This is a genomic window from Lentzea sp. NPDC004789, from assembly GCF_053601075.1.
In genome coordinates this window covers 623,985-680,529 of sequence record NZ_JBSGBE010000001.1, presented here as the reverse complement: position 1 = coordinate 680,529, position 56,545 = coordinate 623,985, and the positions used below count along the sequence as shown (strand labels likewise).

Sequence of the window (56,545 nt, the reverse complement as noted above, 5' to 3'; positions counted from 1 at the left end):
CGGACGCGGCGCGGATCATCGCGGAGACGTTCTCGGTCCTGGTGACCGGCCAGATGCGCGAGACCGTCGGCCCGCAGCCGGGCGAGGACCCGATCTCGCACTACCTCAAGGTGATCGAGGAGAAGACCGGAGTCCTGATCGCCACCGCCGCGCGGTTCGGCGGCATGTTCTCCGACGCCACCGACGAGCAGACCGACGCGCTGCGCCGGTACGCGGAGGTGATCGGCGCGGCGTTCCAGATCTCCGACGACGTGATCGACATCGCCTCTCCGTCGGTCCAGTCCGGCAAGACGCCGGGCACCGACCTGCGCGAGGGCGTGAAGACGCTGCCGATGCTCTACGCGCTCGCGGACCCGTCCGAGACGCGGCTCGCCGAGCTGCTGGCCGGTCCGATCACCGACGACGCGCTGGTGGACGAGGCGCTGACGTTGCTGCGCAAGTCGTCCGGCATGGACAGGGCGCGCGAGACGCTCGACGAGTACGTGGACCAGGCCCGCACCGAACTCGGCAAGCTGCCGCCGTGCGCCGCCCGCGACGCCCTCGAAGACCTGGCCGTCTACGTGGTGGAGCGTTCTCACTAGGTGTCAGTCGACCGGCGCGAGCGTCTGCTTGCGCCGGTTGCGCACCGCGTCGAACGTGAAGATCGCCAGCGCCAGCCAGACGAGGGTGAACCCGATCCACCTGCTGGGCGGCATGGGTTCGTGCACCACGAACACACCCCACACGAACTGCAGCACCGGTGCCAGGTACTGCAGCATGCCCATGGTCGTCAGCGGAATTCGTTGCGCGCCGGCGCCGAACAGCAGCAGCGGCACCACGGTGACGATGCCGGTGCTGAGGAGCAGCAGCGTGTGGCCGGTGCCTTCGGTCGTGAAGGTGTTCGCGCCGCCCAGCGTCAGCAGGTAGACGCCGGCGATCGGCGCGAGCACGAGGCTCTCCGCGGTGAGGCTGGACACGGCGTCGAGCGGCACCTTCTTCTTGAGCAGCCCGTAGACGCCGAACGAACAGGCCAGGACCAGGGAGATCACCGGCAGCCGGCCGTAGTCGACGGTGAGCACGATCACAGCGACGACGACCACGCCGATCGCGACCGCCTGAGCGAGACGCAATCGTTCCTTGAGGAAGATCATGCCGAGTGCCACGCTCACCAACGGCGTGATGAAGTACCCCAGCGCGGACTCGACGACGTGCCTGCTGTTGACGGCGTAGATGTACGTGCCCCAGTTGACTGTGATCAACACCGCGGCAGCGGTAACGATGAGCCAGCCCTTTCCTGATAAATCGAGGAAAGGGTGCCAGCGCTTGAGGATCACGACGGCGATGGCGAGTGTGACGAACGACCAGACGATCCGGTGCGCGAGCACCTCGACCGGCTGGGCGGGTACGAGCAGTGGCCAGTAGGCCGGGAACAAGCCCCAAAGGACGTAGGCGGCTGCGCCGTACGTGACGCCTCGCCCCTGGGTGTGAACTTCTGGCGAACTGATGGAAGAAGTCGTCAGATGGGGCACAAAATCCCACTCTACGCTGGCGTTTCCTCTGCTTGTTTGCGCTGAACGGCGTAGTGACGGAGCATCATCAAAGGCACTGTAGTTTGGCCATGCTCACCCTTCCGAGTGAGTGGGGTCGGAGTGTGGTCGTAGAAGGGGCTTACCCGTGAATGTCTTCGGGCAGGTCTGGCTGTGGAGTCTGCTGGCGTTCGTCGCGGGAGTAGCGCTCACGTGGCTGGTCTTGGTTCGACCCGCGCGCAAGCAGATCGCCGACCTCGAAGATCAACTTCTCGACGCCCGCCGGTCGGCCGCACCGGTCGCCGCGCCGTCTCCCGTCGACGACTTCGAGGTCGACGAGTGGGACGACAACCCGCCGCGGTCGCTGAGCGACGAGGTGCTCACGCCCGCTCCCTACGTGGAGCCCCCCGCCTACCGCGGTGAGCCGGTGACGCCGGTCGTCACCGAGGAACCCGCCGAGCCGGTGGCCGAGCCGGTCGACGAAGAGCCCGTCGTGCAGGAACCGGTCACGCCGGTCCGCCAGTACATGGAGGCGGACGAGGCGCAGCGCCGGTTCGAGGAGCAGCTCGCCGAGCAGCGGGCCCGCGCCGAGGGCACCGACGACGACCGCCCGCGTTCGCTGTTCGAGCGCCTCGCCCCGGAGGACGTCCCCGAGGAGACGCCGGCGGAGATGACGACGGTCCTGCCGCGTTCCGGGCTGGAGGCCGCCGACTTCGACGACGAGCCGGAGCTCCCCGCGGAGCAGACCGGCTTCGTGCCCACCGTGCAGCCGACCGCGGAGGTAGCGCCGCCCGCACCGGAGCCGACCGCGCCCGCCGAGGTCGAGCAGGTCGACGACTTCATCTACCAGCCGCGCGAGGTGTGGGCGGAGCAGGAGCAGGAGGCGTTCCTCGACGAGGCCGCCGAGCAGGAGGACGAGCCCGTCCACCACGAGGGCACCCGCTCCGAGCAGACGACGTTCATCGCGGTCGAGGAGAGCTCCTGGCCCGCCAACGACCTCACCGGCGAGTACCCCGGCCTGCGTGACGAGATCTCCGGCCAGCTGGACGGTTTCGTCGAACCGGAGTCGCCCGCCGAACAGACCATGGTCGAGCCGCTCGACCTGGACGCACCGCACGTCCGCAACGGCGTCTTCGAGTCGACGCTGGCCGAGGAGCCCGGCTTCACCGAGCCGAAGCCGGAGACCCAGCCCGCGCACGCCCGGCGTGAGCCGCTGGAACCGGAGGACTTCGAGCCGGTCGCCGAGGAGTCGCCGCAGCCCGCCGAGTACGCCCAGGAGCTGCCCGAGCAGACCGGCCGTCCGCAGCCTGTCGGCCACGTCCAGGAGCCGGTGGCTCAGGAGTTCCCGGAGCAGGCTGGCCGCCCGGAGCCGGTCGGTTACGCGCAGGAGCTGCCCGAGCGGCCCGGCCGTCCGCAGCCTGTCGGCCACGTCCAGGAGCCGGTGGCTCAGGAGTTCCCGGAGCAGGCCGGCCGCCCGGAGCCTGTTGGCTACGCGCAGGAGCTGCCCGAGCGGCCCGGCCGCCCCCAGCCCGTCGGCTACGCCCACGAGCCGGTCGCGCCGGAGTTCCCCGAACCGGTCGGCCGTCCCCAGCCCGTCGGCTACGTCGAGCCCTTCAGCACCCCCGGTGCCCCGGCACCCGCGCCGTTCTCGGCGTTCGGCGCCCCGCCGGAGACGGAGCTGGAGACCACCGGCCGCCAGCCCCGCGCCGTCGCCGCCGCCTTCGACCACGCCGTGGAGGCCCCGCAGGCGCCCGCCAGGCCGGAGCCCGTCGCCGACCGTCCGCGGTCGCTGTTCGAGCCCCTGCTCGACGCCGACGAGCCGTTGCCCCCGCTCGGCCAGACCCGCCAGCTCCCGGACACGACCAACGACCAGCCGTTCGTGCCCAAGTTCGTGCCCAGCGACGAGCCGCTGCTGGCCGCGCCGCCGGAGCCCGAGCCGGAGCCGGTCGTGACCGACCTGCCGCAGCGGGTGACCGAGGCCGGCCTGCCGATCCGCGAGGCCCGCCGCACCACCCAGCAGCGCCAGCAGAGCTTCTCCGCGTTCGCCGCCTTCGAACAGCAGAAGCCGGAGCCCGCCCCGCCCGCACCCGCCGCCGCCGCGGCGGCGCTGCCGTCCAGGCCGCGCCCCGTCGGTTTCTCGCCGTCCACCGGCGGCCGTCCGAACGGCGCCCCGGCGCCGGGCTCGTCGCGGTTCCAGCAGCCGGAGGGTTTCAACCCGCGCTCGCCGTTCGGCCCGGGCTCGGTGCTGCCGAAGTCGGACGGTCTGGCCCCGGCCGCGGACTTCGCGGTGAAGGCCACTCTGACCGGTCGCCGTTATTACACCGAGGGTTCCGCGAACTTCGGTGAGACGCGCGCCGACGTCTGGTTCCGGACCGAGGCCGACGCCGAGAAGGCAGGGTTCCGCCCGGCACCGTGACCCCCAACAGCAAGAAGGCCCCCACCGCGTTCGGTGGGGGCCTTCTCGTTGTCCGGGGTCAGCCGACCACGGTCCAGGTGTCCTTGCCGTGCAACAGCTTGCTCAGGTCCGCGGCCTTCGCGGCCTTGGCCTCGGCGACCTGCGCCCGCGCGCTGTCGTCGTACGTCGGCCGGTCGGCGCGCCGGAACACACCGGTGACGGTGTGCGTGAGGTCCTGCGTCGACAGCCGCGAGAGCGCGAACGACAGGTTCAGGTCCGACGCGTCGTGGATCACGATGTCCGAGGCGTCCACGTCCGCGGACTTGGCGACCGCGAGCCCGAAGCCCTCGCGCACCACGCAGTACTCGCCCTCGCGACCGAACCGGATCGGCTCGCCGTCGACGACGTTGATGATCCGCCGCTGCGCCTCGTCCGCGTCCTTCAGCACGTCGAACGCGCCGTCGTTGAAGATCGGGCAGTTCTGGTAGATCTCGACGAGCGCCGAACCGCGGTGCTCAGCGGCCTGCCGCAGCACCGAGGTCAGCCCGGCCTTGTCGGAGTCGATCGCACGACCGACGAACGAGGCCTCCGCGCCCAGCGCCAGCGACACCGGGTTGAACGGGTGGTCGAGCGAGCCGACGGGCGTCGACTTGGTGACCTTGCCCTCCTCGGAGGTCGGCGAGTACTGGCCCTTGGTCAGGCCGTAGATCCGGTTGTTGAACAGCAGGATCTTGAGGTTCACGTTGCGCCGCAACGTGTGGATCAGGTGGTTGCCGCCGATGGACAGCGCGTCGCCGTCACCGGTCACCACCCACACGCTCAGGTCCGGCCGCGACACGGCGAGACCCGTGGCGATGGCCGGCGCACGGCCGTGGATGGAGTGCATGCCGTAGGTGTTCATGTAGTACGGGAAGCGGGAAGAGCACCCGATGCCCGAGATGAACACGATGTTCTCGCGCTTGAGTCCCAGCGACGGCAGGAACGACTGCACGGCGTTGAGCACCACGTAGTCGCCGCAGCCGGGGCACCAGCGGACTTCCTGGTCGGACTTGTAGTCCTTCGCCGTCTGCTTCTCGTCAGTCGTGGGAACCCCGGTCAGTCCCGGAATCCCGAGGTCGATCGCAGTCACGCCGACACCCCCTTGATCACGTCAGCGAGCACGTCCTGCAGTTCTTCCGCCTTGAAGGGCAGCCCCTGCACCTTGGTGTACGACACGGCGTCCACCAGATACTTCGCCCTCAACAGCAACGCCAGCTGGCCGAGGTTCATTTCCGGCACGATCACCTTGTCGTAGCGGCGCAGCACTTCGCCCAGGTTCTTGGGGAACGGGTTGAGGTGCCGCAGGTGCGCGTGCGCGACCGGCAGCCCGAGCTTGCGGACCCGGCGGGCGGCCGCACCGATCGGGCCATACGACGAACCCCAGCCCACGACCAGGACCTTCGCCTCGCCGCCCGGGTCGTCGACCACGACGTCCGGCACCTCGATGCCGTCGATCTTCGCCTGGCGCAGGCGGACCATCCGGTCGTGGTTGTCCGGGTCGTAGGAGATGTTGCCGGTGACGTCCTGCTTCTCCAGGCCACCGATGCGGTGCTGCAGGCCGGGCGTGCCGGGCACGGCCCACGGGCGGGCCAGCGTCTCCGGGTCGCGCGCGTACGGCTGGAAGGTCTCCGGGTCGGTCGCGAACTCGACGGTGAGGTCGGGCAGCGAGTCCACGTCCGGGATCAGCCACGGCTCGGAACCGTTCGCGACCGCGCCGTCGGAGAGGAACAGCACCGGCGTGCGGTACTTCAACGCGATCCTGGCGGCGTCGAGCACGGCGTCGAAGCAGTCGGACGGCGACTGCGGCGCGACGATCGGCACCGGCGACTCGCCGTTGCGGCCGAACATCGCCTGCAGCAGGTCGGCCTGCTCGGTCTTGGTCGGCAGACCGGTGGACGGGCCACCGCGCTGCACGTCGATCACCAACAGCGGCAGCTCGGTCATCACCGCGAGACCGATGGTCTCGGACTTCAGCGCGATGCCAGGACCCGACGTCGACGTCACGCCGAGCGCGCCGCCGTAGGACGCGCCGAGCGCGATGCCGATGCCCGCGATCTCGTCCTCGGCCTGGACCGTGGTGATGTCGAAGTTCTTGTGCTTGCTGAGCTCGTGCAGGATGTCCGACGCCGGCGTGATCGGGTACGTGCCGAGCACGACGGGCAGCTTCGAGCGCTGCGCCGCCGCGACGATGCCGTACGCCGTCGCCGTGTTGCCGGTGATCTGCCGGTAGGTGCCGACGTTCAGCTTCGCGGGCGCCACCTCGTAGGTAACGGCGAAGGCCTCGGTCGTCTCGCCGTAGTTCCAGCCGGCGCGGAACGCCAGCACGTTGGCCTCGGCGATGTCGGGCTTCTTCGCGAACTTCTCGCGCAGGAACCGTTCCGTGCCTTCGGTCGGCCGGTGGTACATCCACGACAGCAGGCCGAGCGCGAACATGTTCTTCGCGCGCTCGGCGTCCTTCTTGCCGAGTCCGGTCTCCTCCAGCGCGCCGATGGTCAGCGTCGCCATCGCGACCTTGTGGACCTGGAAGCGTTCCAGCGACTCGTCCTCGAGCGGGTTCGAGTCGTAGCCGACCTTCGTCAGGTTCCGCTTGGTGAACTCGTCGGTGTTGACGATGAGGATGCCGCCGTCCGGCAGGTCGACCACGTTCGCCTTGAGCGCGGCCGGGTTCATCGCCACGAGGACGTCCGGCCGGTCGCCCGGCGTCAGGATGTCGTAGTCGGCGAAGTGCAGCTGGAACGACGAAACGCCGGGGAGGGTGCCCTGGGGCGCGCGGATCTCGGCGGGGAAGTTGGGCTGGGTGGCGAGGTCGTTGCCGAACGCCGCCGCTTCCGACGTGAACCGGTCTCCGGTGAGCTGCATGCCGTCACCGGAGTCGCCGGCGAAGCGGATCACGACGCGATCCAGCTTGCGGGTCTCAGTGCTCATTCCTACGCCGATACCTCTCTCCAAGGATGGCTGTGCCCCACCTCGAGGGTAGTCGCCAGGACCGCGTGCCAGACGGGCCGCGTACCACTGGGCGAGACGAACTGTCCCATCTGCCGCACCGGGTCCTTAACTAAACGGTAAGCACAGCACTACCAGCGGATACCCGAATGCGGCACATGTCACCCTCAATACCTGTTACGCAAGGTAACACCTAACGTCCGCTGATCCGAGCCTTCATCGCGGCCAGCCTGGCAGCGAACTCTGGAGTGTCGATCGAAGCGACCTGTGGCCGCAGCTCCGTCTCGACCGCCTCCGCGTGGTCGTGCATTGCATCGGTCGCGCGCATCGTCGCCTTGATGGTCCGCACGAGTGCTCCTGGCGCGTCCGCAGCGGCCTTGGCCAGCTCTTTCGCTACTGCCAGTGGGTCTTCCGCCAACGCGTGGGCGAGGCCTTTCTCGACCGCCTGGTCGGCGTCCAAGATCTGTCCGAAGAGCGTCATCGCCGTCGCCGTCTGCCGGCCGGTGATCTTCTGCAACATCCACGTCATGCCGCCGCCGGGGTGGATCCCGAGCTGCAGGAACCGCGCGTCGAACCGAGCCTTCGGCCCGGCGACCCGCACATCGGCCGCGAGCGCGAGGTTCAGCCCGGCGCCCACCGCGGCCCCGTTGACCGCCGCGATGGTGGGGATCGAGGCGTTGGCCACCGCCAGGAACCCCCGGTAGATGTTCCGCAGGCCCTCGTCCTTGGAGTTGCCGAGCTGCGTGAGATCCGCACCGGCGCAGAACGCCGGCGGAGCTCCCGTGATGATCAGCGCGTTGGCTTCCCGTTCCGCTTCCTCGACCTTGTCCGCGAGCTGCTGGGACAACTCGACGGTCAGCGCGTTGCGCCGGTCCGGGTCGTTGATCGTGATCACGGCGACGGAATCGTTGTGCTCCAGCAGAACCTCAGCCATAGCCGGGGACTCTAGGGGGCGGGCGGCCGGTCCAGGAGCCGGGACAGCACCACCGTCGACACGGTCCGGTCGATGATCTCGACGGCCCGCAGCCGTTCCAGCGCGGTCTCCAGGTGGTGGATGTCCGCGGCCCGCAGGTGCACGATGGCGTCCGCGGCCCCCGACACCGTGTACGCGGCGCTGACCTCGGCCATCGGCTCCAACCGGTGCTGGATGTCGTGCGGCGCCACGTTGCCCTTGCAGTGCACCTCCACGAACGCCTCGGTACCCCACCCGAGCGCCTCCGGATCCACCACCGCCGTGAACCCGCGCAGAACCCCGTTGTCCAGGAGCTTGTCCACCCGCCGCTTCACCGCGGGCGCACTCAACCCGACCTCTTTCCCGATCTCCGCGTAGCTCGATCGGGCGTTCGCCATGAGACACGAAATGATTCGCTGGTCGATGCTGTCCACACGCAACATTCTGCCCTAGTTCACGCAATGTCGCGGCGTTGATCGATGGTCCAACTGGCCTTTACATTTCGATCCATGACCGTATCCATCTCCGGGCCCGGCGAGCCGATCACGCTCGACATCGCCGCACCCCTCGCGCCGACGCGCATGCCGACCACCCGTCGGTACCTCATGTGCCCGCCGACGTACTTCACGGTGGAGTACGCCATCAACCCGTGGATGGATCCGACCCAGCCCACCAGCACCACGCTGGCACTGGAGCAGTGGACGGCCCTGAAGGAGACCTACGAGCGCCTCGGCCACGAGGTCGACGTCATCGACCCGGTCCCCGGCCTGCCGGACATGGTCTTCTCGGCCAACAGCGGCACCGTCATCGACGGCCGAGTCCTGGGCTCCCGCTTCCGCGCCCCCCAGCGCGCCGCCGAAGCCGACCACTTCCGCCGCTGGTTCCTCGGCGCCGGCTACAAGTCCGTCGTCATGCCCACCGCCGTGAACGAGGCCGAGGGCGACTTCACCTGGACCGGCTCGCTCCTGCTGGCCGGCACGGGCTTCCGCACCGACCCCGGCGCGCACTCCGAGGCCCAGGAAGTCCTCGGCGTGCCCGTGGTGTCGTTGCAACTGGTCGACCCGCGCTTCTACCACCTCGACGTGGCCCTGTTCATGCTCGACGACCAGTCCCCGTCCCCTCTGGTCGCCTACTACCCGGAGGCCTTCTCGCCGGGCTCGCAGCAGGTCCTGCGCCGCCTGTTCCCGGACGCCGTGATCGCCAACGACGACGACGCCGTCTGCCTGGGCCTGAACGCGGTGTCCGACGGCAAGCACGTCGTCATGCCGGTGGAAGCCACCCACCTGGCCGAACAGGTCGCGCGCCGCGGCTTCGAGCCGGTGCTCGTCGACATCTCGGAGCTGCGCAAGTCAGGCGGCGGCCCGAAGTGCTGCACGATGGAACTGCGCGGCTAGACCTCGCCCGCGCAGTGCCGTTCCGCGGTTCCTGTGTGAAGGCCACATATGCCGGTTGACCTGCTCTGATGCTGCCAACGACGTCAGCGTCGGCAGGTCACCGTCTGTCGCTGACTGCGGTCTTCTGCGGCTGTCTCTGGAACATGTGTGGAACAGGAAGAGTCCCCGGCGAGATCATCGCCGGGGGCTCTTTCGCGTCGTCTACCTGCAGAGCATGCCGCCACCCGCGTTAACGCAACCTGCCGTGGAGCTCCTGGTTGGCCTTCCCTCTTGCCTGCGTGGCATCGCGGGTGCTTCGACACGGCGTGGGCAAGCGGTGAGCAAAAGGTTTCCATGATTGTCTCGAATGTTGTGCTCGAACGTCACCTCGTAGAGCCGATGTTGTTCGTCATGTCGGGACCTTCTCGTGAGATGAGAAGGAGCTGTGGCGGCCGTACTTTCTTCGTTCTGCTGAAAAGTCCCATCTCGCCCGCGCTTCGTTGAATCAGTCGTTGCGCTGACTAGGGTCTCCAGGTGTCCTCCGAGGATGACGGGATGCTTGGGTGGGCCTGCCTCAGCTTGGCGATCTGGTTCTGGGCGTTCTGTATTTGCTTGACCATCGTGTTCTTGTCGTAGTCGACCGTGTACGACTTGTACTTCTCGATGTGCGCGCGAATGTGTGAGCGGTGCCCGTCAACCGCCTTGCGTGCTTTCACTGTGTTCTCTGGCATGGAATAATCCGTCCCTCGTCCCGTGGTCTACGGGCTGCATCGGGACATTGTGAGGTCCTGTTACAAGGGTGCCTCGTTGTAACGCATCTGTGAAGTTTGGCGATTCTGTTCCGATCTGGACTTTCGGGGTGCCACCGGAGGATCGCCACCAGCACCGGTGGAATCGGCACGCGCCGCCAACTGCGTCGGTCTGCCACGGCTCAAGGAAGATGCACGGAACAAGAACGCCCGAACAAGACCATTGCTCGGGGCGTTCGCATGTCGCGTAGACCTTCAACAGGCCGTCGACCGTTTCGAGAAAACGGGCTGTCACAAGCCATTTACGCCCCAACCAGTGGTCAGCACGGCGGCCAGGGCGTAAGCGAACGCGAAGACCCCGATGGCCACGAGATCGAAGCGAGTGCCAACGCCGGAGTTGGTGGACACGACCAGCCCGGCAACGGTGATGATCACCGCGCTCATGCAGCCGGTCGGCCACGCGGGGCGCAAGCCCAGCAACCGCAGAGTCAGTCCGGCCAGCACCAGGACCAGGATCAGCCCGCCACCCGCGGTGAGCAATGCGACGCCAAGGCACTCCAGCCCGCCACTCGGGCACAGCACCTTCCCGGTGGACGGCCGGGCCAGGAGGTAGTAGCCCCATCCGAAGACGGCGCCGACCAGCGCGCCGATCACCATACGTCGCAGTACCTCCATGGCGATGATCGTGCGTGATGGGGCAGGTCGTGTCGTGAGTGGAACTACTCCTTCTGACGTTTACGGGCGTCTCAGGGCTTCAGGCTGAGCAGCGCCGCGCCGGTCGCCGGATCGAACGGGACCGATTCGTGGTCGTGGACGATGCGCCACGCGCCGTCGACGCGGCGCCAACCCAGGCTGGCGCGGACCCACATGTCGACCTGGTTTCCGTCGGCCAGCTCACCGGTCACGTGGTAGACGAACGAGCAGAATCCGACATCGCCGCTCGCGTGTGCGGCGAACTGCTCGACCTCGTAGCCGATGGGGCCCGGATAGGCGGCGAACCACGCTTTCGTCTGCTCGATCACCTCGGCCGCGCCGTGCAACTGCAGTGGCGGTAAGACGTTGAAGGCGACCACGTCGTCGGCCAGCTGTGCCGCGAGCGGGGCCAGATCCTTCGAGTGGACGGCCCTGACGCGCTCGTCGACCAGATCGCGAAGTTCCTGCGCTGCGTTCGTCATGACCCGAGGTATAGCCCGTGACGAAACGGATCGCCGATTACTGCGAGCGGCCGTGGACGGTCGACGGGGTGCCGGCTGTCCTGGACCGGTGGCAGTCCGTAGAAGGCGCGGTATTCGCGGCTGAACTGCGTCGCGCTGGCGCGGCCGGCGACCGCTGCCCGCGGCGATGATGCCCGCCTGGTAGCACCGCCCCGGTCGAGTGGACGGTTTCCGGCGACGAGCTGCCGTCGAGACGGTCATCGCGGCCGAACAACCCTGCCTGAGCGTAACCAGGCGTTTTGGAATTGGAACCGCTCCAAGCACCGCTCATCGCGCGAAAACGACCATCCACCGTCTGTGGATAACCGTTTAACGCACCCTGTTGCAGTTAGCCGACCCAGGCCGCCGTTCACGATCGCGCGACCGTTCTGCTACCCACCGTGCAACTCCGGCCGCCCGGCGACCGAACGACGCCAACGGCTTACTCAACCCTCCACGGCTCCATACGCTGGCCTCCTCCCCGGTGGCACCTGCCCGTGAAGAAGGGAACGGCTCCCTGGTCAGAGGGAGCCGTTCGGTCACCTTCGCCGGGTCTCCACCAGTGCAGCGGTGTCCAGAGCGAAGGAGCTTGCCGCAGATGACGTTAATCAGTCCGCTCGTCAACCCCAACCAGGTGGGCGGCGAGCGGTCGGTCTCGCCTGCCGACCCGCATGTGTGCGAACGCCCAGGTGAACGGTCCGCCGAAAACCTGTGGTCCACGATCCGCCATCACACGTCCAGCTGGTCGCTGCTGTCGCGCCTGTTGGTGCTGGTGGTGGGCATTGCCGTCGTGGCCACCGCGCTCAGATGGCTTCGAGTGCCCAGCGCACGTACCGCATCCGCGCGGTGAAGCCGGCCTTCTCGAAGAGGCCGGCCGCGTCCGCCTGCACGCTGGCCTGGTCGTAGCCCAGCGAGGACGCCGCACGAAGCGCGTGGGCGATCAGTGCGCTCGCAACGCCCTGCCGCCGCCACGGAGGACGCGTCCCGACGAGCATGAAGTGCGCGTCACGGATGCCGGTGGCCTCCGTGTCGGCCTCCCAGCTCATGGTCACCAGCAGGCCCACCGGCACGCCGTCGGCATCCCGCATCAGGAAGCTGAGGTCGCGTTGGAACGTCTGGTTGGTGATCTTGTTCTGCCACTGGTCCGCGGGCATCGGCACCGCGCCCCAGTGGTCGGCGTACGACTCGTTCCGCACGAACCGGAAGTCCTCGTCGTTCTGCGGCGACCAGGCCTCGATCCGCGGACTCGGTGACGCCGGAGGCAGGCCGGTGAGCGGGTGCTCCATGCGCTGGTAGTCGCGGACGGGCGTGAAGCCCTTGGAGCGCATCAGTTCGGGCACTCCGGCGATCTGTGCCGCCTTGTGGACGTCCACCACGAGCCTCAGGGTCGGGTGGTGCAGCGCGTGCACGGTCTTCGCCGCCTCGATACCGGCCTCCACGAGTGCGGTGCCGAGGCCGCGGCGGCGGTGGTCGGGGTGCACGCCGCCGTCCATGGTGACGCGGTGGACGTTCTCCGCCGACGGCTTGTGGCGGATCTTCATGTAGCCGACCATCGCGTCACCGTCGAAGACCGCGAGGCTCGCGCGCTCCAGGTCCGCGTAGGGGTCCATCAGTTCCGTGAGCGTGTCCTCGGCGGTGTAGTGCTCACCGATTCGGTCGACGGCCTCGATGGCGTTGAGCAGGTCGGCCGACGTTTGGGCGTCCGCGCTGGTGAGCGGTCGCCACGAAAGCATGCGCATTTGGCGGACGGTATCCATGTGCGCGCGAGCTGTCGCTTGGGTTTGTTGAAGGCATAGCCTCGGCGAAGTGCCCAACGTTCTCGTGATCGGCTTCGATCCGCACACCATCCCCGGCTTCGACCCGGCGCCCGTCGCCGCGGGCATCGAGCGGGGCAGCAGGGCGTTCGCCGAGCTCGGCCTCGCCGAGGACCTCTTCCTCATCGACTTCGCCGAGCTGGACGGCCGCGCCCAGGCCAAGCTCGTCGAGAAGCTCGAAGGCAGGCGGTACGACGCGGTCGTGGTCGGCGGCGGCATCCGCAAGGGCCCCGGACTGCTCGAGCTCTTCCAGTTCGTGGTGAACCTGGTCCACTGGCACCAGCCGGACGCGGCGCTCGCGTTCAACGACAGCCCTGGCGACAGTCCGGACTGGGTGCTCAAGGCACTGGAGCAGCGGCGCGGACGTCCCTCGCCGTGATCACCCACAACATCGGGTGAACCGAGACGACCCTCGCCCCGTACCCCTCTTCAGACCGCAGAAAACGCTGTCCAGCGATCAAGAACGCGCAGGTCAGCTCTACACAACTCAATATGACTACGAAGCGTGATGGCATCACTCGATCGCGTGGTCGTGGAACTGACCCATAACGAGAGCAGGGCTTACACCGAACTAACAGACAGCTCCGCCAGTTCGTCAGGAGGCAACGATGAACTTAAGCAGGATGCAAGTGGCGCGCTGACTGTCTGTCAGCAAGGCATAGCCCAACTCATCGGAAACGTGACGAGAGTCACCCAACGGGCGCTCAAGCTTGCCTGCGCTCGTGACGCGAGGTTACGTTCTCGCCCGCCGATAACGGTTTGGTCACCGGCAGGACACAGGAACCGCAGCACGCGCAACTGAACGTCCGCCTGGAATCCCCCGCCGGGTTAGCCGGAGACCAAGCTCCCCGACGCAGGAGGCTCCCCCTTGGCCCGGCACAGCAAGGCCGCCGGCCGAACCGTGTACACGGTCGTGCCCAAAGCAGAAGTGAAGGCCGGCGCGCATCGCGCCGAGGACGACAAGGTCCCGCTCGCTCACCGCGTGAGCGCCATCGTCGTCGCAGCAGGTGTCGCCGCCGGCACCGCCGCCATCGCCAACGCCGCCACGAGCGGTTCCTCCAGCGAACTCGCTGCGGGTGCCGAGCTCGGGGCGATTCCGGACACGCAGACCAAGACGATCCAGACCATCCACGACGTCAACCCCGGTGGTGAGGTCGGCCGCCTGCTGCAGTTCCAGCAGATGTACGCGCAGCAGACCTTCGAGCAGGCCACCAAGCTCGCCGCGGACGCGCACGCCCAGCGCGAGGCGGCGGCGAAGGCCGAGGCCGAGCGTCAGGCCGAGCTGCGCAAGCCCGCCAAGCAGCGCGAGGTCGAGGGCTGGATCAAGGACGCCATCAAGGTCCTGCAGGCCAACGGCACGAACATCGACAACAGCAGCGTCACCGCGATCTACACGATCATCATGCAGGAGTCGAACGGCAACCCCAACGCCGTCAACAACTGGGACTCCAACGCGATGCGCGGCACGCCGTCCAAGGGCCTCATGCAGGTCATCGACCCGACGTTCCGCGCGTACAAGCTCCCCGGATACGACAACATCATGGCGCCGGTCGACAACATCATCGCGGGCGTGCGCTACACCTACGCCCGCTACGGCGGCTTCAACAACCACCCCGGGTTGGTCAGCATCAGCCTGGGTGGCGGGTACCGGGGGTACTAAAGAGGCCAGTTTCGCCGTGCCGGGGTGCGTGGAACCCATCGGCGGGCGATGCTGTCAAACAGGTTCACCCACAAGCATGGCGGCCCTAGCGGGCGCACGCCCGGTAGTGCTCCCATCGAAGCGATTTCCCGAACGCAGGGAGTGGCCGATGAACGAGCAACAGGCACGCGACGACGAGCTGGCGAAGATCCGCTCTGAGGCGACGAGCTGGCTGGCCAAGATGGCCAAAGCCCAGCAACGTCCCAAAGTCGAACAGCGGAGGCCTGAGCACGACGCCATGACACCCGCGAAGAAGTGAAGGACGGAGAACGCCCCGGCTGCACAGCCGGGGCGTTCTCGTTTCAGCTGACCTCGACGGTGGGGGTGGCCCCGCCGAGCAGCTCTTCCCGGTACGTCGCGGAGACCGTCACCGTTTCACCTGGCCACAGCGTCACGTAGTTGTCGGTCCACAGCGCAGGAGCGATCTCCGGGCCGCCCGCCCCCTTGTGGATGCTCACCCTGGTGAAGAGCGCCACGGAGTCGCCGTTGTTCGTGAGGGTGACGTCTGCGCGTGTACCCGACACGGTGGACGACACGGACAGCTTCTCGTGCGGCAGCGACATCAGACCGGTGAAGTCCGCGAAGGCGGTCTGCGGCAGGTGGTCCCAGTTCTCAGGGGTGGGGATCTTGGTCACGTCCGGAGAGGTGGAGAGCCAGTAGACGTTGCGGTCGACGACCTTCCCCGACGCGTCACGCAGCAGCAGACGCACCAGGTAGGTGCGGGACGTGCCCAACTCGACCTTGTCGACCGCACCGGGCCCCGACGCGGTCACGGACGAGTCCGAGTGCACGGTGCCGTCCAGTTCGAACACGGTGGTCTGCACGTTCATGCCCTCCACCGCGCCGAGCGCCCACACCGTGTTGTCGTCGTAGGAGTACTGCACGTGCTGAGGACGCATGCCCTCGCGTGCGCCGAAGTACCCGCCACTGGGCGTCATCGAGTAGTCGAACAGGTGCCAGTAGAGCTCCGGCTGCGCGTTGTCCAGCATCCAGTAGATGTCACCGGTCGAGGGATTCGTCGGACGCAGCGCGTTGCGTCCGTGCGCCTCGAACTGGGCGCGGTTGACCTCGTAGTTCATCAACTGCGCCTTGCGGACGAAGTCCTCCAGCGACGACGGCTTGCCGTAGCGGTTGGCGAGGGCGTGCCAGAAGTCCCCGAGGCGGCTGAACGTCTCCGAAACCGACAGGTGGTACTGCACGGAGTCGGCGTCGCGCCACAGCGCCTCCAGCTCGGCGTCGCTCAGGAACGACTTCAGCGCCGCCAGCTCGGGAATCGCCGGGCCGGGGCCGTTCTCGCCCTCGAACCCGAACGCGCCGCCACCCACGTCGCCGTAGAAGTAGTTCGGCGGCACGAACCAGTACGGCCCGGCTCCCTTGTTGCCGGACGGGCCGAGCCGCTCGCTCGCCTTCGGCGCGATCGCCGGAAGCAGCGGTAGCGACCAGTCGGTCGACGCGAACGCCTCCAGGTACGTCCGTTCGACCTCCGGCCGCGGCGCCTCGTCGCTGCCCACGTAGAAGCTGAGCACCGACGGGTGGTTCTGCAGCCGGAAGCCTTCGGTGACCGCCGACGCACGTGCCACCGCGAACTCCTCCTGCGTCCACGTGTCGTTGTGCTGCCACCTCGTGCAGCACTCCCAGCCCGGCATCAGCACGATGCCCAGGCGGTCGGCCAGCTCGTAGAACTCGTTCTGCTCGCCCTTGCCCTCGAGCCGCAGCGTGTTCAGGCCGAGGTCGCGCACGTAGGAGAGCTGGTCGCGCATGCGTTGCCGGTCGTCGCGCAGGAACAGGTCCGGCACCCAGCCGGCGCCGCGCACGTGGAACGGCCTGCCGTTGATCTCGAACGCCAGCGCGCCGTCGGAGTTCAGCGACGACCGGACGTGTTTGATGCCGAAGTCGGTCGCCGCCCGGTCCGACGAACGTCCGCCGACGACGGCGTCCAGGTCCAGCCGGTACAACGGCTGATCGCCCATCGCGTACGGCCACCACACACGCGGACGTTCCATGTGCTGTTTGGTCTCCACGGTGGTGGTGCCCATGGCCGGAACCTTCACGGTTTCCTCGAACGGCCCGTCGGCCGAGCCCCTGACCAGCACCTCGACGTCCGAGGAGGTGTGGTTGGTGAGTTCCGCCTTGATCGTCAGGTCCGCGGTCTCCAGCGACGGCACGTCCAACGAAGTGATCACACGCGCGTTGTGCAGCGAGACCGGACCGGTGCGCACGAGCTGCACGTCACGCCACACGCCCATGCTCATGTCCGGTGGCGGCTGGGTCCAGTCGAGGAACTCGATCGAGAGGTACTTGTCGCTGACCGCGGGGAAGACCTTGATGGCCAGCGCGTTCTTCCCGGGGCGCAGCTGCACCTCGAAGTCGTGCGCCGGGTACGCGCCCGCGACGACGTCCGGACCGGCGATCTTGGTGCCGTTCAGCCAGATCTCCGCGCTCGGGATGATGCCGCCCGGCAGCCGCAGGAACGTGTGCGAGTCGGCACGAGCTTCGGCCAGGAACGTCCTGCGGTACCACCACGGCACCGCGAACCGCGCCGCGTCCACCTTGTCGCGCATGTTCGTCGAGTAGTGGATGTCCGGGTACTGCCCGGCGGCCAGGAGACCACCCATCACCGTGGACCTGCGGGGGACGGTCGTCCAGCCGCGGTCGTCGTACTCCGGTCGCGACACGACGTCGCCGCCCACCGGCACGTCCGACGAGGACCGCAGCTGCCAGTCGGGGAACGTCGTCACCTCGCCCGTGCCGGTCGGCGTCCCGAACGGTGGGTGCACCGACCGGGTCACGGTCGCGGGCACGCAGCTCGCCAGGACCAGCAGCACCACCAGCGCCAGACGTTTCACGATGCTGGTCACGGTGCCGGCGCCTCCGACCGGAAGGCCGACCACAGCAGGTTCAGCGGGTGGTCTGCCGGGTGCTTCGACAGCTCGTCCGTTCGAGCGAAGACCCCCACGAGCCGCTCCAGCGAGTCGTCCGAGAGCTCGACGACGCGGAGACCGCCGCCTTCCCTCAGCTCGTTGTTGGACGCGACCACGCCCAGCCCAGACGTCACGATCATGGCCCCCTGTACGAGATTCGAGCGCAGCAGCGAGATGCCGTACTGGATCTCGTCGATCTCGGCCGCGATGTCGAGCCCCTGACGGTAGTCCGGCCCGAACCACCCGCGCAGGAACTCAGCGATCAGGCCGGCGCCCGGCACCACCAGCGGCACCGACCGGAGCTGAGGCACCCGGACGCGGTCGCCGACGACCGTCTCCGGCAGGTTCGTCAGCAGCGCGAGGCCACCGCGCCGCCACTCGATCACGTCGAACTCGGGGCGTTCCCAGCCGGCACCCGCCCGTGTCACGACGCTGCCGCACACCACGTCGACCTCGCGCGTCTCCAGCTTCGTCCAGATGTCCTTGGTGCGGATGTGCACGACCTTGAGGTCCACGTCGCGCTCGCGGAACTCGTCGGCGACGTGGTGCCACGCCTTCGCGAGCGTATCCAGCATGTATCGCGTGGTGCCGACGGTCACGGTCGTGCCGAGCTTGCGGCGGCACTCGTGAATTCCGTCGAGCCACTCCGCGAGCGTGTCCCGAGCCAATTCGACGAGCGACTCACCGGTCTGCGTGAACAGCACGTCCTTTCCGCGTCCCTGCTTCACCACGAGCGCTTCGCCGCACAGCTGCTGGAAGTTCCTGTTCAACGTGTCCAGCTGCTTCTGCACGCTCGACTGCTCGCGTCCCAGCGCCCGTGCCGCCCGCAGCGCCGATCGGGTCTCGTGCACCGTCAACAGGGTCCTGAGCTGGTCCAGCGTGGTATCCAGTAGAGCGCCCGGCATGTTCAGCAGACGGTGCAGTGAGGTGCTGGTGGGGAGCACCAACTGGGACGAGCCGGACATCGGAACCCTCTCTGATGTTCTACCGATCAGTTGGACTGAACTTGACCGCATTTCGCCGGGAAATTATCTGCAGATCCTGTTCGCAAATCGCTGGACACATATCGTGCGGTGTACAAAGCTATCTGCGGCGACCACGCGTGGGAGCCGATTCCGGGGGGAATCATTGGGGGGTGGGGGTCCGCCAGGCGCAAGCTGGTGGGCCCCCAAGTATTACCCTCGCTGGTTGTGACCGTTTCCGCTCGCCCGGACGATGTCGTCCTGAACTGGGGCACCACCTACCGGGTCACCGTCCTCGAACTCGGGCTCGCCTGCTGCGGAGTCGAAGTGATGGCTGCTCTCGACCGCCTTCCCGACCTCGGCGTCACGCCGGTCGCCGGCGCGGGCGAGGCACACGTTCTCGTCGTCTCCGGCACCGTCACGGACGCCATGTTGCCCGCTGTGATCCGCAGTTTCGAGGCCATGCCCGAACCTCGCTACGTCATCTCCGTGGGCGCCTGCAGCAACACCGGCGGCCCGTACTGGGACTCCTACTGCGTCACCAAGGGCATCGACCAGGCGCTGCCGGTCCACGTCGCCGTGCCGGGCTGCCCACCGCGGCCGGAGGCGTTGCTCGAAGGGCTCAAGGCCCTGCACGGCCTGGTGAACGCATGACCGCCACGCAGAAGACCGCCTTCGGCCAGACCGTCCACCACGTCGAGCTCGCCGACTGGCTGGACGTCGCCACGCGACTGCACGACGACGGGCACGTGATGTTCGACTGGCTCGGCGTCGAGGACGCGGGCCGACCCGGCTCGGCCGGGCAGCGGCACGCGGTCTTCCTGCACGTCATCGACCCGCGGACGCGTGAAGGCGTGATGCTGCGCACCGAGCTCGGCGCGTCCGATCGGCTGCCCGGCGTCGCCCACCTGTGGAAGGGCGCGCGGTGGCACGAACGCGAGGCGGCCGAGATGTTCGGCATCGCCGTCGACGACGACGAGCCCGAGCACCTGCTGCTGCCCGACAGCTTCCAGGGCCACCCGTTGCGCAAGGACTTCGTGCTGGCCTCCCGCGTCGTGCGGCCCTGGCCGGGCAGGCTCGAACCGGGCGAGGACAACACCAGCGCCCCGAGCCGCCGCCGCACCGCACCGCCCGGAGTGCCGGACCCGTCCTGGGGCCCGCGCCGTGAGGAGGAGACCCAGTGACCAGCCTTCCGCCGCGCACCAGGGGCGTCATCGCGCTGTTGGAGGCCAACTGCACGGTCTGCATGATCTGCGCGCGCGAGTGCCCAGACTGGTGCATCCACATCACGTCGCACACCGAGGTCGAACAGCAGCCCGGCAGCGCCCGGCCGCGCAGCCGCAACGTGCTCGACCGGTTCGCGATCGACTACGGCCAATGTCTGTACTGCGGCATCTGCGTCGAGGTCTGCCCGTTCGACGCCCTGCACTGGGCACCGGAGTTCGGCTACCCGGGAACGGGCTCGATCGAGGGCGACGGTGCCGTGGCCGAGCTGGTCCACGAACGGGACGTGCTGGCCACGTGGGTCGAGAAGGTGCCGCCGCCACCACCGCTCGACCCGGCCGCGGAGGCCGCGCCGGAAACGGCGACCGGAACCGGACGCAGGCCTGGTTCGTTGAGAGGTAGGACGTAAAACCCGGAGGCGGAACCGTGCACAAGCACTTCAACGGGTTGAAGACGGCCGTGCTGCTCGGCGTGATGAGCGCGCTGATCATCGTGATCAGCGGGCTGTTCGGCCGGACGGCACTGGTCATCGGCCTGGTGTTGGCCTTGGGCGTGAACGCCTACGCGTACTTCAACTCCGACAAGCTCGCCCTGCGCGCGATGCGGGCGATCCCCGTGTCCCAGGTCGAGCAGCCCGCGCTCTACGCGATCGTGCGGGAGCTGTCGCAGAAGGCGCGCCAGCCCATGCCGAGGCTCTACCTGAGCCCGACCATCGCACCGAACGCGTTCGCGACGGGCCGCAACCCGCGCAACGCCGCCGTGTGCTGCACCACGGGCATCCTGGACCTGCTCGACGAACGCGAGCTGCGCGCCGTGCTCGGCCACGAGCTCGCCCACGTCTACAACCGCGACATCCTGATCAGCTGCGTGGCCGGCGCGCTGGCCGCCGTGATCACCACGCTCGCGAACCTGGCACTGCTCGCCGGGATCTTCGGCGGCGGCGATGACGACGACGGCCCCGGCCCGCTGGGCCTGCTGCTGATCGCGTTGCTCGGCCCGGTCGCGGCCACCGTCGTGCGCCTGGCCGTGAGCCGTTCGCGCGAGTTCCAGGCCGACCAGTCCGGTGCCGAGCTCACCGGCGACCCGCTGGCACTGGCGAGCGCGCTGCGCAAGATCGAGCTGGGGACGCGGGCGGCACCGCTCGCACCGGAGCCGGAGGTGGTGTCGCAGAGCCACCTGATGATCGCGAACCCGTTCCGCTCGGGAGAGCAGTTCGCGAGGTGGTTCTCGACCCACCCGCCGATCGCCGACCGCATCCGCAGGCTCGAGGAGATGGCCAGGCGCTAACGCCCGGCCCGTGCCACGGCCATGAGGTACTCGCCGTACCCGGACTTGCCGAGCTTCTCGCCGAGCGCGTAGCACTCGTCGGCGGAGATGAAGCCCATGCGCAGCGCGATCTCCTCAGGACACGCGATGCGCACGCCGGTCCGGTGCTCCAGCACCTGCACGAACTGCCCCGCTTCGAGCAACGAGTCGTGCGTGCCGGTGTCGAGCCACGCGAACCCGCGGCTCAGGTCCACCAGCTGCGCACGTCCCTCGCGCAGGTAGGCGAGGTTGACGTCGGTGATCTCCAGCTCGCCGCGCGGCGACGGCTTGAGGTTGCGGGAGATGTCCACCACACCGTTGTCGTAGAAGTAGAGCCCGGTGATCGCCCGGTTCGACTTCGGCTGCGCCGGCTTCTCCTCGATCGACAACAGCCTGCCGGTCGCGTCGACCTCGCCCACGCCGTACCGCTCGGGGTCCTTCACCTGATACCCGAACAGCACGCAGCCGTCCAAAGAGGACGCGTGGTGCTGCAGCGTCGACGAGAACCCCTGGCCGTAGAAGATGTTGTCGCCCAGCACCAGCGCCACGTCGTCGTCCCCGACGAAGTCCGCGCCGATGATGAACGCCTCCGCGAGCCCGTTCGGCGCGGCCTGCTCGGCGTAGGAGAAGCTCATGCCCCACTGGGACCCGTCGCCGAGCAGCCGCCGGAACAGCGGTAAGTCCGTCGGCGTGGAGATGATCAGGACCTCCCGGATGCCGGCCAGCATCAGCACCGACAGCGGGTAGTAGATCATCGGCTTGTCGTAGACCGGCAGCAGCTGCTTGGAGACCGCCTGCGTGATCGGGTGCAGGCGGGTCCCGCTGCCACCGGCGAGGACGATGCCCTTCACCGGTAGTTGGTGAACTGCAGGGCGATGCCGAAGTCCGAACCCTTCAGCAGGGCGATGACCTCCTGCAGGTGGTCCTTCTTCTTGCCGGACACCCGCAGCTGGTCACCCTGGATCTGCGCCTGCACGCCCTTGGGCGCCTCGTCGCGGATCTTCTTGGCGATCTCCTTGGCCTTCTCCGACGAGATGCCCTGCACGAGGTTTCCCGTGACCTTGAACACCTTCCCGGACACCGCGGGCTCGCCCACCTCGAACGCCTTCATCGAGATGTTGCGCTTGACCAGCTTCTCCTGGAAGACGTCGATCGCCGCCTTGCAGCGCTCCTCGGTCTCGGAGGTGAAGGTGATCGCCTCCTCACCGGCCCAGGCCACGGTGGTGTTGGTCCCGCGGAAGTCGAAGCGCGTGCTCAGCTCCTTGGCCGCCTGGTTGAGCGCGTTGTCGACCTCCTGCCGGTCCACCTTGCTCACCACGTCGAACGACGGGTCCGCCACGACTTCACTCCTCATCGAACTCGGGGTCACAGCCTGCGTCGATGCTACTGGGGGACCCCGATTTGGGGGCTCCCGAAGGTGTTATGTATTGTTCTGCCCGCACCGTTACGACGGTGTGGGGCGGGTTGCCCGAGCGGCCAATGGGAGCGGACTGTAAATCCGTCGCGAAAGCTACAGAGGTTCGAATCCTCTACCCGCCACAGCAACGATGGGCCTCTGACCGAGCTGGTCAGGGGCCCATCGGCCGTTTGTGCAGAGGGGGACTGGCGTGCGCACGCAGATGGCGACCGAGGCCGGTAGATCGACCGCGCCGAGCGAGGACCGCGCGCTCGTGGGCCCGAACCTGCTGGCCGTGCTCGACGGCGTGACGGCCAAGCCGGAGAACGGCTGCGTGCACGGCGTCGGCTGGTTCGCCGACCAGCTCGCCGCGGAACTGCTGCGGTTCGCACACCTCGGACCTGCTCCGGCGCTGGCAGAGGCCATCGCGCAGACCCGCGGGCTGCACTCCGGCAGCTGCGATCTCGATCACCCCGACAGTCCCAGCGCGACGGTCGGGCTCGTCCAGGTCTCCGGTGACGTCCTGCGGTACCTCGTGCTGGGCGACGCCACCGTGGTGATCGACACCAAGCAGCAGTTGCACGTGGTGAGCGACACCTCGACCAACCGCACGGCCGGCGCGAACCCCGCGGACGCCGAGCACGCGCTCACCGGGGAGATCCCGCTGCAGGAGGTGCGGCGCGTCGCGATCCTGTCCGACGGCGCCGCGCGGGCGGTCGATCTGTTCAATCTCTTCGATTGGCGTCAGGCGCTCGAAGTGATGACGGCGAACGGGCCGGACGATCTGATCCGCAAAATGCGCGCGGTCGAAAAGGAAGACGCCAAGGCCGTCGATTGGCCGCGCAAGAAGGTTTCCGACGACGCGACGGTCGTCTATCTCGAACGGTGACGCTCGGCGCGCTGGACGACGTTCTGCGCGGCGCCGCGAGTGTCCGGATCTCCGAGATCGAGTGGTACGGCGAGGTCGTCGTCGACCTGTCGCGGCCGGAGGACCGTGATCGTCTGCGCGCGGCCATGGCGGTGGACTCGTTGCCCGGCTACGTGTGCGCGTGCCGCGGGCGGATCGTGTTCGAGTTCTTCAGTCGGCCACTGGCCGATGGCCACCAAACTCCCGCCACGTGGTCGAGGCGCGCCGGAGGATGCAGGCCGTCGACCCCGTGACCCGCGTGCCTCAGCTGCTGTCCTGGTGTGCGGCCGGCACGGGTCGGCCGCCGTACGAGGACGTTCCGGGGCTGATCCTGCGCGAGACCCCGATCACGGAGATCATCACCGCGCTCCAGGACCCGCGGGCCGACGCACGCCACGACGCCGGTGCGGCGCTCCGGGCACGCGTCCGGGAAGCCGCCGCGGCACGGGGTTACGAGCTGCCGCAGTGGGCGGAACGCCTGCTGCTCAATGCTTAGGCGCGGGCTCCACGCCGCGGCGGCGCGCGATCGCCTGCATGTTGTCCTCGCCCCAGTCGCCCAACGGCAGCAGCGCCTCGTTGAGCCGCTTCCCGAGCGGCGTCAACGAGTACTCGACGCGCGGCGGGACCTCGTGGAACACCTCGCGGTGCACGAGCTCGTCGGCCTCCATCTCGCGCAGCACCTGGATGAGCATCTTCTCGCTGATGCCGGACACGGACCGGCGCAGCTCGCCCGTGCGCAGCGGCCCGTGGTGCAGCGCCCAGAGGATCAGGGCCTTCCACCGGCCGCCGATCACGTCGATCGCCGCGTCCAGGCCGCAGGAGTACTTCCGAGGCAACATGCTGGATCCTTACCAAAAGGTGGGTACCTGACAAAATAGTGGGTACTTGTCGCTTCGACAGTGGCCGAACGAGCATTGCCCGCATGGGGACCAAGAAGACCGTGGGCGTGCTCGGCCTGGGCCGGATGGGCAGCGCGCTCGCATCAGCCCTGGTCAACGAGGGCTACGACGTAACGGTGTGGAACCGCTCGGACAAGCCCGCACCACCGGACACCACCCGAGCCAAGACGCCGGAAGAAGCCTTCGAGGCGGATGTCGTCGTGACCTGTCTGTCCACTTACGACGTTCAGCGGCCGCTGCTCACCAAAGCGATCAAGACGCTCGTCAACCTGACGTCCGGCACGCCGGAGGAAGCCCGTGCCACCGCGCGGTGGGCGGCGGAGAACGGCGTCGAGTACGTCGACGGTGTGATCATGGCCGTGCCGCAGCAGATCGGCACCGGGCAGGCGCGGATCCTGTACGCGGGCCGGCCGGAGCACCACGTCCTGCAGGCGTTCGGCGAACCGGTTCACCTGGGGGAGGACGCCGGTCTGCCCGCCCTGTACGACCTGGCCCTGCTCGGGGTCATGTGGTCGGTGTTCGGCGGATATCTGCAGGCGCAGGCGCTCGTCCAGACCGCCGGGGTCGCGCCGCGGGAGTTCACGCCGCTGGTCACCGACTGGCTCGCCACCGTGAGCACCTTCCTGCCCGAGTTGGGCGAGCAGACCCGGAGCCGGGACTACGAGACGGAAGTGTCCTCATTGGACATCAACGTCGAGGGGCTCCGCCTGCTCACCAGGGCCAGTGCGGAACAAGGCCTCGACGTCACGGTTCCGCGATCACTGCACGAGCTGTTCCAACGGGCGCAGCGCAACGGCCACGGCGCGCACAGCGTCGCGAGCGTCATCGAGGAGATCCGGAAGTGAAGCACCTGGGGAAGAAGGCCGTCGTCATCGGTGGCACGCACGGCATGGGCCGCGCGACGGTGGAGAAGCTGGTCGCGAACGGTGTCGAGGTCGTGCTGACCGGCCGGACCGCGCGGCGGGCCGACGGGCTGAAGGCGCACGCCATCGCGTCCGACGCGGCGAACCTCGAAGACATCGTCAGGCTCAAAGCCGACGTGGCACAACGGTTCCACGACATCGACCTGCTCTTCGTCAACGTCGGGTTCTCCACGCTCACACCGTTCGACTCGACGACCGAGGCCGACTACGACCGCACGTTCGACGTGAACACCAAGGGGGCGTTCTTCACGGCCCAGCACCTGGCACCGCTGATCGCAGAGGGCGGTTCGATCGTCTTCACCACGAGCGTCGCCACGGTCCTCGGCTCGCCCGGCCTGAGCGTCTACGCGGGCGCGAAGGCGGCGGTCAGGGCGTTCGCGCGAGGGCTCGCCGCCGAGCTGGCGCCGCGGAACATCAGGGTCAACGTGGTCAGTCCTGGCTTCATCGACACGCCGTCGATGGGCGTGACCGGTGTGCCGCAAGAGGTTCTGGACGCGTTCAAGAGGCAGGGCGACGAGACGACGCCGCTCAAGCGGCACGGCACGATGGACGAGGTCGCCGACGCGGTGCTCTTCCTGGCGTTCGACGCCACCTTCACCACCGGTGCCGAGCTGGCCGTCGACGGTGGTCTCGGCCAGGGGCTGAGCGCGTAGCAAAAAATCTTCGCCGGACCTGTCACATCTGCCTCGCCTGCCGGGTCGAGAGGGCAGAAGACGATGAAGACAGGGAGAACGAAGATGCGGATCGCCAACCCGATCATGTCCGTGCCCGGCGCGATGAAGGCCTTGCTGGACCTGTCCGCGGCCGCGGAGAAGACGGGACTGGACAAGGACTACGTGGAGCTGATCTGCCTGCGCGTCAGCATCATGAACGGCTGCGGCATGTGCATCGACTACCACACCAAGCTGTTGCGCGAGGCGAAGGTGGCGGACGAGAAGGTCTACGCCGTCGCCGGCTGGAGGGACGTGCCGTACTACACGGACGCGGAGAAGGCGGGATTCGCGCTCGCTGAGGAGATGACGCGGGTGCACGTCAGCGACGACGTGTGGGACGAGGCCGCGAAGCACTACACCGAGGACCAGCTCGCGGGCCTCACGATCGCCATCGGCGCGATCAACCTCTGGAACCGCGTCAACGTGGCCACCCAGCAGAAGGTGGCCTGAACGAGGTTGAAGCCGGCGCGCAAGAGCTTCCTCTCTCTTGCGTGCCGGCCTCAGCGCGCAGCATACCCCATGTCGAACACATGTTCGATCATTGGGCGGTCAACACGCCGATCAACTGGCGGCGAGAGCCGCCCGGCCGTCGTCGGTCAGCTCGGCGCAGACGCGCCGGCCGAACGAGGTGGGCTGCGCGGGGCGCAGCAGTCCCGCGTGCACGAGGTCGTGCGTCGCCATCTGGTCGCAACAGGGCAACCCGTCGACGTACAGCTCGGGCTCCGTGCCGCCGGTGACCTCGGCACGGCCCGCCTCGACGGCCCGCAGCATCGACCGTGCTCTTCCGCTGAGTTCCATCTCGACCCCCCAGGATGTGGTGTCCGAATCCGCTACCCCTTTGTCGAAATAGAGGCCGGATTCGTTCCACAAGTACGGTGTCGTTTGGGTTCTTCGCTTGTGTGAACGGGTAGATCATGCGTCACTACGCCGTTCGGGTCACGAAGACACGCCGGGGGAGTGGCGCAAAGCCGGGCGGCGGACCCACAGCGTCCAGCTCGGCCGGTACCCGTGCGAGTACCAGAACGGCGTCGAGCGCGGGTTCGGCAGGGCGTGGTGGAGCAGTGTCGACGCCACTCCGGAGCGGTCCAGCAGGGCGTGCACGTGCGCCACGAGCGCGCTGCCCGCGCCCGTGCGGCGGGCATCGGGCCGTACGCCGAGGTGGCCGAGATACGCGAACGGGCGGGCGCGCGCGTACCGCTCGATCCACAACGCGTCCTCCGGCATGTCGACGTAAACCATGCCGACGGGCGTGTCGCCGCGGACCGCGAGCCACATCGACTCGGCGGGGCGGTCCAGCACCTCGGTCAGCGAGGCCCGCAGGTGCCGCGCGCTGTTGGGGCGTTCGGTCACCAGCCCGAACGCCTCGTCGTAGCGGATGGTGTTGAGGTTGAGCTCGACCGCGACGTCCAGGTCCGCGTGCGTCGCGGGACGGACGTGCACGTCGGACGGGCGCGGTGCGACGGCGTGCCCCGCGCGGCGCTCCGCGATCACGACCAGCGGTGCGAAGCCGTGGTGGATCAGCGGAAGCGCGTCGCCGGTCTCGTGGCTCGGCAGCGTCACGATCGCCGCGGTGTCCGGGTCGTCCACGCCGGTGAGCCGGGTTTCCCACTCGTCCAGCAGCGCGGGCAGGTCCCAGCCGGGTTGCCAGGTCAGACCGTGGGTGCGCAGCGCTCCCCACGTCGGGAGCAGCGAGTCCGGGTCCGTCTCGCGGTAGGTGAAGAGGTCGGCCACGCCCCATCTGAACATGGCAGGGTCGCAGGCGTGGAGATCTACGTGGTGGATTCGTTCACCGACAAGCCCTTCGCGGGCAACCCGGCCGCCGTCGTGCTCCTGACGGAACCTCGTGACGACGCCTGGATGCAGGCCGTCGCCGCCGAGATGAAGCACGCCGAGACGGCGTTCGTCACCCCCGACAACCATCTCCGGTGGTTCACCCCGACGGTCGAGGTCGACCTGTGCGGGCACGCCACCCTGGCCACCGCGCACGTGCTGGGCGGCGAGCAGAGGTTCACGACGCGTAGCGGCGTCCTCACGTGCGTCAACGACGGCGAGTGGATCCGGATGGACTTCCCGGCAGACCCGCCAGAGTTGACTGACCCGCCAATCGGGCTAGCGGAGGCACTGCCACATGCGACGATCAAGTCCGTCGCGCGCGGGCGCTTCGATTACCTGGTCGAAGTGGGGAGTGCCGCGGAAGTCCGTTCCTTGCGACCTGATGTCCAAGGACTGACACAGATTTCGTCACGCGGAGTAATCGTCACGGCGATCGGCGACGGCGAGGCGGACGTCGTGAGTCGCTGCTTCTACCCGCGGACCGGAGTCCCGGAGGACCCCGTCACCGGTTCGGCGCACTGCACGCTCGCGTCCTATTGGGTGCCTCGGCTGCAACGCGCTGACCTGCTGGCGGAGCAGGCGTCACCGCGCGGCGGGTTCGTGCGGGCGACCCTCGCCCAAGATCGCGTACTGCTCTCCGGGCAGGCCGTGACAGTGCTCCGAGGGCACCTGAGCGGGTAGCCACGTCTGGGTGAATCGAAGTCACTAGGGGTGCTCGACCTGCCATTTCGTCCCCCGAGCGGGGTACATTGGTGCCCCTGGAGGGGTCCTGATCGCCAAGTGCGGGACCCCTCAGTCACGCCTAGAGGTTCCCCCACCCCAGGCCGACGAGGAGGCTGGATGTCCGACCGAGCGTCGGCCCCCGTGTCGGACTCGGCCGCCTGGTCGGCCAAGTCGACCAACCGCGCGTTCAGCGCGTTCGCCGTCACCCTCCTGGTGGCCGGCGTCGTCTGCGCGGGCATGGTCGCGGCCTGGCTGCCGGAGAGGCAGACCACCTCCCTCTTCTGGATCGGCCCACTGCTCGTCGTCGGCTTCCTGCTGGCCGAGCAGCTCGCCATCAACGTCGACGTCCGCAGCGGCGTCGCCTGGACCATCTCCTTCACCGAGATCCCGCTGGTGCTGGGCCTGCTCGTGGCCCCGTTCGAGGTCGTGCTCGCCGCGCACGTGGTGGCCGGCGTGGGCACGTTGCTGGGCAGGCGGATCCTCGACCGCGCCGTGTACAACGCGGGCCTGATGTTCATGGAGATCTCCGTGGCGTTCGCCGCCGCGGAGGCGGTGAACAAGATCGTCGGTACCGGTGGGCCGTTCTGGGCGGGCGCGTTCATCGGCACCATCACCGTGCCGCTCCTCGCGAGCGTGCTGGGCCTCTGCGCGTTGCGGCTCATGGGCAAGTCGATGCGCGTCGGCAACAGCGTCCGTCTGGTGCTGCAGACGCTCGTCGTGGCGTTGCTGAACACTTCCGCCGGCCTCGTCGGCTACCAGATCGTCTCCACCACCGCGTGGGGCGGCGTCCTGATCGTCCTGGTGCTCGCGGGCATCGTGGCCACCTACCTCGCCTACTCGGGCCTGCTGCGCGAGCAGCGCGACCTGGAGGCGTTGAGCGAGGTCAGCCTCCGTGTCGCGAGGTCGGGACAGCACGGCACCGGCCCGCGCCAGCCCGACGACGACCTCACCACGGGCGTGGAAGAGGACGAGTGGCAGCTCATCGCGGAACGCATCCGCGAGCAGCTCAACGCCAACCGCGTCGTGCTGCGCCTGCGCACCGACCCGCAGGAAGCCATGATCACCCTCGTCGCCGGCGAACCGCTGCCCGACGAGATGACCGCGACCGACCCGCGAGCCGTGCGCGAGGACCCGATCCTGCAGCTGCCCGGCACGCACGTCCGGTACTACCGCGTGGCCGACGCGACCGAGGACGTCACCGAGGCCCTGCTGCGCCGGGACGCGCAGGAGGCGCTCGTCGTCCCGTTGCGCGGCGCGACCCAGCTGCTCGGCGCGGTCGAGGCGCACGACCGGTTGTCCCGCTGGCGCGGTTTCGGCAAGGCCGACATCCAGCTCCTGCGCACGCTGGCCTCGCACCTCGCCACGGCCGTGGACAACCGGCGCCTGCTCGCCAGGTTGCGCCACGACGCCTACCACGACCCGCTGACGGGTCTGCTGAACCGGCCCGGCTTCCGCGAGGCGTGCGCCGAGCCGCTGCGCGACTCCCAGCGGGGCGTGGTGCTGCGGATCGACCTCGACATCCTGTCGACCGTGTCCGACGCGCTGGGCCAGGCCTGGGGAAACCGGATGGTCGTCGCCGCCGGACGCCGGCTGCGCGACGCCCTCGGTGCCGACGTGCCGCTCGCCCGGCTGGAAGGCGGCGCGTTCGCCGCGTTCCTCGACGACTCGCGCGCCGCCACCGCCCACGAGATGGCGGAACGGTTGCGGGCAGGGCTTTCCGTGCCGTACCCCGTCGACCGGCTCACCGTCGAGGCCTCCGCGGTCGTCGGCTACGCGTCCAAAGCGGACTCCGAGACCGAGGACCTGGACCCGGACGCGTTGCTGCAGCGGGCGGACGTCGCCGTGCGCGCGACGTCGGAGGGCATGCCGGTCAAGGCCTACTCGCCGTCGATGGGCCAGATCTTCCTGCGCCGCTTCCAGCTCGTGACGCAGTTCCGCCAGGCCGTCGAGACCGGCCAGATCTCGGTGCACTACCAGCCGAAGGTCGCACTGCCGTCCCGCCAGGTCGTGGGTGCGGAAGCGCTCGTGCGCTGGACGCATCCGGAGTTCGGCCGCGTCGACCCGGACGAGTTCGTGCCGGCCGTCGAGGCCACCGGCCTCGTGGACGTGCTGACCGACTTCGTGATGGACCGCGCGCTGGAACGCGTCCGCCGCTGGCTCGACCGCGGGCTGCGGATGTCCATCGCGGTCAACCTGTCCGTGCGGACGCTCGGCGACGAGGACTTCCCGAACCGCGTGGCGGCGGCACTGGAGCGCCACGACGTGCCGTCCGGGCTGCTGACCTTCGAGCTCACCGAGTCGGGCGTCATGGCCGATCCCGAGCGCGCTCTGCCGGTGCTGCGGCGCCTGCACGCGATCGGCGTCGTGCTGGCGGTCGACGACTTCGGCACCGGCTACTCCTCACTGGCGTACCTGCGGCAGCTGCCGGTGGACGAGGTGAAGATCGACAAGTCGTTCGTGCTCGGGATGGGCACGGATCTCGGCGACATGGCCGTGGTCCGGTCGATCGTGGAGCTCGGCCACTCGCTCGGCCTGGTCGTGGTCGCCGAGGGCGTGGAGGACGACGCGGCTCGCGATCAACTCGTCGGCATGGGCTGCGACGTGGCTCAGGGCTACCTGATCTCGCGGCCGCTGTCCGAGGACCGGTTCGAGGCGTGGCTGCGGGCGCGAACGGTGCAGGTCAGGGGTGCGCGCGATGAGACGGTGCTCACCTTGGTGCACTAGAGGCACCCCCGGATTTCGTTCTTGGTGGACGGGTGTTGTAGAGTTCTCCTCGCTCGGCAAGAACGAAAGAGCAAGCCCCTTTAGCTCAGTCGGCAGAGCGTCTCCATGGTAAGGAGAAGGTCTACGGTTCGATTCCGTAAAGGGGCTCCACTACTGGCCGCGGTGCTGAGCATCGCGGCTGTGGTGTGTTAAAGCGGTGTAGCTCAGTTGGTAGAGCAAGCGGCTCATAATCGCTGTGTCGCCGGTTCAAGTCCGGCCACCGCTACGTGAGTGGGTGAGGTGTGTCCGCGGAGGGCGCGGACCATCCTCACTTCGCAGTAACATTCCCTGGGGGCTTCGCCCCCAGACCCCCTACCGAGCGCTCGGCGAGCGGGCGGATCGGCCGGGGGCCGGAATCGGGCAGCAACTTCGTTGCCCAACCCCGCCAGCCGGTAAGCCCGGACTGGGTTCCCGGGGACCATGAGCTCTCAGGAAGGCAAGGACCGTGGCTGCAACCGACGTACGCCCGAAGATCACCCTCGCGTGCGAGGAGTGCAAGCACCGGAACTACATCACCAGGAAGAACCGGCGCAACGACCCGGACCGCCTGGAGATCAAGAAGTTCTGCCCGAACTGCAAGACGCACCGCGCGCACAAGGAAACCCGCTGAGCGCGTAGCAGGTCTTCGACCGAGGCCCGTCCCACAGCTGGGGCGGGTCTCGTCGCATATAGGCTCTTCGGGTGCCTCTCGACCCCAGCTTCACCGGACGTAGTTATCCGCCGTCGCAGCCGTACGACGTGAGCCGCGAGAAGATCCGCGAGTTCGCCGACGCCATCGGTGCGACCAGCCCGGCCTACCGCGACGCCGACGCCGCGAAGGCGTTGGGGCACAGGGATGTCATCGCGCCGCCGACGTTCGCGATCGTGGTGGCGATGAAGACCAACGAGACGGTCATGTTCGACCCGGAGCTGAAGCTCGACTACAGCCGCGTCGTGCACGGCGACCAGAGCTTCGTCCACCACCGGCCCATCACCGCGGGCGACCAGCTCGTCAGCGTGGCCCACATCGACGCCATCACGTCCCGCATGGGCAACGACATGGTGACCGTGCGGACCGAGATCAGCACGGTCGACGGCGAGCTCGTCACCACCGCCAAGTCGATGCTCGTCGTGAGGGGAGAAGACGCGTGACCAACGCGGCTGTCGGTACCGAGCTGCCCGCCCTGTCCGTCCGTCTCCGGCGCGACGACCTGGTGCGCTACGCGGGTGCCTCGCTGGACTTCAACCCCATCCACTGGAACGAGAAGACCGCGAAGGAAGTCGGCCTCCCCGACGTCATCGCGCACGGCATGCTGACGATGGCCGTGGCGTCGCGGATCGTCGCGGAGTGGATCGGCGACCCCGGTGCGATCGTCGAGTACGGGTGCCGGTTCGGCCGGCCCGTCGTGGTGCCGAACGACGGCGAGGGCGCGCTGGTCGAGGTGACCGCGAAGGTCACCAAGGACTTCGAAGACGGAACTGTGAAGGTCAACATCAACGCGAGTTATGAGGGCAAGTCGGTCCTGACCGGCGCATTTGCTCGCGTGCGTGTTTCCTGACACATGCGATCCGCCACAGTTGTACGACCCTGATTCGTGTTCTCGGCACTCGTATGGGTAGGCTGTGCGACAGGCCGCTCGACAGATGCTTGGGCGGTCTGGTTGGAGTGGTCGGGACTGGCTCCCGTACACTTCCTGCGTGGCCAGGGGGTCTCTCGTGGATCCCGAAGGGGTGTAGCTCAACTGGCAGAGCAGCGGTCTCCAAAACCGCAGGTTGCAGGTTCAAGTCCTGTCGCCCCTGCTGTCGAAGCGTCATGGGTGGAGTGGAGGACGGCATGAGCGAGGGCCGCGAGCAGGATCTGCCGGAGGAGCGCGAAGGCGCTGCCGTCCGGCCGTCCACTGCTGCGGCGCGGCGTGAACGTCGTGCCTCCTCTCGCCCGGCCGCCCGTAAGGACGGCAGCAGCGCTGAGTCGAAGAAGAGCGTCGTCAAGTCCGACTCCTCGGACGAGGACGCGAAGAAGGGTCGCCCGACCAAGACCCGTGATGGACAGGAGAAGCGTCCCTCGCTGATCGGGCGGTTCTTCCGCTACCTCCGCGAGGTCATCGGCGAACTCCGCAAGGTGATCTGGCCGACGCGCAAGCAGCTCGTCACGTACACCGGCGTCGTGCTGGTGTTCGTGGTCTTCATGGTTGCGCTGGTGTGGGCTCTCGACCTCGGCTTCGGCGCGGCTGTTTTCGAGCTGTTCGGCTGAGCCGGACAGCTGCCGCTGCAATCAGGAAGCGAGATCCACAGTGACCTCCGATAACGGCGTCGACGCCCAGGAGCTGACCGACCTCACCGACGACGAGGTGTCCGAGGACACCGCGGTCGACGAGACGGTCGAGTCGGAGGCTGTGGAGTCCGAGGACGAGGACACCGTCGCGGACGTCGAGGCCGACGAGGACGTGGACGTTCTCGCGATCGACGAGACCCCGATCGACGAAGAGAGCGCCGACCCCGCCGAAGAGCTGCGTCAGGCCCTGCGCCACGCGCCCGGCGACTGGTACGTCGTGCACTCGTACGCCGGCTACGAGAACAAGGTCAAGGCGAACCTCGAGACTCGTATCCACACGCTCGACATGGAGGACTACATCTTCCAGGTCGAGGTGCCGACCGAAGAGGTCACCGAGATCAAGAACGGCCAGCGCAAGCTGGTGCAGCGCAAGGTGCTGCCCGGCTACATCCTGGTCCGCATGGAGCTCACCGACGCGTCCTGGAGCGCCGTCCGCAACACGCCGGGCGTGACCGGGTTCGTCGGAGCCACCTCCAAGCCCTCGCCGCTCACCATCGACGAGGTGCTGAAGTTCCTCCTCCCGCAGGGCGAGCAGAAGCCCGCGGAGGGCAAGAAGGCCGCTTCGACGGCTGCTCCGAAGCCGACCATCGAGGTCGACTTCGAGGTCGGCGAGTCGGTCACCGTCATGGACGGACCGTTCGCCACGCTGCCCGCCACGATCAGCGAGGTCAACGCGGACGGCCAGAAGCTGAAGGTCCTGGTGTCGATCTTCGGCCGGGAGACGCCGGTCGAGCTGTCGTTCAGCCAGGTCTCCAAGATCTGAGCGGTTCCCTCTCGCGAGGGGGCCGATCGGCCACGCTGCGGCTGGCAGGGCCGCGCGCGGACACCGCAATAACAGGAAGTACGGACAATGCCACCCAAGAAGAAGAAGCTGTCAGCGATCATCAAGCTGCAGATCAAGGCTGGTGCCGCGAACCCGGCGCCGCCCGTTGGTCCCGCGCTTGGTCAGCACGGCGTCAACATCATGGAGTTCTGCAAGGCCTACAACGCCGCGACCGAGTCGCAGCGCGGTCAGGTCGTGCCGGTCGAGATCTCCGTGTACGAAGACCGCTCGTTCGACTTCAAGCTGAAGACCCCGCCGGCCGCGCGACTCATCCTCGCCGCCGCTGGTGTTGAGAAGGGCTCCGGCGAGCCGCACCGCGTCAAGGTCGCCAAGGTGACCATGGAGCAGGTCCGCCAGATCGCCCAGACCAAGATGGTCGACCTGAACGCGAACGACATCGACCAGGCCGCGAAGATCATCGCCGGCACCGCCCGTTCCATGGGCATCACGGTCGAAGGCTGACCAACCAACTTCTGAGCAAGCGTGGGAGAGCCGAGCGCGGCTCATTCACCACGAACTGATCCACGGTTAGGAACAGAGTTATGAAGCGCAGCAAGGCCTACAAGGCCGCCGCCGAGCTGGTGGACCGGGAGCGGCTGTACTCGCCGCTGGAGGCCGCCAAGCTCGCCAAGGAAACGTCCAAGGTGAAGCTGGACGCCACCGTCGAGGTCGCTATCCGCCTCGGCGTCGACCCTCGCAAGGCCGACCAGATGGTCCGCGGCACCGTGAACCTGCCGCACGGTACGGGCAAGACCGCCCGCGTGATCGTCTTCGCAACCGGTGACAAGGCCGCTGAGGCCGAGGCCGCCGGTGCGGACGCCGTTGGCTCCGAGGACCTGATCGAGCGCATCCAGGGTGGCTGGCTCGACTTCGACGCCGCGATCGCGACCCCCGACCAGATGGCGAAGGTCGGCCGCATCGCCCGCATCCTGGGCCCGCGTGGCCTGATGCCGAACCCCAAGACCGGCACCGTGACCCCCGAGGTCGCGAAGGCGGTGAACGACATCAAGGGCGGGAAGATCAACTTCCGCGTTGACAAGCAGGCCAACCTGCACTTCGTCATCGGCAAGGTGTCGTTCGACCCCGAGAAGCTGGTCGAGAACTACGCGGCCGCGCTGGACGAGGTGCTCCGCGCCAAGCCGTCCGCGGCCAAGGGCCGGTACGTCAAGAAGGTCACCGTCTCCACGACGATGGGCCCCGGCATCCCGGTCGACCCGAACCGCACCCGCAACATGCTGGTGGACGAGGCCTGAGCCTCACCGGTTTGAAGTGAAAGGCCCCCGGTTCGCCGGGGGTCTTTTGCGTTGCGTCACAAGGGTTTGCGCGCCGCCATCAGGAACATCAGCGGTGCGGCGGTGAAGTCGCCGCCGCGCAGTTCCGCGAGCCAGCGCTCACCGTCCGCACGTTCGATCGCGCCGGCGCGGACCGCCCGTTCCGTGTTGCGGGTGAAGGCGAAGATCTTGTCGGCCAGCACGAAGTCGTGGAACACCGGAGCCGCGGTGTGCACGGCCTCGACCTCGAAGCCCGCGGCACGGGCCAGGCGGGCGAGCTGACGGCCGATCGTGGCGTTGCGGACCATCGTCGAGCAGACGAACCGGTTGAACGCCCGGTTCATCTCCAGGTCGCCGTCGACGGTCAGGGCGTCCCAGTCCGGTTCGCCGATGCGAAGCAGCCCACCGGGTTTGAGCACGCGCAGGAGTTCGGACAGGACGGTGGCGGGGTCCGCGACGTGCTGCAGCGCGCGATCCATCCGCGCCCGGTCGAAGGTGGCGTCCTCGAACGGCAGTGCGTGGCCGTCGCCCAGGCGGATCTCGACGTGCGGCTCGTCGTGGAAGCGTGTGTTCGCGGTGCCGACCATGTTCTCGTCGATGTCGACGCCGACGACGCGCCCGGACGCGGTCACCGCGTCCGCCATGGCCTGGAGATCAGCGCCTGGACCGCAGCCCAGGTCGAGGACGGTGAGACCGGGTTCCAGCCTCAGCAGGTCGAGCAGTTGCCGCTTGTAGTCGACGGCCACCGCGGCCACGTCGTCCATGTACGCGGCCTTGTCGGGGCTCGGCACCCCCAGTGCATTCGCCATGCACCCCAATCAACCACAGGTGCTGGGCGACCAGTCGGTGATGACCCAGCCGGAACCGACCTTCTCGACGACGAACGTGCCGAGCCGCGGACCGCCCTCGACGGTCAGCTCGCACGAGTTGATGGTGACCTTGGTGGTCGTCGGGGTCTTGAGCATCTCGGGCGGGAACATGACCTGCTGGTACTTGTCGACGCTCGTGACCTGCTTCTTCAGCGATTTGACCGCGGCCGCGCAATCGCTTGCGTTGTAGGCGTTGGCGAACTTCTGGCGGGTGTCGTCGCGCAGGAAGAGCGTGCAGGCACGGGTCGTGTCGGCGAACGAGACGTGCTTGTAGAACATGCCGACGGTGCCCTGCAGGCCCGCCGGTGCGGAGAGGCCCTGGGCCGGGCCGGTCACGCCGCCGCTGTCCTGGGCGATGTCACCGGGATCCTCGGTGCCGAAGTAGTGGTTGTAGGCCCAGAGGACAGAGATGACGACCAGGAGGAGAAACAGCGCGCGCCAGAAGAGGCGGCTTTTGAGCACGAAGAGCCACCAGCGGTTCTTGGGCCGGTAGGGCTGGGGCTCGTAGGAGGGGTAGGGCGCCTGTGGCGTCGCGGGCGGCGTTCCCTGTGGTGCCGTCTGGCCCGCGGCTTCCTGTTGGCGCCGGAACTCCTGGAAGCGCTGGAACTCCTGGAACTCGCGGAACTGCTCGTCCATCGGCGTGGCAGGGGGATGCGGCTGGCGGGGCGCGAGGTCCTTGCCGGGCTCGTCGGTCACAGGTCACATCATGCCGATTTGGTCCGGCGGACACGACTCGCGTACTCTCATCGGTGGTTCTACCGAAGACCGCTGGTTTTCTCCGCGAGGAGAACGAAGGCCCCGTTGCAACACGGGCGGCCCGCGCAGGGAGGACGAGGCTCAAGCAAGTTGTGACGCCCCGTGCTGCTCATGCGCGTGGGCGTTTTTGTTGTTTCGGGACCTCTCGGGATCAGCGGTCTACCCCAGCCCAGAGAGGAGGCGATCATGGCGAAGCCCAGCAAGGTTACGGCGGTCGCTGAGCTCGCGGACCAGTTCCGCACCAGCTCGGCAGCGGTTGTCACCGAGTACCGTGGCCTCTCCATGGCGCAGCTCACCACGCTGCGTCGCGCTCTCGGCGCGGGCACCAAGTACACCGTCGCGAAGAACACGCTGGTCAAGCTGGCCGCCGCGGACGCCGGCGTCGAGGGCCTCGAGGCCCTTCTGTCCGGCCCGACCGCCATCGCGTTCGTCGAGGGCGAGCCCGTCGACGCCGCCAAGGCGATCCGCGACTTCGCGAAGGACAACAAGGCCCTGGTCATCAAGGGCGGCTACATGGATGGCCGCCCGCTCTCGGTCGAAGAGGTCACCGCGATCGCGGACCTCGAGACCCGTGAGGTGCTGCTCGCGAAGCTCGCGGGCGCGATGAAGGGCAACCTGGCCAAGGCCGCGGGTCTGTTCAACGCCCCGGCTTCCCAGGTCGCTCGCCTGGCTGCTGCCCTGCAGGAGAAGAAGGCCGCTGCGGCTCCCGCCGCCGAGGCCGACGCTCCCGCCGAAAGCTGATCACCCGAAGACACACCCGACGCTTTCGCGCGGGAGATAGAAAGGAACGCCGATCATGGCGAAGCTCAGCACCGAAGAGCTGCTCGACGCTTTCAAGGAGATGACCCTCCTGGAGCTGTCCGAGTTCGTGAAGCAGTTCGAGGAGACCTTCGAGGTCACCGCCGCGGCGCCGGTCGCCGTTGCCGCTGTTGCCGGCCCCGCTGCCGGTGGCGCTCCGGCCGAGGAGGAGAAGGACGAGTTCACCGTCGTCCTCGAGGGCGCTGGCGACAAGAAGATCCAGGTCATCAAGGTCGTCCGCGAGGTCGTCTCGGGCCTGGGCCTGAAGGAGGCCAAGGAGCTGGTCGAGTCCGCTCCGAAGCCGCTCCTCGAGAACGTGGCGAAGGACGTCGCCGACGCCGCCAAGGAGAAGCTCGAGGCCGCCGGCGCCAAGATCACCCTCAAGTGATCTGGGCCCCTCCGGGGGTCGCGCTTTGCCTCGCAGTGCCTGAACGGGCGTGCACCCACAACGGGGGTGCACGCCCGTTTTGCATGTCCGGAACCGGTGGACGGCACCCATCGGTGGCAAATGTGCCCGGATTCACATCGGCGGCGAATATGCTCGTTGTCGGGTGGAGGGCAGGTGCGGATGACCGTTTTGCGAGGTCACGCTGTGTGGCGTTATCCAAGCGCAACCGCCGTTAGGCCAACTGGTGAGTAACCTGCCGCGAACGAACTCGTTGCCCCAGTGTGACGCCGATCGCCGCGGCGTCTTGGGCGTGTGCGGAGGTGCGGATGGGCGTCGAGGTGGTCGTCGAGGGTCTGACCAAGTCCTTCGGCAAGCAGACCATCTGGCAGGACGTCACGCTCACGCTGCCGCCAGGTGAGGTCAGCGTGATGCTCGGGCCGTCGGGTACGGGCAAGAGCGTGTTCCTGAAGTCGCTGGTCGGGCTGCTCAAGCCGGAAAAGGGCAAGATCGTCATCAACGGGACGGATCTCGTGCGGTGTTCCGAGCACCGGTTGTACGAGATCCGGAAGATGTTCGGCGTGCTGTTCCAGGACGGCGCGCTGTTCGGGTCGATGAACCTGTACGACAACATCGCCTTCCCGTTGAGGGAGCACACTCGCAAGACGGAGGCCGAGGTTCGGCGGATCGTCCTCGAGAAGATGGAGATGGTCGGTCTCGTCGGGGCGGAGAAGAAGCTGCCGGGCGAGATTTCCGGCGGCATGCGCAAGCGGGCCGGGCTCGCGAGGGCGCTGGTGCTGGACCCCGAGATCATCCTGTGCGACGAACCCGACTCCGGGCTGGACCCGGTGCGCACGGCGTACCTGAGCCAGTTGCTGATCGACCTGAACGCTCAGATCGACGCGACCATCCTGATCGTCACGCACAACATCAACATCGCTCGGACGGTGCCGGACAACCTCGGGATGCTGTTCCGGCGGGAGCTCGTCATGTTCGGGCCGCGGGAGGTCCTCCTCACCAGCGACGAGCCGGTCGTGGAGCAGTTCCTCAACGGACGGCGGCTCGGGCCCATCGGCATGTCCGAGGAGAAGGACCAGGCCACGATGGCCGCCGAGCAGGCGCACGCGGACGCCGGGCACTCGGACGGCTCGCCGGACGAGGACATGCGCGGGGTCGTGCCGCAGCTGGAGCCGACGCCCGGACTGCCGTTCCGGGACGCGGTGAGGCGGCGGAAGGACCGCGTCATGTCGATCATCCACCAGCTGCCGTACGAGGCGCAGCAGGGCATCATCGCGAGCCTCACGCCGGATGACCTGGTGCGGTACAACGTGCACGCCTCCGCGCCCACGCCCAGCCCCTGGCCTCGTCAGGGCGGTGTGCTGTGACGACGCAGGCGACTTTCCCCGGCGCTGGGGCGCTGCGGGAGACCGGGAAGCTGTGCCAGCTCGGCATCGACGTCGTGCGGACGTCGTTCCGGCGGCCGTTCCAGTTGCGGGAGTTCATCCAGCAGAGCTGGTTCATCGTCAGCGTGACGGTGTTGCCGACGGCGCTGGTGTCGATTCCGTTCGGCGCGGTCATCGCGTTGCAGCTGGGGACGTTGACCCGGCAGATCGGTGCGCAGTCGTTCACCGGTGCGGCCAGCGTGCTCGCGATCATCCAGCAGGCCAGTCCGATCGTGACGGCGTTGCTGATCGCGGGTGCGGGTGGCAGTGCGATCTGCGCGGACCTCGGCAGCCGGAAGATCCGCGAGGAGATCGACGCGATGGAAGTGCTCGGGGTGAGCCCGATCCAGCGGCTCGTGGTGCCTCGGGTGCTCGCGGCGATGCTGGTGTCGGTGCTGCTCAACGGCATGGTCAGCGTCGTCGGCGTGCTCGGCGGGTACTTCTTCAACGTGATCATGCAGGACGGCACGCCCGGTGCGTACCTGGCGAGCTTCTCGGCGTTGGCGCAGTTGCCGGACCTGTGGATCAGCGAGATCAAGGCGCTGATCTTCGGGTTCATCGCGGGCATCGTCGCGGCCTACCGAGGGCTCAACCCCGCCGGTGGGCCGAAGGGCGTGGGTGACGCGGTGAACCAGGCCGTGGTCATCACGTTCCTGCTGTTGTTCTTCGTCAACTTCGTCCTCACCACGATCTACCTGCAGGTCGTGCCGGCGAAGGGGAGCTGACGGATGGCGAACAAGGTGCTGTCCGGACTGGACGGGTTCGGCGACCAGCTGGCGTTCTACCTCAAGGCGCTGGCGTGGACGCCTCGCGCTCTCAAGCGGTACCTGAAGGAGACGCTGCGGCTGCTCGCCGAGGTGAGCTTCGGGTCGGGGGCGCTCGCGGTCATCGGCGGCACGATCGGGGTGATGGTCGGGCTGTCGGTGTTCACCGGCACGGTCGTCGGTCTGCAGGGCTTCACGGCGCTCAACCAGATCGGCACCTCGGCGTTCGCCGGGTTCGTGTCGGCCTACTTCAACACCCGTGAGATCGCGCCGCTCGTGGCCGGGCTCGCGTTGTCGGCGACGGTCGGGTCCGGGTTCACGGCCCAGCTCGGTGCGATGCGGATCTCCGAGGAGATCGACGCGCTGGAGGTCATGGGCATCCCGAGCCTGCCGTTCCTGGTGACCACGCGGATCATCGCCGGGTTCGTCGCGATCATCCCGCTGTACGTGATCGGCCTGCTGACGAGCTACCTGGCGGCGCGGACGATCACCGTGGAGTTCTACGGGCAGTCGGCGGGCACGTACGACCACTACTTCAACCTGTTCCTGCCACCGGTCGACGTGCTCTGGTCGTTCGGCAAGGTGCTGGTCTTCGCGGTCGTGATCATCATGACGCACTGCTACTACGGCTACCGCGCGTCCGGTGGTCCGGCCGGGGTCGGTGTGGCGGTCGGTCGCGCGGTGCGGACCGCGATCGTCACGACGGCGCTGCTCGACTTCTTCCTGAGCCTCGCGATCTGGGGCGCCACTACGACGGTGAGGATCGCGGGATGAGGAAGCGTGTGCTGGGCATCGCGTTCCTCCTCGCGATCGCCATGTTCCTGTCGCTGACGGTGGCGCTGTACAAGGACGCCTTCAGCGACTACGTGAAGGTCACCCTCAAGACCGACCACATCGGCAACCAGCTGCAGACGGCCAGTGACGTCAAGGTCCGCGGGCTGATCGTCGGTTCGGTGAAGTCCATCCGCACCAGCGGGGACGGTGCCGAGCTGGAGCTCGCGCTGCTGCCGGACAAGGTCGGCCTGATCCCCGCCAACGTCAGCGCGCGGCTGCTGCCCAAGACGTTGTTCGGTGAGCGGTACGTGAACCTCGTGCTGCCGCAGCAGAAGAGCGCGGCGATCAAGGACGGCGCGGTCATCCAGCAGGACAAGACCAGCAGCGCGATCGAGCTGGAACGCGTGCTGGACAACCTGATGCCGGTGCTGCAGGCGATCCAGCCGGAGAAGCTCGCCACCACGCTGACCGCGTTGTCGCAGGCGCTCGACGGCCGCGGCAAGCCGCTCGGCCAGACGCTGGTGTCGCTGAACTCCTACCTCGGTGAGCTCAACCCGCAGCTGCCCGCGTTGAAGGAGAACATCTCCAAGCTCGCGGACGTCGCCAACGTGTACTCCGACGCCGCGCCGGATCTGCTGCAGGCGCTCAACGACATGACCACGACGACCAAAACGGTCGTGGAGCAGCGGGACAACCTGATGGCGCTGTACGGGTCGCTGACCACGACGTCGCAGGACCTCACCAGCTTCGTCACGGTCAACAAGAACAACATCATCGGGCTCGCCGACACCAGCCGTCCGACGCTGGAGCTGCTCGCCAAGTACGCGCCCGAGTACCCGTGCCTGCTCAAGGGGCTCGCGGACTTCGAACCGGTCATCAGCAAGGCGTTCGGCGAGGGCACGAACGAGCCTGGCCTGCACATCACGCTGGAGATCACGCAGAACCGCGGCAAGTACAAGCCGAACGTCGACGAGCCCAAGTACTCCGACAAGCGCGGTCCTCGCTGCTACGACATCGTGCCGCGGCCGGACCCGTTCCCGCAGTACCCGCCGGACGGGCCGGTGAAGGACGGGTCCAGCTCGCCGCCGCCCGCTCGCGTGGCGCACGACGGGGTCCTGCCGCCCGCTAACGCCGGCAACACCTCCACGTCGTCGGCGCAGGACGTGCTGCGGCTCGCCAACTCGCCGGAGGAGGCCAGGTTGATCGCGGCGCTCTTCGGACCGCGGATCGGGGTCGACCCGCAGGACATGCCGGGCTGGTCGAGCCTGCTGCTCGGACCGCTGGTGCGCGGAGCGGAGGTGACGGTCAAGTGAGGGGAGTGCTCGCTCCGCTGCTGAAGCTGATCACCTTCGCGGTGGTCACGATCCTCGCCACGACGTTGCTCGCGGTCACCATCGCCAACGTGAACCTGGCCGGTGCCACGGACTACAAGGCGCGGTTCACCGACGTGACGGCGTTGAACAAGGGCGACGACATCCGCATCGCCGGTGTGCGCGTCGGGCAGGTCGACGACATCAAGGTGGTTGACCGCAAGACCGCCGAGGTCGAGTTCTCGCTCGACGGCGACCGCAAGCTGCCGGGCTCGGTCACCGCGACGATCAAGTACCGCAACCTGGTGGGGCAGCGGTACATCGCGTTGGAGGCCGGCACCGGTGACACCAAGGCGGTGCTGCCGGAGGGCGGCACGATCCCGTTGGAGCGCACCAAGCCGGCGCTCGACCTGACCGTGCTGTTCAACGGCTTCAAGCCGCTCTTCCAGGCGCTGTCGCCGGAGGACGTGAACAAGCTGTCGTTCGAGATCATCCAGGTGCTGCAGGGAGAAGGCAGCACGATCGACAGCCTGCTGCAGCACACGGCGTCGCTGACCAGCACGCTCGCGAGCAAGGACAAGGTGATCGGCGAGGTCGTCGACAACCTCAACACCGCGCTCGACACCGTGAACTCGCGCGGCGAGGACTTCAACAACCTCGTGATCACGTTGCAGACGCTGGTGTCCGGGCTCGCGCAGGACCGCCAGCCGATCGGTGACGCGATCACCGCGCTCGGCGACCTGACCAACGCCACCGCCGGGCTGCTGCAGCAGGGCCGTGAGCCGTTGAAGAACGACATCGCGCAGCTCGGCCTGGTCTCGCAGACGTTGGGCGACAACGAGCAGATCGTCGACGGCGTGCTCCAGCGGCTGCCGAACAAGCTGGAGACGATCACGCGCACCGCGACCTACGGCTCGTGGTTCAACTTCTTCCTGTGCGAGGCCGGCGGCAAGGTCGCCGTGCCTCCGGTCATCTCGAACCCGATTCCGATCACGGCGTTGCCGGTGACACAGCAGAGGTGCCGCCGATGAAACAGCGCAACCCGATCAGGACCGGCGCGATCAGCCTGACGTTGATCGCCCTGCTGCTGCTGGCCGCGTTCTACTCCGACGACCTGCCGATCGTCGGCGGTGGCACGAGCTACGCCGCGGACTTCAGCGAGGCCGCGGGACTGGTGCCGGGCAACGAGGTCCGCGTCGCCGGGGTGAAGGTCGGCAAGGTCACCAAGGTCGCGCTCAACGGCGACCGCGTGCGGGTCACGTTCAAGGTCAAGGACGCCTGGGTGGGCGACCGGACGACCGCGATGATCCGCATCAAGACGTTGCTGGGCCAGAAGTTCCTGTCGCTCGACCCGCAGGGCACCCAGCCGCTGTCGCCGGGCAACCCGATCCCGAAGGAGCGCACGCTCGCGCCGTACGACGTGAACGAGGCGTTCAACGGGCTCGCGACGACCGTCGGTCAGATCGACACCAAGCAGCTCGCGGACAGCTTCACCGTGCTGTCCGACACCTTCAAGAACTCGCCGGAGCACGTGCGCGGCGCGCTGGACGGCCTGTCCGCGCTGTCGAAGACGATCTCGTCGCGGGACGAGCAGCTGGCCAAGCTGCTGGACAACACCAGGCAGCTGACCAAGACGCTGGCCGACCGCAACCAGGAGTTCGAGAAGCTCCTCTCGGACGGCAACCTGCTGCTCGGCGAGATCCGCAAGCGGCGCGAGGCGATCACCGCGCTGCTCACCGGCACGCGCGACCTGGCCCGCGAGCTCAGCGGTCTGGTGCAGGACAACCAGAACCAGCTCAAGCCGGCGCTGGAGCAGCTCGGCAGGGTCACCACGATCCTGCAGCGCAACCAGGACAACCTCGACCGCAGCCTCTCGTTGCTGGCGCCGTTCTACCGGGTGTTCGCGAACACCCTCGGCAACGGGCGCTGGTTCGACACCTACATCTGCGGTCTGCTGCCGCCCTCGGTGAACCTCGGCGTCGTCGGGTTCAACGAGGAAGGCTGCCTGCCTCCGGGGGTGCAGCGATGACAACGGCGGCCAGCAGCAAGCTGGGGCGCGCGATCGCGATGGCCTGCGTGCTCGCGCTCGTCGCGACCGCGGCGCTGTGGTGGATCTTCTCGGGCATGAACGAGCGCAAGGTCACCGCGCACTTCGCCGCGGCCGTGGGTGTCTACCCCGGTGGTGACGTGCGGGTGCTCGGCGTGAAGGTCGGCACGATCGACGAGGTCGTGCCGGAGGGCAAGTCGGTGCGGGTCGTGTTCAGCCTCGACCGCTCGGTGCGGGTTCCGGAGAACGCGCAGGCCGTCGTGGTGGCGCCGAGCGTGGTCAGCGACCGGTACGTGCAGCTCGCACCCGCCTACACCGGCGGACCGACGATGGGCGACAACGCCGTGATCCCGCGCGAGCGCACCGCGACGCCGGTCGAGCTGGACGAGCTCTACCAGTCGCTGGACAAGCTCACGACCGCGTTGGGACCCAACGGCGCGAACGCCGACGGGGCGTTGGCGGACCTGCTCAACGCCGCGGCGAAGAACCTCGACGGCAACGGCCAGGCGCTCAACGACACGCTGAAGAACCTCGGCCAGGCCACCCGGACGCTGTCCGGGTCCAAAGAGGACCTGTTCGCCACGGTGGACAACCTGCAGAAGTTCACCGCGATGCTGGCCGCGAACGACAGCCAGGTGCGGGACTTCAACAAGCAGCTGGCCGACGTGACGAAGCTGCTCGCCGACGAGCGCGGTGATCTCGGTGCCGCGCTCAACGAGCTGGCGACCGCGCTGCAGCAGGTGCAGGGCTTCATCAAGGACAACCGCGAGGTGCTCAAGTCCAATGTGGACAAGCTGGCCTCGATCACGCAGGTGCTGGTGAACCAGCGGGCGGCGCTGGCGGAGACGCTCGACGTGGCGCCGCTGGCGCTGGGCAACCTGCAGAACACCTACAACGCGGCGTCCGGCACGCTCGACACCCGCGCGAACATCAACGAGCTCAACCAGCCGCCGATCGTGCTGATCTGCAAGCTGGTGCAGCAGGCCACGCCGAACAACGTGCCGCCGGTGCTCGCCCAGACGTGCAAGCAGCTGGAGCCGATCCTGTCCGGCGCGGTGCCGCTGCAGTCGCCGGCGCAGATCGTCAGCGACCTCAACGCGGGCAAGCTGCCGCTGCCCCTGCCGGTCGGGGGGACGCCGCGGTGACATCAACCACCAGAACGAAGCTTGTCGTCGCGGTGACGGCGTTGTTGCTCGTGTCGGGCTGCGGCACCGGCGGGTTCGACGGCGTCTACAACATGCCGCTGCCGGGCGGCGCCGACGTCGGCGACCACCCGTACCGGGTCAAGGCGCAGTTCAAGGACGTGCTCGACCTGGTGCCGCAGGCGGGCGTGAAGGTCAACGACGTGCCGGTCGGACGGGTCGAGCAGATCGACCTCGCGTCGGACGGCTGGACCGCCGAGGTCACCATGCTGGTCAACGGTGACGTGCAGCTGCCGGCCAACGCGTTCGCGAACCTGCGGCAGTCGGCGTTGCTCGGTGAGAAGTTCGTCGAGCTCGGCAAGCCGAAGGACGCGACCGGGAAGCTCGCGGACAACGCCGTGATCCCGTTGGCCAAGACCAACCGCAACCCCGAGGTCGAAGAGGTCTTCGGCGCGTTGTCGTTGCTGCTCAACGGTGGTGGTGTGGCGCAGCTGCAGAACATCACCAAGGAGCTCAACGCCGCGATGGAGGGCAACGAGCAGGAGATCCGCTCGTTGCTGGGCAACCTGAACACGTTCGTCGGGGAGCTCGACAAGCACAAGGCGGAGATCGTCCGCGCGCTGGACTCGATCAACCGGCTGGCCGGCACGCTGGCACAGCAGCGGGAGAAGATCGCGGTGGCGCTGACGGACCTGGAGCCCGGTCTGCGGGTGATCGCTGAGCAGCGCACGCAGCTGGTGACGTTGCTGCAGTCGCTGGACAAGCTGTCCGACGTCGCGGTGGACACGGTCAACAAGAGCCGGGACGACATCGTGGCCGACCTGAAGGCGCTGCAGCCGACGTTGCAGAAGCTCGTGGAGTCGGGGCAGAACCTGCCCAAGGCGTTCGAGTTGCTGCTGACCTACCCGTTCCCGGACGCGGCGGTCGACGGCGTCAAGGGCGACTACTCGAACGCGTTCATCGACCTGGACCTCAACCTCGGCACCGTCCTCGACAACCTGGGCCGGTCGCGGCAGTCCCCGCTGGACTCGCTCGTGCCGACCCAGGGCACGCCGCTGCCGTTGCCGAACATCCCGTTGCCGGGCCTCAGCCCGGGCAGCAACGGGTCCGGGCTGGGCGACCTGCTCGGCGGCCTGCTGGGAGGTGGTCGCAAGTGATCACGCGCGGGACGAAGGTCAAGATCGGCGCGTTCGTGCTGGTCGCGTTGCTGGGCATCTCGTACGTCAGCGCGTCGTACGTCGGGCTGTTCAAGTCGTCGTCGACGGTCGTGACGATGCAGCTCGCCGACTCCGGCGGGATCTTCACCAACGCCGAGGTCACCTATCGCGGCGTCACGATCGGCCGGGTCGGGCAGCTGCGGCTGACCTCCGACGGCGTCGAGGCCGACCTGGAGCTGAACTCGGACGCGCCGCGCGTGCCGGCGTCGACCGAGGCCGTCGTGGCCAACCGGTCGGCCGTCGGCGAGCAGTACGTGGACCTGCGGCCGAAGACGGACGACGGCCCGTACCTGCAGGCCGGCTCGGTCATCCCGCGGTCGGCCACGCGCACGCCACCGCCGGTGGACGGGCTGCTGTCGAACCTGGACGCGTTCGCGTCGTCGGTGCCCACGGACTCGTTGCGGACCGTGGTCGACGAGCTGCACAACGCGTTCAACGGCACCGGTGGCGACCTGCAGGTGCTGATCGACAACACCGCGGCGTTCACCGCGGCCGCCCGCGAGCACCTGCCGCAGACGACGCAGCTGCTCAAGGACGGCAAGATCGTGCTGTCCACGCAGGCCTCTTCCGGTGGTGCCATCCGGTCGTTCAGCGGTGACCTGCGGTTGATCGCGGAGCAGCTGAAGGCGTCCGACGGCGACCTGCGGCGGCTGATCGTGGCCGTGCCGCCGGCGTCGGAGCAGGTCTCGGCGCTGCTGAAGGAGAGCGGCCCGAACCTGGGCGTGGTGTTCGCGAACCTGCTGACCACCTCGAACATCCTCGTGACCAGGCGCGACGGCCTGGAGCAGATCGCGGTGACGTACCCCATCGCCGTCGGTGGCGGCTTCACCGTGGCGCCCGGCGACGGCACCGCGCACTTCGGGCTCGCGCTGAACGTGTTCGACCCGATGCCGTGCACGGTCGGCTACGAGGGCACGAAGATCCGTCCCGGCAACGACACCTCCGCCGCGCCGCTGAACACGCAGGCCTACTGCGCTCTGGCGCGCGGATCGGCGACCTCGGTGCGAGGCTCGCAGAATGCTCCGTACGGTGGCACGCCGACGACCCCGGTCGGCAACGCCACGACGCAGCCGGGCCAGGAGCCGGCGGGGCAGCAGGCGGTGCAGGAGCTGCCGCTGCTGACGTCGCTCGGCCAGCTGCTGGGTTTGCCAGAGGAGAAGAAGTAGTGCGGATCTTCACGGTGGTCGCGGCCGTACTGGCGGTGCTGACGTTCGGGTACGCCGCGTACTTCGGCGTGGCCTGGTACTCGGCGGCGCACTCGTCCGAGTCGGCGTTCGCCGCCACGCGCGACGACGCCCTGCGCTCCGGCCAGGTCGGCATCACGAACTTCCTGACGCTCGACTACCAGAAGGTCGACGAGGACCTCCAGCGCTGGCTCAACTCCTCGACCGGCGAGTTGCGCGCGGAGATCGACAAGGACAAGGACTCGCGCAAGAAGCAGCTGGTCGACGCGAAGTCCGTGACGACGTCGAAGGTGCTCGACTCCGCGATCACCGAGCTGGACGACCGCGCGGGCACCGCGTCGATGATCGCCGTCGTCGAGAGCACCGTGACCCCCGCCGACGGCAAGCAGGTCACCAAGATCAACCGGTACCTGACCAAGCTCACCCGCACCGACGACGGCTGGAAGCTGAGCCAGCTGGGTCCGCTGCGGGCCGGCATCTGATTCGGCCAGAACTGATAGGACGAGTGCACGTGCCCCCATCCCGCCGCCGCCCCATCCCCACTCCGCCCGCCGGAGGCCGCCCCAGGGTCGCCGGCCTGCACCGGCGCGCCACCGAGGCGTCCGAGGTCTCCGAGGTCGCTGAGGCTCCGGAGGGTGTGGAGGCCGTCGAGGCGGCTGGGGAGCCGGAGGTCGAGGAGCTCAAGGCCCCGACGGCGGTCGAGTGGACGCCGCCCGCCACGAAGCAGGCGAAACCCCCGAAGCCGCCGAAGTCCTCGGCGCCCTCGAAGGCCTCGGCGCCTTCGGAGCCCTCGAAGTCCTCGGCGCCTTCGGAGCCCGAGGAGGCTCAGGCCGAGCCGGTCACCGCCAAGCCCGGTGCCAGGCCCGCCTGGCTGCTGCCCGCGGCACTGCTCGCGGTGGCGGTCCTGCTCGGCGGCCTCGGCACGTTCTTCCTGGTCAAGTCGCGCTCGGTGTCCTACGACGCTGCCCTGGTCGACTCCGCGACCACCTCGGCGGTGAACGGCCAGATCCGCGAGGCCGTCGAGAAGTCGTTCTCGTACAACTTCGCCGACGTCTCCTCGACGGAGAAGGCCGCGAAAGAGCTGCTCACCGGCAAGGCCCTGTGTCAGTACAACGCCGTGTTCGGCCCCGTGAAGGAGGTCGCGCCGCAGCAGAAGCTGGTCGTGACCGTCCGCGTGGTCTCCTCCGCGGTCTCGTCGCTGAAGGACGGCCACGCCACCGTCCTCGTGTTCGCCGACCAGGTCACCACCCGCACGACCGACAACCAGTCGGGCGGCGGCACCGCCATGCTGCGCGTGAGCGCGGTGGACAGCGGCGGCCGGTGGAAGATCGACAACATGGAGATGTTCGGCGCCACGCCCGACCAGACCCGCCAACTCCAGGGCTGCTGACCCGACCGCACGCGGGGCTCCCACGTTCCCCAAGCGAAACGCCGGCTCCCGCGTTCCGTCGGCGGACGCACACGGGGCTCCCACGTTCCCCAAGCGGAAACGCCGACTCCCGCGTTCCGTTGGCGGACGCACGCGGGGGCCCGCCGTCCTCTCCTGGAGTACGAAAGCTCCCCGCGTACTTTCGCGGGCGCTCCGGGGAGCCGGTCGTTTGGGTCAGGCCGGTGTCAGGGCCATGATCGCCGTGCCGTAAGATCAACAACCCTCAGAGGTGCCCTGGAAGCACTGCTGAGACACCCTCCGCCAGCCCCGACACGCGTGATCTCGGTCACACAAATCTCGTGGCGCTCTGTAAGTCCGCTTGAAAGCCGCCAACTTCCCACCAAATCGGCCGCACGCGTGTTTGTGCAGGTCAAATGGGTGACGGACGGTGAAGAGCGCTCCATCCACAGAGTGGATCGGCTGTCCACATCTTGACTGCACGCTCATGCAGGGTCACTCTGTCGGTGAGCAAGAGGAGGGTCCTTCCAGGTGCCTCTCGACAGTCGCCGTGCGCGTGGCTAGACTGCCCCTTTGCGCTGCCCATTTTCCGCTTGCCCTTCGCCGAGAGCGTGGATTAGTCGGGCATCGCCGCACCCTTGACAGCCGTGCTAGTTCGCTCTAGCCAGCTACCTGTCCCTGGAAGGACGCATCTTGGCGATCTCTCGCGCGACCAAGGCCACTGCTGCGACCAACTCCACGTCGGGGATCCCTGGAGCGCCGAAGCGCGTCTCGTTCGCAAAGATTCACGAGCCGCTCTCGACGCCCAACCTGCTCGACCTGCAGATCCAGTCGTTCGAATGGCTCACCGGTGACGAGGCGTGGTTCCAGCGCCGCGTCGACGCCGGTGACGAGACCCCGACCAGCGGTCTCGAAGAGGTTCTCAACGAGATCTCGCCGATCGAGGACTTCTCCGGCTCCATGTCACTGTCCTTCTCCGACCCGCGCTTCGACGAGGTCAAGGCCTCGACCGAAGAGTGCAAGGACAAGGACATGACGTACGCGGCACCGCTGTTCGTCACGGCGGAGTTCACCAACCACACCACTGGTGAGATCAAGAGCCAGACGGTGTTCATGGGTGACTTCCCGATGATGACGGACAAGGGCACGTTCATCATCAACGGCACCGAGCGCGTGGTTGTCTCGCAGCTCGTGCGCTCTCCGGGTGTCTACTACGACACCGCGGTCGACAAGACGACGGACAAGGACGTCTTCAGCGTCAAGATCATCCCGTCCCGGGGTGCCTGGCTGGAGTTCGACGTCGACAAGCGCGACACCGTGGGTGTCCGCATCGACCGCAAGCGTCGCCAGCCGGTGACGGTGCTGTTGAAGGCTCTGGGCTGGAGCACGGAGCAGATCCGCGAGCGGTTCGCGTTCAGCGAGACGTTGCTGACCACGCTCGAGAAGGACCACACCGCGGGTACCGACGAGGCGTTGCTCGACATCTACCGCAAGCTGCGTCCGGGCGAGCCGCCGACGAAGGAGTCGGCGCAGGCCCTGCTGGAGAACCTGTTCTTCAAGGACAAGCGCTACGACCTGGCGAAGGTTGGCCGCTACAAGGTCAACAAGAAGCTGGGCCTGGACACCGAGATCAACACGGGTGTCCTGACCGAGGACGACATCGTCACGACGATCGAGTACCTGGTCCGCCTGCACGCGGGCGAGACGATGATGGACGGCGCCAACGGCACCGAGGTTCCCGTCGAGGTCGACGACATCGACCACTTCGGCAACCGCCGCCTGCGCACCGTGGGCGAGCTGATCCAGAACCAGATCCGCGTCGGTCTGTCCCGCATGGAGCGCGTCGTCCGCGAGCGCATGACCACGCAGGACGTCGAGGCCATCACGCCGCAGACCCTGATCAACATCCGTCCCGTCGTGGCGGCGATCAAGGAGTTCTTCGGCACCTCGCAGCTGTCGCAGTTCATGGACCAGACCAATCCGCTCGCGGGTCTGACCCACAAGCGCCGCCTGTCGGCGCTGGGTCCCGGTGGTCTGTCCCGTGAGCGGGCCGGCATGGAGGTCCGCGACGTCCACCCGTCGCACTACGGCCGCATGTGCCCGATCGAGACGCCGGAAGGCCCGAACATCGGTCTGATCGGTTCGCTCTCGTCGTACGCGCGGGTCAACCCGTTCGGCTTCATCGAGACGCCGTACCGCAAGGTCGTCGAGGGCCGGGTCACCGACCAGATCGACTACCTGACCGCGGACGAGGAAGACCGCTTCGTCAAGGCGCAGGCCAACTCGCCGACCGACGACGAGGGCAACTTCACCGACGACCGCGTCCTGGTCCGCAAGAAGGGCGGCGAGGTCGAGTTCATCGACCCGATGGACGTCGACTACATGGACGTCTCGCCGCGCCAGATGGTGTCGGCCGCGACCGCCATGATCCCGTTCCTCGAGCACGACGACGCCAACCGCGCCCTGATGGGGGCGAACATGCAGCGTCAGGCCGTGCCGCTGCTGCGTTCCGAGTCGCCGCTGGTCGGCACCGGTATGGAGCTGCGTGCCGCGGTCGACGCCGGTGACGTCGTCGTCGCGAAGAAGACCGGTGTGGTCGAGGAGGTCTCCGCCGACTACATCACCGTCATGGCCGACGACGGTGCGCGCAACACCTACGCGCTGCACAAGTTCCGTCGCTCGAACCAGGGCACCTGCATCAACCAGAAGCCCATCGTCAACGAGGGCGACCGGGTCGAGGTGGGCCAGGTCCTGGCCGACGGGCCGTGCACCGAGAACGGTGAGATGGCGCTCGGCAAGAACCTGCTCGTGGCGATCATGCCGTGGGAAGGCCACAACTACGAGGACGCGATCATCCTGTCGCAGCGCCTCGTGCAGGACGACGTTCTCACCTCGATCCACATCGAGGAGCACGAGATCGACGCCCGCGACACGAAGCTCGGCGCCGAGGAGATCACCCGGGACATCCCGAACGTCTCCGAGGAGGTCCTCGCCGACCTCGACGAGCGCGGCATCATCCGCATCGGTGCCGAGGTGCAGCCGGGCGACATCCTCGTCGGCAAGGTCACGCCCAAGGGCGAGACCGAGCTGACCCCGGAGGAGCGCCTGCTCCGCGCGATCTTCGGTGAGAAGGCGCGCGAGGTCCGCGACACCTCGCTCAAGGTGCCGCACGGTGAGTACGGCAAGGTCATCGGCATCCGCGTCTTCAGCCGTGAGGACGACGACGAGCTGCCTCCGGGCGTGAACGAGCTCGTCCGCGTCTACGTGGCCCAGAAGCGCAAGATCCAGGACGGTGACAAGCTCGCCGGCCGCCACGGCAACAAGGGCGTCATCGGCAAGATCCTCCCCGCGGAGGACATGCCGTTCCTCGAGGACGGCACGCCGGTCGACATCATCCTGAACACGCACGGTGTGCCGCGTCGTATGAACATCGGCCAGGTGCTGGAGACCCACCTCGGGTGGATCGCCAAGCAGGGCTGGAGCATCAACGGCGACCCGGACTGGGCGAAGAACCTGCCCGAGGAGCTGTACGACGTCGAGCCGGGCACCCGCACGGCGACGCCGGTGTTCGACGGCGCGAAGGAAGAGGAGATCACGGGTCTGCTGGGCTCGACCATCCCGAACCGCGACGGTGAGCGGATGGTCAAGGAGAACGGCAAGGCTCAGCTCTTCGACGGTCGCTCCGGCGAGCCGTACCCGTTCCCGGTGTCGGTCGGCTACATGTACATCCTGAAGCTGCTGCACCTGGTCGACGACAAGATCCACGCGCGTTCGACCGGCCCGTACTCGATGATCACGCAGCAGCCGCTGGGTGGTAAGGCGCAGTTCGGTGGTCAGCGCTTCGGTGAGATGGAGTGCTGGGCGATGCAGGCGTACGGCGCCGCGTACACCCTGCAGGAGCTGCTCACCATCAAGTCCGACGACGTGCTCGGCCGCGTGAAGGTCTACGAGGCCATCGTCAAGGGCGAGAACATCCCGGAACCCGGTATCCCGGAGTCCTTCAAGGTGCTGCTCAAGGAGCTGCAGTCGCTGTGCCTCAACGTCGAGGTCCTGTCTTCGGACGGTGCCGCGATCGAGATGCGCGACGGCGACGACGAGGACCTGGAGCGCGCGGCCGCGAACCTCGGCATCAACCTGTCGCGGTCCGAGTCGCCCTCCGTGGACGACGTCGTCAACTAGTCACCTCGCTCGGGTCAGGGAGCGCAATGCCTCCCGCGTAGCGCTCCCTGACCTTTCCGACCAGCTCCTGCTGCCACCGATCTAAAAAGGGGAAGAGAGTAGACGTGCTCGACGTCAACTTCTTCGATGAGCTCCGCATCGGTCTCGCGACCGCGGACGACATCCGCCAGTGGTCCTACGGCGAGGTCAAGAAGCCCGAGACCATCAACTACCGCACGCTCAAGCCCGAGAAGGACGGCTTGTTCTGCGAGAAGATCTTCGGTCCCACCAGGGACTGGGAGTGCTACTGCGGCAAGTACAAGCGCGTGCGCTTCAAGGGCATCATCTGTGAGCGCTGCGGCGTCGAGGTGACCCGTGCGAAGGTGCGTCGTGAGCGCATGGGCCACATCGAGCTCGCCGCTCCGGTCACGCACATCTGGTACTTCAAGGGCGTTCCCAGCCGGTTGGGCTACCTGCTCGACCTGGCTCCGAAGGACCTCGAGAAGATCATCTACTTCGCGGCCTACGTCATCGTGGGCGTGAACGGCGAGCTGCGCCACAACGACCTGCCGACGCTCGAGAGCGAGATGCAGGTCGAGCGCAAGCGCGTCGAGAACCGCCGTGACGCGGACGTCGAGGCGCGTGCTCAGAAGCTGGAAGCCGACCTGGCCGAGCTGGAGGCGGAGGGCGCCAAGTCCGACGTCCGCCGCAAGGTCAAGGAGGGCGGCGAGCGCGAGATGCGCCAGCTCCGCGACCGGGCCCAGCGCGAGCTGGACCGGCTCGACGAGATCTGGAGCACCTTCACCAAGCTGGAGAAGGGCCAGCTCATCGCCGATGAGCTGCTCTACCGCGAGCTGTACGACCGCTACGGCGACTACTTCACCGGTGCCATGGGCGCCGAGGCCATCCAGAAGCTGCTGGGTGACTACGACGTCGACGCCGAGGCCGAGGTCCTGCGCGAGACGATCCGCAGCGGCAAGGGCCAGAAGAAGCTGCGCGCGCTCAAGCGGTTGAAGGTCGTGGCCGCCTTCCAGGCGACCCGCAACAACCCGCAGGGCATGGTGCTGGACTGCGTTCCGGTCATCCCGCCGGACCTGCGCCCGATGGTGCAGCTCGACGGTGGCCGCTTCGCGACCTCCGACCTGAACGACCTGTACCGCCGCGTCATCAACCGCAACAACCGGTTGAAGCGACTGATCGACCTCGGCGCGCCCGAGATCATCGTCAACAACGAGAAGCGGATGCTGCAGGAGGCCGTCGACGCGCTGTTCGACAACGGCCGCCGCGGCCGCCCGGTCACCGGTCCCGGTAACCGCCCGCTGAAGTCGCTGTCCGACCTGCTGAAGGGCAAGCAGGGCCGGTTCCGCCAGAACCTGCTCGGCAAGCGCGTCGACTACTCCGGCCGTTCGGTCATCGTGGTCGGCCCGCAGCTCAAGCTGCACCAGTGCGGTCTGCCCAAGCAGATGGCGCTGGAGCTCTTCAAGCCGTTCGTGATGAAGCGGCTGGTCGACCTCAACCACGCGCAGAACATCAAGTCCGCCAAGCGGATGGTCGAGCGTGCGCGCCCGGCCGTGTGGGACGTGCTGGAAGAGGTCATCACCGAGCACCCGGTGCTGCTCAACCGTGCACCCACGCTGCACCGCCTCGGCATCCAGGCCTTCGAGCCGCAGCTGGTCGAGGGCAAGGCCATCCAGCTGCACCCGCTGGTCTGTGAGGCGTTCAACGCCGACTTCGACGGTGACCAGATGGCTGTTCACCTGCCGCTGTCGGCCGAGGCGCAGGCTGAGGCCCGCGTGCTGATGCTGTCGTCGAACAACATCCTGTCCCCGGCGTCCGGCAAGCCGCTGGCCATGCCGCGTCTGGACATGGTGACGGGTCTGTACCACCTGACCCGGCACAAGGCCGGCGACATCGGCGAGGGTCACTTCTACTCGTCGCCCGCCGAGGCCCTGATGGCGTTCGACCGCAAGGTCCTGGGCCTGCAGGCGATGGTGAAGATCCGCATCTCCGACAAGAACCCGCCCAAGGGGCAGGAGCCGGAGGGCTGGGAGCCCGGTCAGCCGTGGCTCGCGGAGACCACGCTGGGTCGCGTGCTGTTCAACGAGATCCTGCCGCAGGACTACGCCTTCATCAACGAGGTCATGCCCAAGAAGCGGCAGGCCGTGATCATCAACGACCTCGCCGAGCGGTACCCGATGGTCACCGTCGCCCGGACGCTGGACAAGCTGAAGGACGCCGGTTTCCACTGGGCCACCCGTTCCGGCGTGACCGTCGCGATCTCGGACGTCCTCGTGCCCGCCGCGAAGCAGGACATCCTCGAGGAGCACGAGCGCCTCGCGGACGCGGTGGAGAAGCGCTACCAGCGCGGTCAGCTCTCCCACGAGGAGCGCAACTCCGAGCTGGTCAAGGTGTGGACCAAGGCCACCGAGCAGGTCCACGAGATCATGGAAGACAACTTCCCCGAGGACAACTCGATCCGCGTCATCGTCCAGTCCGGCGCCGCCGGCAACATGACGCAGGTCCGTTCGCTCGCGGGTATGCGTGGTCTCGTGACCAACCCGAAGGGTGAGTACATCCCGCGCCCGATCAAGAACTCGTTCCGCGAGGGCTTGTCGGTGCTGGAGTACTTCATCGCGACGCACGGTGCCCGCAAGGGTCTGGCCGACACCGCGCTCC

At 67.9% G+C, this 56,545-nt stretch carries 57 protein-coding genes and 4 tRNA genes (2 of these 61 only partly in view); 44 read left to right on the top strand and 17 right to left on the bottom strand.

The window, feature by feature from the left end; all coding sequences use genetic code 11:
- Positions 1-581, top strand: partial view of a polyprenyl synthetase family protein gene (locus tag ACWEIJ_RS03360; protein WP_449835740.1) — the 3' portion only. The gene continues 385 nt to the left of window position 1, outside the view; only the last 581 of its 966 coding nucleotides appear in the window; its start codon lies off the left edge, out of view; it ends in the stop codon at positions 579-581.
- 3 nt (positions 582-584) lie between these two features.
- Here ACWEIJ_RS03360 and rarD read toward each other — a convergent pair whose 3' ends face one another.
- A complete protein-coding gene (gene rarD, locus ACWEIJ_RS03355; protein WP_449835550.1) occupies positions 585-1,508 on the bottom strand; it encodes an EamA family transporter RarD in 924 nt (307 codons plus the stop codon).
- A gap of 145 nt (positions 1,509-1,653) precedes the next feature.
- On the opposite strand from rarD, the gene ACWEIJ_RS03350 reads away from it, so the two are divergent.
- Positions 1,654-3,921 carry a sunset domain-containing protein gene (locus ACWEIJ_RS03350; RefSeq protein WP_449835549.1) on the top strand — a complete coding sequence of 756 codons (2,268 nt, stop codon included), beginning with the start codon at positions 1,654-1,656 and terminating at the stop codon, positions 3,919-3,921.
- Between the two features lie 58 nt (positions 3,922-3,979).
- On the opposite strand, the gene ACWEIJ_RS03345 is transcribed toward ACWEIJ_RS03350, so the two are convergent.
- The 4 genes from ACWEIJ_RS03345 to ACWEIJ_RS03330 form a co-directional block, all read right to left on the bottom strand.
- Complete coding sequence (locus ACWEIJ_RS03345) at positions 3,980-5,029, bottom strand: 2-oxoacid:ferredoxin oxidoreductase subunit beta (protein WP_355434942.1); 1,050 nt, start codon at positions 5,027-5,029, stop codon at positions 3,980-3,982.
- Entirely contained in the window at positions 5,026-6,864 is a 1,839-nt protein-coding gene (locus ACWEIJ_RS03340; protein ID WP_449835548.1) for a 2-oxoacid:acceptor oxidoreductase subunit alpha, read from the bottom strand. Before ACWEIJ_RS03340 ends, ACWEIJ_RS03345 begins: the two co-directional genes overlap by 4 nt.
- A 211-nt stretch (positions 6,865-7,075) precedes the next feature.
- Positions 7,076-7,816: an enoyl-CoA hydratase gene (locus ACWEIJ_RS03335; RefSeq protein WP_449835547.1), complete on the bottom strand. Its 741-nt coding sequence runs from the start codon at positions 7,814-7,816 to the stop codon at positions 7,076-7,078.
- 11 nt (positions 7,817-7,827) lie between these two features.
- Positions 7,828-8,268: an Lrp/AsnC family transcriptional regulator gene (locus ACWEIJ_RS03330; RefSeq protein ID WP_089948968.1), complete on the bottom strand. Its 441-nt coding sequence runs from the start codon at positions 8,266-8,268 to the stop codon at positions 7,828-7,830.
- A gap of 147 nt (positions 8,269-8,415) precedes the next feature.
- Here ACWEIJ_RS03330 and ddaH point away from each other — a divergent pair, with 147 nt between their 5' ends.
- A complete protein-coding gene (ddaH, locus tag ACWEIJ_RS03325; RefSeq protein ID WP_449835739.1) occupies positions 8,416-9,228 on the top strand; it encodes a dimethylargininase in 813 nt (270 codons plus the stop codon).
- A 1,019-nt stretch (positions 9,229-10,247) separates the two neighbouring features.
- Here the strand turns inward: ddaH and ACWEIJ_RS03320 are convergent.
- From ACWEIJ_RS03320 to ACWEIJ_RS03310, 3 genes are all read right to left on the bottom strand, one after another.
- Complete coding sequence (locus ACWEIJ_RS03320) at positions 10,248-10,631, bottom strand: hypothetical protein (protein WP_449835546.1); 384 nt, start codon at positions 10,629-10,631, stop codon at positions 10,248-10,250.
- Positions 10,632-10,702: 71 nt separating this feature from the next.
- The gene (locus ACWEIJ_RS03315; protein ID WP_449835545.1) at positions 10,703-11,131 is read right to left on the bottom strand and encodes a YybH family protein; all 429 of its coding nucleotides are present in this window, start codon (positions 11,129-11,131) and stop codon (positions 10,703-10,705) included.
- Between the two features lie 821 nt (positions 11,132-11,952).
- Positions 11,953-12,888, bottom strand: a complete 936-nt coding sequence (locus tag ACWEIJ_RS03310) for a GNAT family N-acetyltransferase (RefSeq protein ID WP_449835544.1) — start codon at positions 12,886-12,888, stop codon at positions 11,953-11,955.
- A 67-nt stretch (positions 12,889-12,955) separates the two neighbouring features.
- On the opposite strand from ACWEIJ_RS03310, the gene ACWEIJ_RS03305 reads away from it, so the two are divergent.
- The 3 genes from ACWEIJ_RS03305 to ACWEIJ_RS03295 all read left to right on the top strand — a co-directional run bounded on the left by ACWEIJ_RS03305 (position 12,956) and on the right by ACWEIJ_RS03295 (position 14,921).
- Positions 12,956-13,342, top strand: a complete 387-nt coding sequence (locus tag ACWEIJ_RS03305) for a hypothetical protein (RefSeq protein ID WP_449835543.1) — start codon at positions 12,956-12,958, stop codon at positions 13,340-13,342.
- 534 nt (positions 13,343-13,876) lie between these two features.
- The gene (locus tag ACWEIJ_RS03300) at positions 13,877-14,623 is read left to right on the top strand and encodes a transglycosylase SLT domain-containing protein (RefSeq protein ID WP_449835542.1); all 747 of its coding nucleotides are present in this window, start codon (positions 13,877-13,879) and stop codon (positions 14,621-14,623) included.
- 148 nt (positions 14,624-14,771) lie between these two features.
- The gene (locus tag ACWEIJ_RS03295) at positions 14,772-14,921 is read left to right on the top strand and encodes a hypothetical protein (RefSeq protein WP_158102858.1); all 150 of its coding nucleotides are present in this window, start codon (positions 14,772-14,774) and stop codon (positions 14,919-14,921) included.
- A 43-nt stretch (positions 14,922-14,964) separates the two neighbouring features.
- Here the strand turns inward: ACWEIJ_RS03295 and ACWEIJ_RS03290 are convergent, their stop codons facing one another.
- On the bottom strand, positions 14,965-17,520 hold the full coding sequence (locus ACWEIJ_RS03290; RefSeq protein ID WP_449835541.1) for a glycosyl hydrolase 2 galactose-binding domain-containing protein: 2,556 nt from the start codon (positions 17,518-17,520) through the stop codon (positions 14,965-14,967).
- On the bottom strand, positions 17,517-18,548 hold the full coding sequence (locus ACWEIJ_RS03285; protein ID WP_449835540.1) for a LysR family transcriptional regulator: 1,032 nt from the start codon (positions 18,546-18,548) through the stop codon (positions 17,517-17,519). Before ACWEIJ_RS03285 ends, ACWEIJ_RS03290 begins: the two co-directional genes overlap by 4 nt.
- 225 nt (positions 18,549-18,773) lie before the next feature.
- Here ACWEIJ_RS03285 and ACWEIJ_RS03280 point away from each other — a divergent pair, with 225 nt between their 5' ends.
- The 4 genes from ACWEIJ_RS03280 to htpX are packed head-to-tail and all read left to right on the top strand — an operon-like array spanning position 18,774 to position 21,056.
- Positions 18,774-19,199 (top strand): NADH-quinone oxidoreductase subunit B, encoded by a 426-nt coding sequence (locus ACWEIJ_RS03280; RefSeq protein WP_449835539.1) that lies wholly within the window; start codon positions 18,774-18,776, stop codon positions 19,197-19,199.
- Positions 19,196-19,729, top strand: a complete 534-nt coding sequence (locus ACWEIJ_RS03275) for an NADH-quinone oxidoreductase subunit C (protein WP_449835538.1) — start codon at positions 19,196-19,198, stop codon at positions 19,727-19,729. Before ACWEIJ_RS03280 ends, ACWEIJ_RS03275 begins: the two co-directional genes overlap by 4 nt.
- On the top strand, positions 19,726-20,178 hold the full coding sequence (locus ACWEIJ_RS03270; RefSeq protein ID WP_355434908.1) for a 4Fe-4S binding protein: 453 nt from the start codon (positions 19,726-19,728) through the stop codon (positions 20,176-20,178). The genes ACWEIJ_RS03275 and ACWEIJ_RS03270 overlap by 4 nt, the downstream gene beginning before the upstream one ends.
- Positions 20,179-20,195: 17 nt before the next feature.
- Entirely contained in the window at positions 20,196-21,056 is an 861-nt protein-coding gene (htpX, locus tag ACWEIJ_RS03265; protein ID WP_449835537.1) for a zinc metalloprotease HtpX, read from the top strand.
- Here htpX and rfbA read toward each other — a convergent pair.
- Together rfbA and ACWEIJ_RS03255 are read right to left on the bottom strand one after the other, a co-directional pair.
- On the bottom strand, positions 21,053-21,925 hold the full coding sequence (gene rfbA, locus ACWEIJ_RS03260) for a glucose-1-phosphate thymidylyltransferase RfbA (RefSeq protein WP_449835536.1): 873 nt from the start codon (positions 21,923-21,925) through the stop codon (positions 21,053-21,055). The two genes, htpX and rfbA, sit on opposite strands and share 4 nt — an antisense overlap.
- On the bottom strand, positions 21,922-22,413 hold the full coding sequence (locus ACWEIJ_RS03255; RefSeq protein WP_355434975.1) for a YajQ family cyclic di-GMP-binding protein: 492 nt from the start codon (positions 22,411-22,413) through the stop codon (positions 21,922-21,924). Before ACWEIJ_RS03255 ends, rfbA begins: the two co-directional genes overlap by 4 nt.
- Positions 22,414-22,532: 119 nt before the next feature.
- On the opposite strand from ACWEIJ_RS03255, the gene ACWEIJ_RS03250 reads away from it, so the two are divergent.
- From ACWEIJ_RS03250 to ACWEIJ_RS03235, 4 genes are all read left to right on the top strand, one after another.
- Positions 22,533-22,613: transfer RNA gene (locus tag ACWEIJ_RS03250), tRNA-Tyr, on the top strand.
- A 68-nt stretch (positions 22,614-22,681) separates the two neighbouring features.
- On the top strand, positions 22,682-23,359 hold the full coding sequence (locus ACWEIJ_RS03245; RefSeq protein ID WP_449835535.1) for a protein phosphatase 2C domain-containing protein: 678 nt from the start codon (positions 22,682-22,684) through the stop codon (positions 23,357-23,359).
- A complete protein-coding gene (locus tag ACWEIJ_RS03240; RefSeq protein WP_449835534.1) occupies positions 23,356-23,631 on the top strand; it encodes a hypothetical protein in 276 nt (91 codons plus the stop codon). The genes ACWEIJ_RS03245 and ACWEIJ_RS03240 overlap by 4 nt, the downstream gene beginning before the upstream one ends.
- On the top strand, positions 23,628-23,873 hold the full coding sequence (locus ACWEIJ_RS03235; protein ID WP_449835533.1) for a hypothetical protein: 246 nt from the start codon (positions 23,628-23,630) through the stop codon (positions 23,871-23,873). Before ACWEIJ_RS03240 ends, ACWEIJ_RS03235 begins: the two co-directional genes overlap by 4 nt.
- On the opposite strand, the gene ACWEIJ_RS03230 is transcribed toward ACWEIJ_RS03235, so the two are convergent.
- Positions 23,863-24,216 (bottom strand): winged helix-turn-helix transcriptional regulator, encoded by a 354-nt coding sequence (locus ACWEIJ_RS03230; protein WP_449835532.1) that lies wholly within the window; start codon positions 24,214-24,216, stop codon positions 23,863-23,865. The two genes, ACWEIJ_RS03235 and ACWEIJ_RS03230, sit on opposite strands and share 11 nt — an antisense overlap.
- An 83-nt stretch (positions 24,217-24,299) precedes the next feature.
- Between ACWEIJ_RS03230 and ACWEIJ_RS03225 the strand changes: the two genes are divergently transcribed.
- The 3 genes from ACWEIJ_RS03225 to ACWEIJ_RS03215 all read left to right on the top strand — a co-directional run bounded on the left by ACWEIJ_RS03225 (position 24,300) and on the right by ACWEIJ_RS03215 (position 26,362).
- Positions 24,300-25,121 carry an NAD(P)-dependent oxidoreductase gene (locus ACWEIJ_RS03225; protein ID WP_449835531.1) on the top strand — a complete coding sequence of 274 codons (822 nt, stop codon included), beginning with the start codon at positions 24,300-24,302 and terminating at the stop codon, positions 25,119-25,121.
- Positions 25,118-25,852: an SDR family NAD(P)-dependent oxidoreductase gene (locus tag ACWEIJ_RS03220; protein WP_449835530.1), complete on the top strand. Its 735-nt coding sequence runs from the start codon at positions 25,118-25,120 to the stop codon at positions 25,850-25,852. The genes ACWEIJ_RS03225 and ACWEIJ_RS03220 overlap by 4 nt, the downstream gene beginning before the upstream one ends.
- A 63-nt stretch (positions 25,853-25,915) precedes the next feature.
- Positions 25,916-26,362 (top strand): carboxymuconolactone decarboxylase family protein, encoded by a 447-nt coding sequence (locus tag ACWEIJ_RS03215; protein WP_449835529.1) that lies wholly within the window; start codon positions 25,916-25,918, stop codon positions 26,360-26,362.
- A gap of 111 nt (positions 26,363-26,473) precedes the next feature.
- Here ACWEIJ_RS03215 and ACWEIJ_RS03210 read toward each other — a convergent pair whose 3' ends face one another.
- Both ACWEIJ_RS03210 and ACWEIJ_RS03205 read right to left on the bottom strand, forming a co-directional pair.
- The gene (locus ACWEIJ_RS03210) at positions 26,474-26,710 is read right to left on the bottom strand and encodes a hypothetical protein (RefSeq protein ID WP_449835528.1); all 237 of its coding nucleotides are present in this window, start codon (positions 26,708-26,710) and stop codon (positions 26,474-26,476) included.
- A gap of 138 nt (positions 26,711-26,848) precedes the next feature.
- On the bottom strand, positions 26,849-27,658 hold the full coding sequence (locus ACWEIJ_RS03205) for a GNAT family N-acetyltransferase (RefSeq protein WP_449835527.1): 810 nt from the start codon (positions 27,656-27,658) through the stop codon (positions 26,849-26,851).
- A 15-nt stretch (positions 27,659-27,673) separates the two neighbouring features.
- Here ACWEIJ_RS03205 and ACWEIJ_RS03200 point away from each other — a divergent pair, with 15 nt between their 5' ends.
- The 12 genes from ACWEIJ_RS03200 (at position 27,674) to rplA (ending at position 35,618) form a co-directional block, all read left to right on the top strand.
- Positions 27,674-28,426, top strand: a complete 753-nt coding sequence (locus ACWEIJ_RS03200) for a PhzF family phenazine biosynthesis protein (RefSeq protein WP_449835526.1) — start codon at positions 27,674-27,676, stop codon at positions 28,424-28,426.
- A 159-nt stretch (positions 28,427-28,585) separates the two neighbouring features.
- Positions 28,586-31,192, top strand: coding sequence for an EAL domain-containing protein (locus tag ACWEIJ_RS03195; RefSeq protein ID WP_449835525.1), 2,607 nt, complete (start codon positions 28,586-28,588; stop codon positions 31,190-31,192).
- A gap of 74 nt (positions 31,193-31,266) precedes the next feature.
- Positions 31,267-31,342 (top strand) — tRNA-Thr (locus ACWEIJ_RS03190).
- 42 nt (positions 31,343-31,384) lie between these two features.
- Positions 31,385-31,457, top strand: a tRNA-Met gene (locus tag ACWEIJ_RS03185).
- Between the two features lie 219 nt (positions 31,458-31,676).
- Entirely contained in the window at positions 31,677-31,841 is a 165-nt protein-coding gene (rpmG, locus tag ACWEIJ_RS03180; RefSeq protein WP_015105301.1) for a 50S ribosomal protein L33, read from the top strand.
- 71 nt (positions 31,842-31,912) lie between these two features.
- Positions 31,913-32,362 (top strand): MaoC family dehydratase N-terminal domain-containing protein, encoded by a 450-nt coding sequence (locus tag ACWEIJ_RS03175; RefSeq protein ID WP_449835524.1) that lies wholly within the window; start codon positions 31,913-31,915, stop codon positions 32,360-32,362.
- Positions 32,359-32,769: a MaoC/PaaZ C-terminal domain-containing protein gene (locus tag ACWEIJ_RS03170; RefSeq protein WP_449835523.1), complete on the top strand. Its 411-nt coding sequence runs from the start codon at positions 32,359-32,361 to the stop codon at positions 32,767-32,769. Before ACWEIJ_RS03175 ends, ACWEIJ_RS03170 begins: the two co-directional genes overlap by 4 nt.
- Positions 32,770-32,937: 168 nt before the next feature.
- Positions 32,938-33,010: transfer RNA gene (locus tag ACWEIJ_RS03165), tRNA-Trp, on the top strand.
- Between the two features lie 34 nt (positions 33,011-33,044).
- Entirely contained in the window at positions 33,045-33,461 is a 417-nt protein-coding gene (secE, locus tag ACWEIJ_RS03160) for a preprotein translocase subunit SecE (RefSeq protein ID WP_449835522.1), read from the top strand.
- 40 nt (positions 33,462-33,501) lie between these two features.
- Positions 33,502-34,305 carry a transcription termination/antitermination protein NusG gene (gene nusG / locus ACWEIJ_RS03155; protein ID WP_449835521.1) on the top strand — a complete coding sequence of 268 codons (804 nt, stop codon included), beginning with the start codon at positions 33,502-33,504 and terminating at the stop codon, positions 34,303-34,305.
- Positions 34,306-34,392: 87 nt separating this feature from the next.
- Positions 34,393-34,827: a 50S ribosomal protein L11 gene (gene rplK, locus ACWEIJ_RS03150; RefSeq protein ID WP_030473500.1), complete on the top strand. Its 435-nt coding sequence runs from the start codon at positions 34,393-34,395 to the stop codon at positions 34,825-34,827.
- Between the two features lie 80 nt (positions 34,828-34,907).
- Complete coding sequence (rplA, locus tag ACWEIJ_RS03145; protein WP_109628839.1) at positions 34,908-35,618, top strand: 50S ribosomal protein L1; 711 nt, start codon at positions 34,908-34,910, stop codon at positions 35,616-35,618.
- A gap of 56 nt (positions 35,619-35,674) precedes the next feature.
- Here rplA and ACWEIJ_RS03140 read toward each other — a convergent pair whose 3' ends face one another.
- Positions 35,675-36,445, bottom strand: coding sequence for a methyltransferase domain-containing protein (locus ACWEIJ_RS03140; RefSeq protein WP_449835520.1), 771 nt, complete (start codon positions 36,443-36,445; stop codon positions 35,675-35,677).
- 9 nt (positions 36,446-36,454) lie between these two features.
- Positions 36,455-37,201, bottom strand: a complete 747-nt coding sequence (locus ACWEIJ_RS03135) for a hypothetical protein (RefSeq protein WP_449835519.1) — start codon at positions 37,199-37,201, stop codon at positions 36,455-36,457.
- 246 nt (positions 37,202-37,447) lie between these two features.
- On the opposite strand from ACWEIJ_RS03135, the gene rplJ reads away from it, so the two are divergent.
- From rplJ to ACWEIJ_RS03060, 15 genes are all read left to right on the top strand, one after another.
- Positions 37,448-38,002: a 50S ribosomal protein L10 gene (gene rplJ / locus ACWEIJ_RS03130; protein ID WP_330852143.1), complete on the top strand. Its 555-nt coding sequence runs from the start codon at positions 37,448-37,450 to the stop codon at positions 38,000-38,002.
- A gap of 55 nt (positions 38,003-38,057) precedes the next feature.
- On the top strand, positions 38,058-38,447 hold the full coding sequence (gene rplL, locus ACWEIJ_RS03125; protein ID WP_449835518.1) for a 50S ribosomal protein L7/L12: 390 nt from the start codon (positions 38,058-38,060) through the stop codon (positions 38,445-38,447).
- Positions 38,448-38,773: 326 nt separating this feature from the next.
- Entirely contained in the window at positions 38,774-39,829 is a 1,056-nt protein-coding gene (locus ACWEIJ_RS03120) for an ABC transporter ATP-binding protein (protein WP_355434791.1), read from the top strand.
- Positions 39,826-40,611, top strand: coding sequence for an MlaE family ABC transporter permease (locus tag ACWEIJ_RS03115; protein ID WP_449835517.1), 786 nt, complete (start codon positions 39,826-39,828; stop codon positions 40,609-40,611). Before ACWEIJ_RS03120 ends, ACWEIJ_RS03115 begins: the two co-directional genes overlap by 4 nt.
- 3 nt (positions 40,612-40,614) lie before the next feature.
- Entirely contained in the window at positions 40,615-41,424 is an 810-nt protein-coding gene (locus ACWEIJ_RS03110) for an MlaE family ABC transporter permease (RefSeq protein ID WP_449835516.1), read from the top strand.
- Positions 41,421-42,737 (top strand): MCE family protein, encoded by a 1,317-nt coding sequence (locus tag ACWEIJ_RS03105; protein ID WP_449835515.1) that lies wholly within the window; start codon positions 41,421-41,423, stop codon positions 42,735-42,737. Before ACWEIJ_RS03110 ends, ACWEIJ_RS03105 begins: the two co-directional genes overlap by 4 nt.
- Positions 42,734-43,765 (top strand): MCE family protein, encoded by a 1,032-nt coding sequence (locus tag ACWEIJ_RS03100; protein ID WP_449835514.1) that lies wholly within the window; start codon positions 42,734-42,736, stop codon positions 43,763-43,765. Before ACWEIJ_RS03105 ends, ACWEIJ_RS03100 begins: the two co-directional genes overlap by 4 nt.
- Positions 43,762-44,763 (top strand): MCE family protein, encoded by a 1,002-nt coding sequence (locus ACWEIJ_RS03095; RefSeq protein WP_449835513.1) that lies wholly within the window; start codon positions 43,762-43,764, stop codon positions 44,761-44,763. The genes ACWEIJ_RS03100 and ACWEIJ_RS03095 overlap by 4 nt, the downstream gene beginning before the upstream one ends.
- Positions 44,760-45,926 (top strand): MCE family protein, encoded by a 1,167-nt coding sequence (locus tag ACWEIJ_RS03090; RefSeq protein ID WP_449835512.1) that lies wholly within the window; start codon positions 44,760-44,762, stop codon positions 45,924-45,926. The genes ACWEIJ_RS03095 and ACWEIJ_RS03090 overlap by 4 nt, the downstream gene beginning before the upstream one ends.
- Positions 45,923-47,080 carry an MCE family protein gene (locus tag ACWEIJ_RS03085; RefSeq protein ID WP_449835511.1) on the top strand — a complete coding sequence of 386 codons (1,158 nt, stop codon included), beginning with the start codon at positions 45,923-45,925 and terminating at the stop codon, positions 47,078-47,080. Before ACWEIJ_RS03090 ends, ACWEIJ_RS03085 begins: the two co-directional genes overlap by 4 nt.
- Entirely contained in the window at positions 47,077-48,306 is a 1,230-nt protein-coding gene (locus ACWEIJ_RS03080; protein WP_449835510.1) for an MCE family protein, read from the top strand. The genes ACWEIJ_RS03085 and ACWEIJ_RS03080 overlap by 4 nt, the downstream gene beginning before the upstream one ends.
- On the top strand, positions 48,306-48,806 hold the full coding sequence (locus tag ACWEIJ_RS03075) for a hypothetical protein (RefSeq protein ID WP_449835509.1): 501 nt from the start codon (positions 48,306-48,308) through the stop codon (positions 48,804-48,806). Before ACWEIJ_RS03080 ends, ACWEIJ_RS03075 begins: the two co-directional genes overlap by 1 nt.
- Positions 48,807-48,835: 29 nt before the next feature.
- The gene (locus ACWEIJ_RS03070; RefSeq protein ID WP_449835508.1) at positions 48,836-49,714 is read left to right on the top strand and encodes a hypothetical protein; all 879 of its coding nucleotides are present in this window, start codon (positions 48,836-48,838) and stop codon (positions 49,712-49,714) included.
- 690 nt (positions 49,715-50,404) lie between these two features.
- Entirely contained in the window at positions 50,405-53,890 is a 3,486-nt protein-coding gene (gene rpoB / locus ACWEIJ_RS03065; protein ID WP_449835507.1) for a DNA-directed RNA polymerase subunit beta, read from the top strand.
- Between the two features lie 104 nt (positions 53,891-53,994).
- Positions 53,995-56,545, top strand: partial view of a DNA-directed RNA polymerase subunit beta' gene (locus tag ACWEIJ_RS03060; protein WP_449835506.1) — the 5' portion only. The gene runs 1,346 nt beyond the window's last position; the window shows 2,551 of its 3,897 coding nt (coding positions 1-2,551); the start codon lies at positions 53,995-53,997; the stop codon falls past the right edge of the window.

Bases quoted from the DNA above. Each gene is read 5' to 3' on its own strand.
- ACWEIJ_RS03120 (WP_355434791.1), top strand. From the start codon at position 38,774: ATGGGCGTCGAGGTGGTCGTCGAGGGTCTGACCAAGTCCTTCGGCAAG.
- secE (WP_449835522.1), top strand. From the start codon at position 33,045: ATGAGCGAGGGCCGCGAGCAGGATCTGCCGGAGGAGCGCGAAGGCGCT.
- ACWEIJ_RS03340 (WP_449835548.1), bottom strand. From the start codon at position 6,864: ATGAGCACTGAGACCCGCAAGCTGGATCGCGTCGTGATCCGCTTCGCC.
- ACWEIJ_RS03295 (WP_158102858.1), top strand. From the start codon at position 14,772: ATGAACGAGCAACAGGCACGCGACGACGAGCTGGCGAAGATCCGCTCT.
- ACWEIJ_RS03310 (WP_449835544.1), bottom strand. From the start codon at position 12,888: ATGCGCATGCTTTCGTGGCGACCGCTCACCAGCGCGGACGCCCAAACG.
- ACWEIJ_RS03320 (WP_449835546.1), bottom strand. From the start codon at position 10,631: ATGGAGGTACTGCGACGTATGGTGATCGGCGCGCTGGTCGGCGCCGTC.
- ACWEIJ_RS03105 (WP_449835515.1), top strand. From the start codon at position 41,421: ATGAGGAAGCGTGTGCTGGGCATCGCGTTCCTCCTCGCGATCGCCATG.
- ACWEIJ_RS03090 (WP_449835512.1), top strand. From the start codon at position 44,760: ATGACAACGGCGGCCAGCAGCAAGCTGGGGCGCGCGATCGCGATGGCC.
- ACWEIJ_RS03315 (WP_449835545.1), bottom strand. From the start codon at position 11,131: ATGACGAACGCAGCGCAGGAACTTCGCGATCTGGTCGACGAGCGCGTC.
- ACWEIJ_RS03215 (WP_449835529.1), top strand. From the start codon at position 25,916: ATGAAGACAGGGAGAACGAAGATGCGGATCGCCAACCCGATCATGTCC.
- ACWEIJ_RS03195 (WP_449835525.1), top strand. From the start codon at position 28,586: ATGTCCGACCGAGCGTCGGCCCCCGTGTCGGACTCGGCCGCCTGGTCG.
- ACWEIJ_RS03285 (WP_449835540.1), bottom strand. From the start codon at position 18,548: ATGTCCGGCTCGTCCCAGTTGGTGCTCCCCACCAGCACCTCACTGCAC.
- ACWEIJ_RS03225 (WP_449835531.1), top strand. From the start codon at position 24,300: ATGGGGACCAAGAAGACCGTGGGCGTGCTCGGCCTGGGCCGGATGGGC.
- rplL (WP_449835518.1), top strand. From the start codon at position 38,058: ATGGCGAAGCTCAGCACCGAAGAGCTGCTCGACGCTTTCAAGGAGATG.
- ACWEIJ_RS03095 (WP_449835513.1), top strand. From the start codon at position 43,762: ATGAAACAGCGCAACCCGATCAGGACCGGCGCGATCAGCCTGACGTTG.
- ACWEIJ_RS03205 (WP_449835527.1), bottom strand. From the start codon at position 27,658: ATGTTCAGATGGGGCGTGGCCGACCTCTTCACCTACCGCGAGACGGAC.
- ACWEIJ_RS03140 (WP_449835520.1), bottom strand. From the start codon at position 36,445: ATGGCGAATGCACTGGGGGTGCCGAGCCCCGACAAGGCCGCGTACATG.
- ACWEIJ_RS03335 (WP_449835547.1), bottom strand. From the start codon at position 7,816: ATGGCTGAGGTTCTGCTGGAGCACAACGATTCCGTCGCCGTGATCACG.
- rplJ (WP_330852143.1), top strand. From the start codon at position 37,448: ATGGCGAAGCCCAGCAAGGTTACGGCGGTCGCTGAGCTCGCGGACCAG.
- rplK (WP_030473500.1), top strand. From the start codon at position 34,393: ATGCCACCCAAGAAGAAGAAGCTGTCAGCGATCATCAAGCTGCAGATC.
- ACWEIJ_RS03230 (WP_449835532.1), bottom strand. From the start codon at position 24,216: ATGTTGCCTCGGAAGTACTCCTGCGGCCTGGACGCGGCGATCGACGTG.
- ACWEIJ_RS03110 (WP_449835516.1), top strand. From the start codon at position 40,615: ATGGCGAACAAGGTGCTGTCCGGACTGGACGGGTTCGGCGACCAGCTG.
- ddaH (WP_449835739.1), top strand. From the start codon at position 8,416: ATGCCGACCACCCGTCGGTACCTCATGTGCCCGCCGACGTACTTCACG.
- rplA (WP_109628839.1), top strand. From the start codon at position 34,908: ATGAAGCGCAGCAAGGCCTACAAGGCCGCCGCCGAGCTGGTGGACCGG.
- ACWEIJ_RS03275 (WP_449835538.1), top strand. From the start codon at position 19,196: ATGACCGCCACGCAGAAGACCGCCTTCGGCCAGACCGTCCACCACGTC.
- ACWEIJ_RS03210 (WP_449835528.1), bottom strand. From the start codon at position 26,710: ATGGAACTCAGCGGAAGAGCACGGTCGATGCTGCGGGCCGTCGAGGCG.